Annotated in this window: 52 protein-coding genes; 32 read left to right on the top strand and 20 right to left on the bottom strand. The window is 48.8% G+C overall.

What is annotated here, in order from left to right:
* Nucleotides 1-86 precede the first annotated feature (86 nt).
* The 4 genes from IXB50_RS15560 to IXB50_RS15575 all read left to right on the top strand — a co-directional run bounded on the left by IXB50_RS15560 (nucleotide 87) and on the right by IXB50_RS15575 (nucleotide 6,180).
* The gene (locus IXB50_RS15560) at nucleotides 87-233 is read left to right on the top strand and encodes a hypothetical protein (RefSeq protein WP_215609906.1); all 147 of its coding nucleotides are present in this window, start codon (nucleotides 87-89) and stop codon (nucleotides 231-233) included.
* A 689-nt stretch (nucleotides 234-922) separates the two neighbouring features.
* Nucleotides 923-2,041, top strand: a complete 1,119-nt coding sequence (locus IXB50_RS15565; RefSeq protein WP_215609907.1) for a TIR domain-containing protein — start codon at nucleotides 923-925, stop codon at nucleotides 2,039-2,041.
* A gap of 38 nt (nucleotides 2,042-2,079) precedes the next feature.
* Nucleotides 2,080-5,346, top strand: coding sequence for an NB-ARC domain-containing protein (locus tag IXB50_RS15570; RefSeq protein WP_215609908.1), 3,267 nt, complete (start codon nucleotides 2,080-2,082; stop codon nucleotides 5,344-5,346).
* Between the two features lie 534 nt (nucleotides 5,347-5,880).
* Nucleotides 5,881-6,180 (top strand): hypothetical protein, encoded by a 300-nt coding sequence (locus IXB50_RS15575; protein WP_215609909.1) that lies wholly within the window; start codon nucleotides 5,881-5,883, stop codon nucleotides 6,178-6,180.
* A gap of 44 nt (nucleotides 6,181-6,224) precedes the next feature.
* On the opposite strand, the gene IXB50_RS15580 is transcribed toward IXB50_RS15575, so the two are convergent.
* On the bottom strand, nucleotides 6,225-6,830 hold the full coding sequence (locus tag IXB50_RS15580) for a hypothetical protein (protein WP_215609910.1): 606 nt from the start codon (nucleotides 6,828-6,830) through the stop codon (nucleotides 6,225-6,227).
* A 261-nt stretch (nucleotides 6,831-7,091) separates the two neighbouring features.
* On the opposite strand from IXB50_RS15580, the gene IXB50_RS15585 reads away from it, so the two are divergent.
* The 6 genes from IXB50_RS15585 (at nucleotide 7,092) to IXB50_RS15610 (ending at nucleotide 12,257) form a co-directional block, all read left to right on the top strand.
* Nucleotides 7,092-8,054, top strand: a complete 963-nt coding sequence (locus IXB50_RS15585; RefSeq protein ID WP_215609911.1) for a protochlorophyllide reductase — start codon at nucleotides 7,092-7,094, stop codon at nucleotides 8,052-8,054.
* A gap of 134 nt (nucleotides 8,055-8,188) precedes the next feature.
* Nucleotides 8,189-9,061 (top strand): S-methyl-5'-thioadenosine phosphorylase, encoded by an 873-nt coding sequence (locus IXB50_RS15590; RefSeq protein ID WP_215609912.1) that lies wholly within the window; start codon nucleotides 8,189-8,191, stop codon nucleotides 9,059-9,061.
* Between the two features lie 431 nt (nucleotides 9,062-9,492).
* Nucleotides 9,493-10,263, top strand: coding sequence for a hypothetical protein (locus IXB50_RS15595; protein WP_215609913.1), 771 nt, complete (start codon nucleotides 9,493-9,495; stop codon nucleotides 10,261-10,263).
* Between the two features lie 8 nt (nucleotides 10,264-10,271).
* Nucleotides 10,272-10,856 (top strand): DUF3611 family protein, encoded by a 585-nt coding sequence (locus IXB50_RS15600; RefSeq protein WP_215609914.1) that lies wholly within the window; start codon nucleotides 10,272-10,274, stop codon nucleotides 10,854-10,856.
* Between the two features lie 176 nt (nucleotides 10,857-11,032).
* The gene (locus IXB50_RS15605) at nucleotides 11,033-11,173 is read left to right on the top strand and encodes a hypothetical protein (RefSeq protein ID WP_215609915.1); all 141 of its coding nucleotides are present in this window, start codon (nucleotides 11,033-11,035) and stop codon (nucleotides 11,171-11,173) included.
* A gap of 169 nt (nucleotides 11,174-11,342) precedes the next feature.
* On the top strand, nucleotides 11,343-12,257 hold the full coding sequence (locus tag IXB50_RS15610; protein ID WP_246564566.1) for an EamA family transporter: 915 nt from the start codon (nucleotides 11,343-11,345) through the stop codon (nucleotides 12,255-12,257).
* 76 nt (nucleotides 12,258-12,333) lie between these two features.
* On the opposite strand, the gene IXB50_RS15615 is transcribed toward IXB50_RS15610, so the two are convergent.
* From IXB50_RS15615 to IXB50_RS15645, 7 genes are all read right to left on the bottom strand, one after another.
* Nucleotides 12,334-13,500 (bottom strand): sugar phosphate nucleotidyltransferase, encoded by a 1,167-nt coding sequence (locus IXB50_RS15615; RefSeq protein WP_215609916.1) that lies wholly within the window; start codon nucleotides 13,498-13,500, stop codon nucleotides 12,334-12,336.
* Between the two features lie 557 nt (nucleotides 13,501-14,057).
* Nucleotides 14,058-14,915 carry a segregation/condensation protein A gene (locus tag IXB50_RS15620; RefSeq protein WP_215609917.1) on the bottom strand — a complete coding sequence of 286 codons (858 nt, stop codon included), beginning with the start codon at nucleotides 14,913-14,915 and terminating at the stop codon, nucleotides 14,058-14,060.
* 402 nt (nucleotides 14,916-15,317) lie between these two features.
* On the bottom strand, nucleotides 15,318-15,671 hold the full coding sequence (locus tag IXB50_RS15625) for a lipopolysaccharide assembly protein LapA domain-containing protein (protein ID WP_215609918.1): 354 nt from the start codon (nucleotides 15,669-15,671) through the stop codon (nucleotides 15,318-15,320).
* A gap of 138 nt (nucleotides 15,672-15,809) precedes the next feature.
* The gene (locus IXB50_RS15630; RefSeq protein WP_215609919.1) at nucleotides 15,810-16,481 is read right to left on the bottom strand and encodes a DUF3153 domain-containing protein; all 672 of its coding nucleotides are present in this window, start codon (nucleotides 16,479-16,481) and stop codon (nucleotides 15,810-15,812) included.
* The gene (locus IXB50_RS15635) at nucleotides 16,469-16,978 is read right to left on the bottom strand and encodes a tetratricopeptide repeat protein (protein WP_215609920.1); all 510 of its coding nucleotides are present in this window, start codon (nucleotides 16,976-16,978) and stop codon (nucleotides 16,469-16,471) included. The genes IXB50_RS15630 and IXB50_RS15635 overlap by 13 nt, the downstream gene beginning before the upstream one ends.
* Nucleotides 16,979-16,987: 9 nt before the next feature.
* Nucleotides 16,988-19,051 carry a hypothetical protein gene (locus IXB50_RS15640; protein ID WP_215609921.1) on the bottom strand — a complete coding sequence of 688 codons (2,064 nt, stop codon included), beginning with the start codon at nucleotides 19,049-19,051 and terminating at the stop codon, nucleotides 16,988-16,990.
* 491 nt (nucleotides 19,052-19,542) lie between these two features.
* Nucleotides 19,543-20,223 carry a hypothetical protein gene (locus tag IXB50_RS15645; protein ID WP_215609922.1) on the bottom strand — a complete coding sequence of 227 codons (681 nt, stop codon included), beginning with the start codon at nucleotides 20,221-20,223 and terminating at the stop codon, nucleotides 19,543-19,545.
* A gap of 504 nt (nucleotides 20,224-20,727) precedes the next feature.
* On the opposite strand from IXB50_RS15645, the gene IXB50_RS15650 reads away from it, so the two are divergent.
* The gene (locus IXB50_RS15650; RefSeq protein WP_215609923.1) at nucleotides 20,728-21,234 is read left to right on the top strand and encodes a hypothetical protein; all 507 of its coding nucleotides are present in this window, start codon (nucleotides 20,728-20,730) and stop codon (nucleotides 21,232-21,234) included.
* A gap of 222 nt (nucleotides 21,235-21,456) precedes the next feature.
* Here IXB50_RS15650 and bchB read toward each other — a convergent pair whose 3' ends face one another.
* Nucleotides 21,457-22,983 (bottom strand): ferredoxin:protochlorophyllide reductase (ATP-dependent) subunit B, encoded by a 1,527-nt coding sequence (bchB, locus tag IXB50_RS15655; protein ID WP_215609924.1) that lies wholly within the window; start codon nucleotides 22,981-22,983, stop codon nucleotides 21,457-21,459.
* Between the two features lie 449 nt (nucleotides 22,984-23,432).
* Here bchB and IXB50_RS15660 point away from each other — a divergent pair, with 449 nt between their 5' ends.
* The 4 genes from IXB50_RS15660 (at nucleotide 23,433) to IXB50_RS15675 (ending at nucleotide 28,678) form a co-directional block, all read left to right on the top strand.
* Nucleotides 23,433-24,257, top strand: a complete 825-nt coding sequence (locus IXB50_RS15660; protein WP_215609925.1) for a tetratricopeptide repeat protein — start codon at nucleotides 23,433-23,435, stop codon at nucleotides 24,255-24,257.
* 259 nt (nucleotides 24,258-24,516) lie between these two features.
* Nucleotides 24,517-25,314 (top strand): PhzF family phenazine biosynthesis protein, encoded by a 798-nt coding sequence (locus IXB50_RS15665; RefSeq protein ID WP_215609926.1) that lies wholly within the window; start codon nucleotides 24,517-24,519, stop codon nucleotides 25,312-25,314.
* Between the two features lie 537 nt (nucleotides 25,315-25,851).
* Nucleotides 25,852-28,080, top strand: coding sequence for a molybdopterin-containing oxidoreductase family protein (locus tag IXB50_RS15670; RefSeq protein WP_215609927.1), 2,229 nt, complete (start codon nucleotides 25,852-25,854; stop codon nucleotides 28,078-28,080).
* A gap of 145 nt (nucleotides 28,081-28,225) precedes the next feature.
* A complete protein-coding gene (locus IXB50_RS15675; protein WP_215609928.1) occupies nucleotides 28,226-28,678 on the top strand; it encodes a nitrate reductase associated protein in 453 nt (150 codons plus the stop codon).
* 45 nt (nucleotides 28,679-28,723) lie between these two features.
* On the opposite strand, the gene IXB50_RS22855 is transcribed toward IXB50_RS15675, so the two are convergent.
* From IXB50_RS22855 to IXB50_RS15690, 3 genes are all read right to left on the bottom strand, one after another.
* Nucleotides 28,724-28,909 carry an NUDIX domain-containing protein gene (locus tag IXB50_RS22855; RefSeq protein WP_407658812.1) on the bottom strand — a complete coding sequence of 62 codons (186 nt, stop codon included), beginning with the start codon at nucleotides 28,907-28,909 and terminating at the stop codon, nucleotides 28,724-28,726.
* Nucleotides 28,910-29,012: 103 nt separating this feature from the next.
* A complete protein-coding gene (locus IXB50_RS15685) occupies nucleotides 29,013-30,827 on the bottom strand; it encodes a hydantoinase B/oxoprolinase family protein (RefSeq protein ID WP_246564569.1) in 1,815 nt (604 codons plus the stop codon).
* A 30-nt stretch (nucleotides 30,828-30,857) separates the two neighbouring features.
* Entirely contained in the window at nucleotides 30,858-32,978 is a 2,121-nt protein-coding gene (locus IXB50_RS15690) for a hydantoinase/oxoprolinase family protein (RefSeq protein ID WP_215609931.1), read from the bottom strand.
* Nucleotides 32,979-33,490: 512 nt separating this feature from the next.
* Between IXB50_RS15690 and IXB50_RS15695 the strand changes: the two genes are divergently transcribed.
* A complete protein-coding gene (locus IXB50_RS15695; RefSeq protein ID WP_215609932.1) occupies nucleotides 33,491-34,729 on the top strand; it encodes a Zn-dependent hydrolase in 1,239 nt (412 codons plus the stop codon).
* Nucleotides 34,730-34,747: 18 nt separating this feature from the next.
* On the opposite strand, the gene IXB50_RS15700 is transcribed toward IXB50_RS15695, so the two are convergent.
* Complete coding sequence (locus tag IXB50_RS15700; RefSeq protein ID WP_215609933.1) at nucleotides 34,748-36,199, bottom strand: amidase; 1,452 nt, start codon at nucleotides 36,197-36,199, stop codon at nucleotides 34,748-34,750.
* Nucleotides 36,200-36,472: 273 nt separating this feature from the next.
* Between IXB50_RS15700 and IXB50_RS15705 the strand changes: the two genes are divergently transcribed.
* From IXB50_RS15705 to IXB50_RS15740, 8 genes are all read left to right on the top strand, one after another.
* Nucleotides 36,473-38,035 carry an amidohydrolase family protein gene (locus IXB50_RS15705; RefSeq protein ID WP_215609934.1) on the top strand — a complete coding sequence of 521 codons (1,563 nt, stop codon included), beginning with the start codon at nucleotides 36,473-36,475 and terminating at the stop codon, nucleotides 38,033-38,035.
* Between the two features lie 83 nt (nucleotides 38,036-38,118).
* Entirely contained in the window at nucleotides 38,119-39,168 is a 1,050-nt protein-coding gene (locus IXB50_RS15710; RefSeq protein ID WP_215609935.1) for an ABC transporter substrate-binding protein, read from the top strand.
* A 478-nt stretch (nucleotides 39,169-39,646) separates the two neighbouring features.
* Nucleotides 39,647-40,516 (top strand): ABC transporter permease, encoded by an 870-nt coding sequence (locus tag IXB50_RS15715; protein WP_246564571.1) that lies wholly within the window; start codon nucleotides 39,647-39,649, stop codon nucleotides 40,514-40,516.
* A gap of 39 nt (nucleotides 40,517-40,555) precedes the next feature.
* On the top strand, nucleotides 40,556-41,362 hold the full coding sequence (locus IXB50_RS15720) for an ABC transporter ATP-binding protein (RefSeq protein ID WP_215609937.1): 807 nt from the start codon (nucleotides 40,556-40,558) through the stop codon (nucleotides 41,360-41,362).
* 6 nt (nucleotides 41,363-41,368) lie between these two features.
* Nucleotides 41,369-41,872 carry a TIGR03943 family putative permease subunit gene (locus IXB50_RS15725; RefSeq protein WP_215609938.1) on the top strand — a complete coding sequence of 168 codons (504 nt, stop codon included), beginning with the start codon at nucleotides 41,369-41,371 and terminating at the stop codon, nucleotides 41,870-41,872.
* Complete coding sequence (locus tag IXB50_RS15730; protein ID WP_215609939.1) at nucleotides 41,862-42,293, top strand: polysaccharide deacetylase family protein; 432 nt, start codon at nucleotides 41,862-41,864, stop codon at nucleotides 42,291-42,293. The genes IXB50_RS15725 and IXB50_RS15730 overlap by 11 nt, the downstream gene beginning before the upstream one ends.
* A gap of 25 nt (nucleotides 42,294-42,318) precedes the next feature.
* Nucleotides 42,319-43,224, top strand: a complete 906-nt coding sequence (locus IXB50_RS15735; protein ID WP_215609940.1) for a DUF1186 domain-containing protein — start codon at nucleotides 42,319-42,321, stop codon at nucleotides 43,222-43,224.
* A gap of 595 nt (nucleotides 43,225-43,819) precedes the next feature.
* Nucleotides 43,820-44,593, top strand: a complete 774-nt coding sequence (locus IXB50_RS15740) for a DUF4058 family protein (protein ID WP_215609941.1) — start codon at nucleotides 43,820-43,822, stop codon at nucleotides 44,591-44,593.
* A 48-nt stretch (nucleotides 44,594-44,641) separates the two neighbouring features.
* Here IXB50_RS15740 and IXB50_RS15745 read toward each other — a convergent pair whose 3' ends face one another.
* Nucleotides 44,642-45,517: a helix-turn-helix domain-containing protein gene (locus IXB50_RS15745; protein ID WP_215609942.1), complete on the bottom strand. Its 876-nt coding sequence runs from the start codon at nucleotides 45,515-45,517 to the stop codon at nucleotides 44,642-44,644.
* A 264-nt stretch (nucleotides 45,518-45,781) separates the two neighbouring features.
* Here IXB50_RS15745 and IXB50_RS15750 point away from each other — a divergent pair, with 264 nt between their 5' ends.
* The 8 genes from IXB50_RS15750 to IXB50_RS15785 all read left to right on the top strand — a co-directional run bounded on the left by IXB50_RS15750 (nucleotide 45,782) and on the right by IXB50_RS15785 (nucleotide 52,411).
* Nucleotides 45,782-46,285, top strand: coding sequence for an anthrone oxygenase family protein (locus tag IXB50_RS15750; RefSeq protein ID WP_215609943.1), 504 nt, complete (start codon nucleotides 45,782-45,784; stop codon nucleotides 46,283-46,285).
* Between the two features lie 153 nt (nucleotides 46,286-46,438).
* Nucleotides 46,439-47,308, top strand: a complete 870-nt coding sequence (locus tag IXB50_RS15755; protein WP_215609944.1) for an SDR family oxidoreductase — start codon at nucleotides 46,439-46,441, stop codon at nucleotides 47,306-47,308.
* Nucleotides 47,305-47,715, top strand: coding sequence for a plasmid pRiA4b ORF-3 family protein (locus IXB50_RS15760; protein WP_215609945.1), 411 nt, complete (start codon nucleotides 47,305-47,307; stop codon nucleotides 47,713-47,715). Before IXB50_RS15755 ends, IXB50_RS15760 begins: the two co-directional genes overlap by 4 nt.
* A gap of 709 nt (nucleotides 47,716-48,424) precedes the next feature.
* Nucleotides 48,425-48,628: a hypothetical protein gene (locus IXB50_RS15765; RefSeq protein ID WP_215609946.1), complete on the top strand. Its 204-nt coding sequence runs from the start codon at nucleotides 48,425-48,427 to the stop codon at nucleotides 48,626-48,628.
* Between the two features lie 497 nt (nucleotides 48,629-49,125).
* Nucleotides 49,126-49,707 (top strand): TetR/AcrR family transcriptional regulator, encoded by a 582-nt coding sequence (locus IXB50_RS15770; RefSeq protein ID WP_215609947.1) that lies wholly within the window; start codon nucleotides 49,126-49,128, stop codon nucleotides 49,705-49,707.
* Nucleotides 49,708-49,921: 214 nt separating this feature from the next.
* On the top strand, nucleotides 49,922-51,031 hold the full coding sequence (locus IXB50_RS15775) for an NmrA family NAD(P)-binding protein (protein WP_215609948.1): 1,110 nt from the start codon (nucleotides 49,922-49,924) through the stop codon (nucleotides 51,029-51,031).
* Between the two features lie 57 nt (nucleotides 51,032-51,088).
* On the top strand, nucleotides 51,089-52,174 hold the full coding sequence (locus IXB50_RS15780) for an NmrA family NAD(P)-binding protein (RefSeq protein ID WP_215609949.1): 1,086 nt from the start codon (nucleotides 51,089-51,091) through the stop codon (nucleotides 52,172-52,174).
* 90 nt (nucleotides 52,175-52,264) lie between these two features.
* Entirely contained in the window at nucleotides 52,265-52,411 is a 147-nt protein-coding gene (locus IXB50_RS15785) for a hypothetical protein (RefSeq protein ID WP_215609950.1), read from the top strand.
* 309 nt (nucleotides 52,412-52,720) lie between these two features.
* On the opposite strand, the gene sigJ is transcribed toward IXB50_RS15785, so the two are convergent.
* The 6 genes from sigJ to IXB50_RS15815 all read right to left on the bottom strand — a co-directional run bounded on the left by sigJ (nucleotide 52,721) and on the right by IXB50_RS15815 (nucleotide 57,400).
* Nucleotides 52,721-53,605: an RNA polymerase sigma factor SigJ gene (sigJ, locus tag IXB50_RS15790; RefSeq protein WP_215609951.1), complete on the bottom strand. Its 885-nt coding sequence runs from the start codon at nucleotides 53,603-53,605 to the stop codon at nucleotides 52,721-52,723.
* A gap of 7 nt (nucleotides 53,606-53,612) precedes the next feature.
* Entirely contained in the window at nucleotides 53,613-54,617 is a 1,005-nt protein-coding gene (locus IXB50_RS15795) for an NAD(P)H-dependent oxidoreductase (protein ID WP_215609952.1), read from the bottom strand.
* A gap of 35 nt (nucleotides 54,618-54,652) precedes the next feature.
* Nucleotides 54,653-55,354, bottom strand: coding sequence for a class I SAM-dependent methyltransferase (locus IXB50_RS15800; RefSeq protein WP_215609953.1), 702 nt, complete (start codon nucleotides 55,352-55,354; stop codon nucleotides 54,653-54,655).
* Nucleotides 55,355-55,765: 411 nt separating this feature from the next.
* Nucleotides 55,766-56,293 carry a P-loop NTPase family protein gene (locus tag IXB50_RS15805; protein WP_215609954.1) on the bottom strand — a complete coding sequence of 176 codons (528 nt, stop codon included), beginning with the start codon at nucleotides 56,291-56,293 and terminating at the stop codon, nucleotides 55,766-55,768.
* A gap of 168 nt (nucleotides 56,294-56,461) precedes the next feature.
* Nucleotides 56,462-57,106 (bottom strand): class I SAM-dependent methyltransferase, encoded by a 645-nt coding sequence (locus IXB50_RS15810; RefSeq protein ID WP_215609955.1) that lies wholly within the window; start codon nucleotides 57,104-57,106, stop codon nucleotides 56,462-56,464.
* A gap of 30 nt (nucleotides 57,107-57,136) precedes the next feature.
* Nucleotides 57,137-57,400 carry a hypothetical protein gene (locus IXB50_RS15815; protein WP_215609956.1) on the bottom strand — a complete coding sequence of 88 codons (264 nt, stop codon included), beginning with the start codon at nucleotides 57,398-57,400 and terminating at the stop codon, nucleotides 57,137-57,139.
* Nucleotides 57,401-57,477: the final 77 nt, after the last annotated feature.

Below are 57,477 nucleotides of genomic sequence, written 5' to 3' on the forward strand. Positions count from 1 at the left end.
TCCAGTATGGCTGTAAATCCCTACTTTGAACTATTTGAGACGATACCAAGCTATGGCGAAAAATTAGTGACACTAACAATTATACGGTGGCGGATCCGTATGTGTTGCCGTCGTCGTTGATGTTGGCGGTGATGGGGATTAATCGAGATGGGGACTATGGTCGTCGGCAGTGTCGTATGTGTGATGCGGGGTTGTTGGGGACGCATTTGTTCCCGCAGGTGGAGAGTCATTAGAGAGGCTTGTGCTGCTTTGATAAAACTTTCTTCTCCAGGAGAGGGGCTTCGGGGGGCAATGGCGCTAGGGTTTACTCCCAGCTTTTAGGTGTTGGTCAATAGCGGGGTGGGTTGCTCAGGGCTTTCCCCCCTGAAACCCCCCAATGTGGGGAACTCAACTTCCCCACGCCCCTCGCATAAGAGTTTTATCGGCCAGTGATTCAAGGTGATTGCATTACGATCGGTGGGGTATTACGCTGCTCCGCATTCGCTACACACCGTAAAAGGGTATTTATTCCTTCTGTAGCAGGCATTTTAGATATAAAGTAAAAGTCTTTCTTATAAGTTCTATTTCTTATAAATAAGAGAGTTTTGAAAACAGCCTGGATAACCCTTTTTAGAATTTTGCTTGTCGCGACAAGCAAAATTCTAAACCGCTTCGCCGATCGCCAGATCAGCCCAATTCACTATTATCCGTATCCCTCCGGTACGTGGGTTGTAGGGCGGCGTTCCGCCCCTACCCATGGGAAACCCCAGTATGCCTGACTTTCAGGACCTGGATACTTCCGGAAAGGGAACTCGGAGGGACCCCAAGCAATCCCTATCGCTTCTCAACCAACACTTCAAGAAAAAAAGAATTTCTATGTCTAACCCCTGACCTGCCAGGATAAACAGGCTATAGTAGGGGCGAATTCCTCCATGCTCTGTCAATGCCTAAAATCCTGATTCTTGCGGCGAATCCTAATGATACTACACGTTTACGTATAGGCGAAGAAGTCCGGGATATTAGCAATGGCCTAGAGCGGGCTAGCCGTCGTGATGAGTTCGAGATTGAGCAGCGGTGGGCGGTGCGGCCTCGGGATCTGCAGCGGGCGATGTTGGATGAAATGCCGCAGATTGTGCATTTTTCGGGCCATGGTGCAGGGGATGCGGGGCTGTATTTTGAGGATGTGTCGGGCAATGCTCAGCTGGTAACGGGGTCGGCGTTGGCTGGGTTGTTTAAGTTGTTTGGGCAGAAGGGACAGATTGACTGTGTGCTGCTGAATGGGTGTTATTCCCAGGCGCAGGCGGAGGCGATTGTGGAGCATGTGCCCTATGTGATTGGTATGAGTGACTCCATGGGGGACCGGGCGGCGATTGAGTTTGCGGTGGGGTTTTATGATGCGCTAGGGGCTGGGGAGTCGGTGGAGTTTGCCTTTGAGTTGGGTAAGTCTGCTGTTGCACTGAGTGGTTCAGGGGATGAGGATGTGCCGATTCTGTTGAAAGGAGATTCTGTAGGGTCGTTGCATGCAACGACCCTACAGACGTCGGATTCATCTGCCACCGTATTGACTACTGCGTCTGATCAATCAAAGCCTGCGGCGAAAGCATCTGTGAAAAAAGATACTCTGGAGGTGTTTTTCTCCTATGCCCATGAGGATGAGGATTTGCGGGATAGATTAGCTACTCACCTGAAGTTATTAGAACGACAGAAGGTGATTTCGGCCTGGTATGACCGAGATATTACGGGTGGTGAAGAGTGGGAAACAGAGATTTTAGAACAGCTTGAGAAGGCTGATATTATTTTGTTGTTGATCAGTGCGGATTTTCTGGCATCTGATTTTTGTTGGGGTGTGGAACTAGAGCAGGCGATGAAGCGCCATGGGGAAAAGTCGGCCTGTGTGATTCCAATTATCTTACGGTCTGTGGATTGGAAAGATACACCCTTCTCGAAATTGCAGGCGTTGCCGAAGAATGCGGAGCCGGTGACTAACTGGACGAATCAGGATCAGGCGTTTACGGACATTGCCAAAGGTATTCGCCGGGTGGCTGAACGCCTAAAAAAGTAGAGACACCAGATGAACTTACGGGTACTGAAAAGGTGCCCATGGGGGAGTTGTTTAATGTGCCGACATTGCCCAATAACTTTTTGCCTAGGCCAGAGGATTTAGCCACTCTGAAGGACGCTGTATTGGGACAGTCGGAGCAGGCTATTGCGGTAACGGGTAAAACTGTTGGTGGAGGACGAAATGTTAGTCTTCAAGGTATGGGAGGCATTGGTAAGTCGGTGTTGGCGACGGCATTGGTGAGAGATGAGGACGTGCGGCAAGTCTACCCAGATGGATTGTTTTGGGTGTCGTTGGGGCAAACGCCTAATCTGGTGGCGTTGCAGATCAACCTGGCTACTGATTTAGGGGACGTTAAGCCGAGTTTTACGGATGCCAATGACGGTAAGGCTGCACTGGGCCGATTGCTCAAAGACAAGCGATGTTTAGTGGTGCTGGATGATATTTGGGATTTGGCCCATTATAATGCGGCGTTCGATGCGTTGGGGGAGCAGTGTCAGCTGTTAATTACCACTCGGGATAACAGTATTGCTAATCGGTTGAGTGCGTTTAAATATTCTTTAGCAGAGTTGGAGAAAACTAAGGCACTGGAGTTGTTGCAGCAGTGGACTAATGTGGATGAGCTGCCGGATGTGGCAACAGATGTGGCGCAGGAATGTGGCTATTTGCCGTTGGCATTGGCGATGGTGGGCGCTTATTTGCGAGATAGGCCCAAGCGATGGGAGCGGGTGCTGGAAAAACTTCAAACGGCAGATTTAGAGAAGCATAAGATCAATAAACAGCTTTTGCCAGGGTATCAGTATGAGCTGTTTCGGGCGATTCAGGTGAGTGTGGACGCGCTGGATGAGGTGGGGAATCTGGGTGCAGAGGAGGTGCAGGAGAGATATTTAGACTTTGCGGTGTTTTCCGAGGATATGGCGATTCCGGAAACGGTGCTAGAGACATTTTGGCAGCCTTTAGGCTTGGATGAGGATGATACGGAAGAGTTGTTGGATGAGCTGGTGGATAAATCGTTGTTGCGGCGGGATGAGCAGGGGCGACTGACGCTGCATGATTTGCAATGTGACTATATCAGTAAGCGAACTGAGGAAGATCTATTTTTAAGACATCAGAGGTGGTTGGATGCTTACAAAGAAAAGTGTGGGCAAGGATGGGCTAGCTGTCCTCAAGATGGCTACTTTTTTGGACAACTGACACGGCACTTGAAAGAAGCTGGACAGCTGGATGAACTACGCCAGTTGTTATTTGACTATGATTGGCTGCGAACACAGCTAAAGGCTAACGGTATCAATCGCCTGCTAGCGGACTATGATTGGCTAACAGATGACAAGGCTCTCAATTGGTTACAGAACACATTGCGATTGTCGGCTCATGTGTTGGTATCACGACCAGATCAACTTACAGAGAGGTTGTGGGGACACCTAAGAGATAATAAACAATCTGAATTTCAGGCTCTGCTAGACCATGCATCCGAACAACAACGAACTGCTTGGTTACAGCCTCAACATGTAAATCTCCCTACTCCAAATGGTCCGCTGCGACGAACTTTTGAAGGCCATAGTTCTACGGTCAATTCTGTGGTGATGAGCGTGGATGGTACGCGAGCGTTATCGGGATCTTCCGACGGAACGATAAAGCTATGGAATCTATCCATGGGCGAGGTGATACGCACCCTCAAGGTTTGCAGATCGAGGGTTAGTTCTGTGGCATTGAGTGCGGATGGTACGCGAGCACTCCTGGGGGCTGGCAGGACAGTAAAACTATGGAATCTGACCACAGGCGAGGTGATCCTTACTCTCGAAGGCCATAGCTCTAAGATCAATTCTGTGGCATTGAATGCGGATGGCACGCGAGCACTGTCAGGGGCTGATGACAGAATAGTAAAATTTTGGGATCTGACCACAGGTGAGGTGATCCTTACTCTTGAAGGCTATGGATCTAAGATCATGTCTGTAGCGCTTAGTGCAGATGGCACACGGGCGCTGTGGGGCTCTTCTGATAAGTCAGTGCAACTATGGGATCTGACCACAGGCGAGGTGATCCGTATACTCAAAGGTCGTAATAGATTTAGAGTCATGTCTGTAGCACTAAGTGCGGATGGCACGCGGGCATTGTCGGGATCTGTCGACAGAATAATAAATCTTTGGGATCTGACCACTGGGGAGGTAATCCATACATTCAAAGGCCATGGATCTCGGCTTATGTCTGTAGCACTAAGTGCGGATGGCACGCGGGCATTGTCGGGGTCTGCCGACAGGACAGTAAAGCTGTGGGACTTAGCTACGGGTAAGGCAATCCTTACCCTTGAAGGGCATAGTGGCAGTGTAAATTCCGTGGCGTTAAGTGTGGATGGCTCGCATGCGTTGTCAGGGGCTTCCGATGGGACAGTGAAACTGTGGAGGCTTTTGACAAAGGGTGAGGCGAGTCTTACTCTTAAAAGCCATCGTGGTCATGTTCGTTCTGTGACACTGCGCGCGGATAACGCGCAGGTACTATCAGGAGCTGACGATGCGACGGTAAAACTATGGGATCTAGCCACGGGTAAGGTGATTCATACTTTTGAAGGCCATAGCGACTGGAGCTTGCCTGTGGCACTAAGCTCGAATGGTATATGGGCACTGTTGGAAGCTGACGACGCGACAGTAAAACTGTGGGATCTGACTACGAGACAGCCAATTCGTACTCTCGAAAGCCATAACAGTTGGGTTAATTCTGTTGCACTAAGTACAGATGGTAAATGGGCACTGTTGGGAGCTAATGATGCAATAGTAAAACTTTGGGATCTCGCCACAGACAGGATAGTTCGAGTCTTTGAAGGCCATAGCAGTAGTATTAACTCTGTGATGATGAGCACGGATACTACACGAGTGCTGTCGGGTTCTAGCGATGCGACAATGAAACTTTGGGATATTGCCACAGGAGATGCGTTGCGCACGTTTGAGGGCCATAGCAGCGGGGTCAATTCTGTGGTGATGAGCGCAGATGGGAAATGGGCGCTGTCGGGCTCTGCCGACAGGATGTTGAAACTGTGGGATCTGAGCACTGGGGAGGTGATTTGCACCCTGGCAGGTCATAGCAACGGGGTCAATTCCGTAGTGATGAGTGCAGATGGGAGGCGGGCGCTATCGGGATCTGACGACAAAACGTTGAAACTATGGGATCTGAGAGTGGGAAACTGTTTAGCCACCTTCTGTGGAGATCATCCATTTTATGCCTGTGATCTGTCCGCTGGCAGTCGCACCATTGTTGCAGGCGATGCTGCAGGCACTGTGCATTTCTTCTCTGTCATTGAGCCTGAAATTGAGTAATTTTAGTTATATCCATGGGCTCACCTCCAATCCATCAGGCCACTCAGCGAAATACCAATGGCCTGATAATAAGAAAGACTTTCAGTAATTCTGAAAAAATGTCAGTGTACCTTTATACATGTAGCCTAAAACCCTTGCAATCCGAAGAGTCAGGGCTTTGTAACAAACTTGATAAATAATCCGGGTCAACCTGTAGCTGTACGAAGAGTAGAACGGACAGAAGGTCTCACGGGAGACTGCATCAACGAGCATTTATCACCCCAGCGTAGTTAGTCCCCAACTACGTAGATTTGATCAACCCAGGCATCATTCCTAGGGCTTTTCCCGCTGCCTAACCCTGGCACCATGGGCGATCCCCAGGACAACCACTATCCCATAGATAGATCACTTTGCCTACCGCATCTATCAATAATATTATTCTTCCCTAGAAGTTTTAGTTCTTCTGTGGGAAAGTTAAGTTTGCCCTTATAGCAGTCTCTAAAATACTTTCTGCCATTTGTGTTGTCTCACCCTGCTTTCACCTAGCGAACTGTTATGAAACAGCAACGATTTTGGCACACTAAACGCCGCTGCCATCTATATCTGACCATTTCCGATGCTCCCGGCATGTTTATGTTTATGGGTAAACCCTGGAGCCCCAAGGCTCTCCAGGCCCTGGGCTTTATTCAAGAACCTAATCAGCCGGAGCAACCCGAACAGCAACAGCCCCTAGTCTTTGGTGATCCCTCCCGATTTCAGGGATCATTTTGCAAAACCCAAGGCAAAGGTTCCTCACCATCCTGGGGCGGCAAAGGCGGCTCTGGCGGCAAAATATCGCGATCGCCTAAAAGCTAGACGTTGACTAAGGCCCCCTTTGATCCAGCTTAGGGGGCTGATGGTCATAGTCCTACACCCACTGACATCATCAAGATGCCAAGGATGGATGCTACATCCTGAATGTAATGCTCAGCCGCATCAATCCATACAGTCTGAGCGTTTAGCTTCAAAAAACGCCAGGTGGTCCCGGTGGTAACAGCACCATAAATGTCCTCAACAACGGTATTAGCCTGCTGATTAAACAACTGAGCCGCCACCATCGCCGCAATACATTGCCCCAACCCACCAATCAAGTTTTCATTCTTCGCCTCAATCACCGTCATCACAGGCGATTGAATATAAAGTTGTTCCTTAGAACGGCTTAGGATAAAGTCACAGAATCCGTTTAGACCACGGTTTTTATCAACGTTGAACTCTTTACCTGAGAAAAGGGCCACCTGGTGATTGGATAAGCGTCGAATATCACCCAGGACGGGCGCAATAATAAACTCAGAGCGTGCTTTATCGCTGTTGATGTCAATGGCCAATGGCAAATACTCTGCCAGGGTCATCGCCAATAAATCAGAGGGCGTAATGGGCTTAATCTCAGCAAATAAGTCCCGTTGCTCAGTTAAGGTCAACCCAAAATCAGCCTGCACTTTAGCTAGGGTAAAGTCGCTGTAGGTCATGCCTTTGTCAGAAGAAACCTGCTTTTAAATGGTGCGTTACTAAATAATTCTACGCTTTTCACTAAAACAGCCGAGCGGTTGCTCTTACACCTCCCTTTACGCATCCCCAGCCCAATTTCTGGATGTACAGACGTTCCATGGAACGTCTCTCCAGCATTGCTTAAGGTTTATTTCAGTTAATCGTTACTGCCCAAGCTTATGAGATCCTAGTAGCCTCATGAATCAATAGCACTTTAGACGCGCTTTTAGACATCAATACCCATGGTCCAATCTCAGCAATCAACAGCGATAGTTACCGGGGCCTCCTCCGGTGTTGGCCTCTATGCAGCAAAGGCATTGGCCGGTAGGGGCTGGCACGTGGTGATGGCCTGTCGCAATCTGCCTAAAACTGAAAAGGTCGCTAAGGAAGTGGGCATGCCCAATGGCACCTACACCATCATGAAGCTCGACCTGGCTAGCTTGGCTAGTGTCCGTAGCTTTGTCAATGAATTTCGTGCCACTGGTAGAACGCTAGATTCGCTGGTGTGTAATGCAGCGGTTTATTTGCCTTTGCTCAAAGAGCCCATGCGTAGTGAAGACGGCTACGAGCTGAGCATGGCTACTAACCACCTGGGGCACTTCTTGCTGTGTCGCCTGATGCTGGATGATCTGAAAAAGTCATCCCATCCTCGTTTGGTGATCCTGGGTACCGTGACGGCTAATCCCAAGGAGCTAGGGGGTAAGATTCCATTTCCTGCGCCGCCAGACCTGGGCAACCTCGAAGGTTTCGAGCAAGGTTTCAAGGCACCTGTAACCATGGCCAATGGCAAGAAGTTCAAGCCGGGCAAGGCTTATAAGGACAGCAAGCTGTGCAATGTGCTAACTATGCGGGAGCTACACCGTCGCTATAGCGAGTCTACTAATATTGTCTTTAGCTCGCTGTATCCGGGTTGCGTCGCTGAAACTGAGCTGTTCCGTAATCATTACTCAGCCTTTCGGACCATTTTCCCCTGGTTCCAAAAGAACATTACTAAGGGCTATGTGACTGAAGCGGTGGCTGGCGATCGCGTGGCGGCGGTAGCGGCTGATCCTGGCTATGAGCAGTCTGGCTACTACTGGAGCTGGGGTAATCGTCAGCAGGAAGGTCGTAAATCCTTTGTGCAGGAAATGTCCAATGAGGCTCTGGATGATGTGAAAGCGCGTCGTCTTTGGGAACTGAGTGACCAGCTAGTTGGCCTGGCATAAAGGAAACTCAGCGGTGACTCATCTATAAACAGATCCCTAAAAATCTGTCTTTATGGAGTGACCTCTTGTACTATTGCGTGCGGGTTGGGCTATAGCTGTCCAACCCGCACACAGTTTTAAAGCAGGAAATCTCCATGGTGCAAGCAGATATTGGCATTATCGGCGGCAGTGGTCTCTATAAAATGGATGCTCTCACCGATGTGGAAGAGGTGACTGTTGATACTCCTTTTGGTCAACCGTCTGATGCGTTGATTTGCGGCAAGTTGGACGGTACACCTGTGGCGTTTTTGGCGCGCCATGGTCGGGGTCATCGGCTGATGCCGACGGAGCTACCCTTCCGGGCCAATGTCTATGCGATGAAAAGCTTGGGGGTGAAGTACCTGATATCTGCATCGGCAGTGGGCTCCCTCAAGGAAGAGGTGAAGCCAGTGGATATGGTGATTCCGGATCAGTTTATTGATCGGACTAAGGACCGGGTGGCTACCTTTTTTGGAGAGGGCATTGTTGCTCACATTGCCTTTGGTGATCCGATCTGTAAAAATCTGGCGGCTACCCTGGGGGATGCTGTAGACAGTCTTGACTTAGCAGGGGTGACGCTCCACCGGGGGGGGACCTATGTGTGTATGGAGGGGCCAGCGTTTTCGACTAAGGCAGAATCTCATCTATATCGCAGCTGGGGCGCTACGGTGATCGGTATGACCAATCTGACGGAGGCAAAGCTGGCGCGGGAGGCTGAAATCGCCTATGCCACGTTAGCGATGGCGACTGACTATGACTGCTGGCATCCAGACCATGACAATGTGACGGTTGAAATGGTGATCGGAAATCTACAAAAGAATGCGGTGAATGCTCAGCTGGTAATTCGAGATGTAGTACGTCGGCTGACAGCAAACCCGCCTGACTCGGAGGCGCATTCTGCTTTGAAATATGCGGTGATTACTCCCTTGGATACGGCCCCAGAAGCCACTAAGGACAAATTAAAACTGTTGCTAGATAAGTATATGTAGTAGGGGTGCTTGTTTCGAGACCAGCATCAACGTGAGCTCAGCCGAATATAGCCAGAACTCAGGCCCCTTCCTGACGTTTGACGCCTGTATTCTTACCCAGTTTGGATTTCCCGGTTTAAGATGAACACTCTTTTAGATGCATGTTTGCTGGTCGTAAACCGTAGATAGGTAGCCCATTCTTGGCTGCTCTGAGCTGTTTATGTAGTTTTTATGAAATTAGTGAACTGTAGTTGAATTTCCGGATAGAACATAGCTAAAAGATACAAGTTACTGATTTGATGATCCTGATGCCTGAGGGTGCTAGTAGACTCTACGTTTGCTTGCCTAATCTGTTCTGTTGGCTGTGGATCAGCGCATTGCAGTGATAAACTTCTCGGTTATTTCTAACATCTACCAACTCAACATGACGCTTGTTCACTGGACTTCAACCTATGACGGATTTGTTAAGGGCACCCAATGCATTGGGAAAAGATGATGTATCTCAGTTACACGTAGTCTCTTCTCTAGGTCGTTTAGATTCTTCTGATTTGCGTACATCGTGGCAACGTAGGGCAAAGGAGAATGGGCCACTTGCCATTGGGGGTAGTGCTTGCTTGTTGCAAAACGGTAGCTTTGAAGCGGGGTTGGCAAATTGGGTGACGCTGGAAGGTACGGAGCAAATATCGATGACAGATAGCTACATTGGGATGGCTTCTCTGGTGCTGTCAACTGTGGATAGTGGTACCAGTCAGACTGTCAGGGTTGCCCCTGGGCAGATTTATCAGCTTATGGGCTATGGTCGCTCTACGTCTCAGGAATACAGCTCATTTGGGATGACGTTTTTTGATGCTAAGGGGAGCTTCTTGGCACGCAGTGATGTGGGCCGAATTGATTCGTCCGAGTGGCATGACTATTGTGCTGTTGCGATCGCACCCACCCATGCTGCCTATGCCCAAATCTGGACTTACCAAAGCGTTGACCATAGCCTGACCTATATCGATGGCCTATCCCTCCGACACATAACGCCCCAAGACCTGCCCATTCGACCCTTTAACCGGTTTACCTTGGTGCATAAACCCTTGGATCCGGCAGACGGTACATTTGCCTTTGGCCCTGCTAATGTTGCTAATGACGAACAGTGTCCGACTAGAGGTCTAGGGGAAGGTTCGGTGGAAGGTTTACCGATGGGTTCAAGAATGCCTAATATATTGGGACGTTTCTAAAACGCATTATGACCGGTGAACTTGGTTACTCCCTGCCCCCAGCCGTCCGTCGAATTGCCAATAACTTTCGCCTGGTAGGCTGGCTCAGCTTCTGGGTACAAATTGTTAGCGGTGTGATTGCCACATTGTTGTTTGTGACCTCGCTGCTGGGATTGCAGTCAGTGACCAACCGGGGCGGTGCCGAAAATGCCGCTGCTGGAGGTGGTTTCCTGTTGGCCGCATTGGGGCTGGCCGCTGTCTATGTCGGTGCATTTTGGGCGTTTCAGTATACCCGCTTTTCCCGTCGGCTCAAATCCAGTAATCCAGACCTGCGCCCCAAACCGAAGAACGCCGCCAAGATGGTCACCACCGGTTTAGGCATTAGCGTTTTAGGGATGTTCTTTGGCTTGCTCGGGGCTGGAGGAGTGGTGGGTGCGTTGATGCTCAAAGTCATTGCACAACCCCAAGCCAACGTGGCCGTTACCAATCCTACTCTGGCCGTTGAGCCGCTAGATGTGTTTTTGGTCCAGGCAACCATCAATACCTTGATTTCTCACTTTGCCGGTGTTGTGGGCTCGCTATGGTTGTCTCGAACAATCAATAAGCAATCGTAGGGTGGGCGGCCATGGCTATTCTGGAAAAGATATAAAAAGTATTGTAGTACTCCCTAAGGGCGCTACTTTGAGCGTGGCTCCCAACTAGCCAATATCAAGGTTGGCACGTCTCATCCGGCCTTTCTAGATGGCTTGGTTAGATTAGAGGTAGCCCCATTGTTCCTGGGAGGTAAACCATGGAAAAAGGCACTTGCGATCGCATTTGGTTGCTGTACCTGCAAGGGCGACTATCCCCAGCTCAGCTACTGGCATTGTGTAAGCTGTCTGCGGATGATCGAGATGATGATAGCCGCCATCAGCAATCATCGGCAGCTTAAGACTAAAAGGCCGACTTAGGTCTAATACGAAATCCTGACTGATAGCGTCCGGTATCGTAGGGCATCCACGAGGGAGTGCCCCTACAAGATTGTCTATTTTTAATCGGGCTTAATGAATTCGGATTCGGTATAAGGCAGCCTTAGAATAGGGATTCGTTGTTGGGCCGGGATGGAACCGGCTCCTGCGAATCCCTATTTTGATCGGTTGGACCCCCACATATTTATGAAACCATTGGCAGACCGGATCCCAGCACCAACGCTGGTAGTTTTGGCGGGGGTGACGGTGCAGTTGGGTTCTGCCCTGGCCAAGTCTGTTTTTGAGTTGGCAGGCCCGTTAGGCACAGTATTTTTGCGAGTAGCGCTGTCAGCGGTGTTGTTGTTGGTGTTGTGGCGACCGAGTGGGCAAAATGTGCGCACCCATTGGCCCCTGGTGCTGGCCTACGGTGGAGTGCTGGCGCTGATGAATACCTGCTTTTACCTGGCCATTGATCGGATTCCGTTGGGAATTGCTGTGGCGCTTGAGTTTATTGGCCCCTTGGGGTTGTCGGTGATCAAGTCGCGCCGCTGGTTGGATGTGGTGTGGGTGACGCTGGCTGCGTTGGGCGTGCTCCTGTTAGCGCCGCTCCAGGGGAGTGGTTTGGACCCCATCGGGTTAGGCTTCGCGGGGATGGCTGCCCTGAGCTGGGCCGGGTATATTCTGCTAGCGGCGGCAACGGGGAAGGTGATACCTGGCCTGGAAGGGCTGGCCTGGGGCATGGTGTTTGGCACCTTGCTGCTACTGCCCATTGGCATTGGAGCGGCAGGGACTGCATTGTTGGATATACGGCTGCTTGCGATCGCGACTGCTGTAGCTGCCCTATCCTCATCTACCTATGCCTTAGAACTGGTTGCCCTCCGCCGACTACCGGTCAATGTCTTTGGTGTATTGCTCAGTGTCGAGCCAATGCTGGCAGCGGCTTCAGGATTTGTGGTGTTAGGTGAAATGTTGACGGTGCGCTCGATGATGGCCGTTATCCTAATTTCGATTGCGGCGGCTGGGGCTGCCCGGTATGGAATGACCGTTGAGGAAGTGATGGAGCCATAAGCAAGGCCCATGGGATATCCCATGGGCCTTGCTTATGGAAAGGTGGACATTGCCTACCCTACATAAAACGAAACGTTCATACGACCGCTTCGTTTAGCAATTCAGTAATGGCGCGATGCTCAATGGGAGGCTCAGACAAGACCTCTTGACGGGTGTCTGTGATCAACCAATCTAGAGCAGCCTCTTGCATATCAATAGAGGCACCGGTCTTATCGACGCAGTAGCGACCAAATACCAACTTGTCGATCAGGCGCACACCAGGACCGATGCGTGAGTATTCAAAGATCACACTCTTGTCAACCAGGGCTCCGCTACAGATGCAGCAGTTGGGGCCAATCATACTAGGACCAACGATGGTGGCACCGTCTTCGATTTGAGCCATGCCACCAATGTACACAGGACCTTCGATATCAATCTTGTCCCAGTTAGCCTGCACATTTAGGCCCGTAAATACCCCAGGCTTAACTTCCTGTCCAGGAATGCTAACGCCCTTCACCTGACCTGTGAGGACATCCTGGATAGCCTGCCAATAGTCAGGCACCTTACCGATATCTACCCACTCAAACTCCATGGTGATGCCGTAGAAAGCTTCGTTTGCTTCTACCAGTTTGGGGAATAGATCGCCACCGATGTCAAACTCTTGACCGGAGGGGATGTACTTAAAGATCTCAGGCTCAAAGATATAAATACCGGTGTTAATGTCGGTACTTAGGGCTTCTTCAACCGTTGGCTTTTCTTGGAAGGACTTGATACGGCCAGTCTCGTCAGTTACGACCACACCATAGCTGGGTACCTGCTTGAGGGGGACTGACTTCATCACGATGGTGGCGATGGAGCCTTTTTCCTTGTGCTGTCGGACCGCTTCGGTTAGGTCGAGGTCGATCAGGGCATCACCACAAAGAACGACGAACGTGTCGTCAAAAAACGGTGAGAAGTCTTGAATTTTGCGCATACCACCTGCAGAACCGAGGGCATCACCCACCAGTTCACCATTGGTAATACGCCCTTCAAAGGAATAGGCCAGTTCTACACCAAAGCGCTGACCGTCTCTAAAATAACCTTCAATTTCGTTAGCAAGGTGGCTGACATTCGCTACAACTTGATTGAAGCCGTGCTGTTTTAGCAGTTCTAATAGAAACTCCATCACTGGCTTTTGCAGGATGGGGATCATCGGCTTTGGAATGGTATATGTAATTGGACGTACACGAGTGCCTTTCCCTGCGGCCAAGATCATGGCTTTCATAAATGCTCTCTCTATTCCTTAATTAACAGCTAAGAGGTAAAAATAAACGGTCGTTACCGAAACCATTAGTAACGGCGTTACCGAAACTACCAGTAATGGCATTACCGAAACCATCAGTAACGCCGTTACCGAAACTATTAGTAACGGCATCAAGCGCATGGTTCTGGATCTAATCAGTTGACAAGAGCTATCTCATAACAAACTTTAGAAAAGCCCTAAAGTTTGTTATTGCCGAAAATGCTGGCATTGACCAAGAGTGAGAAGCTCGGCAACGTCAAGATAGTAGCAAGGGTGTTTACAGTATACCCACGCATATTCAGGGTCTTCATTGCTGCCTCACAGACACCAGGACAAATATTGATTTTTGTATATTTGTATCGACGCCTGACACTAAGGGATTGTCCTTTTATCCGTACATTCGCTGTTGGTTGAACCAAATCCAAGCCATTGGCGTACTTACTAACTTCTAATCATTCAATCCCTTGAAATAGAGTGCGTTGTGGCTTCGCCTGACAGCACCCTACAGGAGCAATTATTTTGGGTAACCTACTTAGCTTCTAATCAGGTAAAGCGTAGGTCGGTACATCAGCCAGTGTTGCTTCGTTGAGCTGTCTGACCTTGAGATCACGGTAAAAGCGTTCCTGGGCTAGTTCTACTTTAGATTGTGACGACAAAAATAACAGTCCCCAGAACACACCAACTTTTTCATGGCGATAGTCTTCTTCGGTCAGTTCTTTGGTGATGGGACCGCCCAGGACATCAGGACGGAAGTGCGCCCAATGCTCTAATAGCCGCTCAAAGTCCATCCAGTCGATGGCACTTTCCAATTCTTCCCAGTAGCGATCTAAGAATGTGGAGAGGGCCTCGGCAATTTCCGATAGGTTTTCCTGATGGGCCAGCTGGGCAATGGTACTGATGGCTTTGCGTTTTGAGTGGGGCTTGGCTCCCCGATTGCGGTTACGGGGGGTAGGATTTGCCATGGCCGCCGCCATCATTTCTAGCTGGGTGATCAGCTCTTGCAGCGTAACCTGTCGCTTTTCGGGTGGGTTGGCTACCGCCCGTCGATGGATATAATGCTCCAAATTGCGAGGCAGCCGCTTGGCATACCCTTGGGGTTCAAACGATTCCTCTGGGTCCTCAAACTCGACCACCTCTTCTTCGATTTCGGTGCGGATCAAGGTGTCGGCTTTGAGCAACACTAGCATCGATGCGTAGAGAAACGCCTGACCGGATTCGGACAGATTTTTTTCGTAGGGAGAGCGCCCGTTGGTTGCGACAGCGGGGGCTTGCTCCTTGAGACTTATGAGAAACCGATCCACCACATCAATCACATTGACATCCCACGGATCAATTTCGCCGCGTTCGGAAAGGTCAATGAGAAATGCGATCGCACGTTGAGCTAAAGAATTAGCCATATACACAGACTGCTAAACACTAGCAAACGCGCCGTTACTAATTTTAGATAATTAGCAACGCCAACGCTATATGTAGCGTGAACAAATGCACTATAGCTTAGAAGAATTGAATTTTCAAAAAAAACTGTCAAATTCAGTTACAAAGACCCATAGAACGGTTTAAAAACTTTAAAAATCGCTTGGTAGGTAGAGGCTGCAAGGCACTAGGGAGCAACGGGTTAATTTTTGTTTAGAAAAATAAAAAAGGAAGGAAAAAGGTGAGGATTTCCCGCTCCCTTTTCCTTCCCCTTGGCTTTGAATGGCCTGTGACTACCGAATGTTCAAATTAGAGCCGAGTCATTAAGCCAGTGGGCAACGGTTTCCAGTCGAAAATCCCACTGCTCATGTTTACTGCTGACCCATCTAAGCAGCAGCCTCTTCCGTCTCCGTAACCTTTGCTGTCCCAGGCAACATCGGTTGTAGATCCTCTAGCTCCACTCGATAGCGCTCGACATCTTCCTCTAGTTGCTGAATCCGCATTTCCCGCTGTTGGACTTGAGGATTAATATTGAAATATCCCTGTACCTGTACCCATACGCTAAATACCCAAGCCAGGACAGCACCCACACCTAGCGAAATCATCAGCTCGATACACAACGGTGCGTCGATATCCACACCACGCACAATATGAATAGTGGCAGGGGCTGTATTCTCAATGGCAAACAGTACGAGGGCCAAGCAAATGACAAAGATGACGACAAAGTTAACCTGCCGCATAGTAGTCACCTCAAATCGTAGTAATTAAGATCAGGTACAGGCTACTACAGGACAGTTGTGATCGGACGAAGGTTTTTCATTTATTAAAAGAGTGAACTTGGGCAAGACCATCGGTAATGGGGACCAGACGTTTGCCCCTTACGATCGCCTTAATCCATGACGAACCCCATATCCCCCTGCACAAAGCAGCGTAATCACCCCTGCTCCGATCCCGATCGAACTTGGCACCCAAAACGTTGTATCAATCGTATTCACCTGTCCAGGTTTAAGGGGCCACCGATTGGGTTCTCCCATCGAACCAATCTGAAAACTTAAATCCAACGTTCGCCAGCGGTCTAGAGCCCCTCCATCACCGACGGCAGTGTCAGCCTTCAGCGCACTAAGGTCAATGTCAGCATGGAGCTGATTAAGCAGCGCTACCCCCCAGTTTTTCTGGGTAAGCTCCAAATGAGCCAGCAGCGGCGGTGCTCCAGGCACCTGTGTCATCAGACCATCTTCGGAAAAGAGCTGATTAAACTTTTTAACCAGATCAGCGCCATTATTAAAATCAATCCTTACCTGGAGCGTCCCATCATCCAACGTATTCACTTTACCTGAGAAGGTTTTAGCCTCTTCGATAAAGACTTGGAGCCACTGTTGGCGGACTTCGCTGTTGAGGGCCACAAATCGTTCATCCAGATGCAACGTTTGTACCAGGACACCATGGGTCTGGCTATCAAACTGGATGCCCAGCTGATAATCGACACAGCCACTTAGGCATAGGGCCAGGGCCATGACGATGAGTAATCGCAGTGCCCTTAACCTAACCACCAAAGTCCTCCCACCAAGAGAGCAGAACCAATCAGGGCTACCCAGGCAAAGCCGTTATCCCAGGTATTGACTTCGCTTAGGGGTAACGGCGGCGGTGGTGGCTTGGGGGGACGAGGTTTGGTGAGGATTTTTTGCCATGGCTTTTCGTTGCTATCCTCTAGCGTTGCCAGGTCAGGAATCTTAGTCAGCCATTCCTCTTTAGCTTCCAGTTTGGGAGCCTGAATAATGTAGAGCAGCTGTTTGCTTTGCTTCCTGACATCCAGGTTCGGATGCCGGGCCAGCTTGCCACAGAGTTCAATCGCTTCCTGACGGCGATCGGTGGCCGTTAATGCGTTAACAAGCCAGAGCTTTAACTCACCATCTAGAGAGATGCCCGGCTGATGGGCAATGCCTTGTTCAAACGCGGCTACGGCATCTGCATATCGGCCTCGCTCAAAGGCCTGTTGCCCCAGTTGATAGGCAGCTTGGGCCCGTTTTTGATTGGCTACGTCTGGCATGTATGAAATTTAGAAATCTATCCCATCTAATTTTACCGGTGGGTCATTTTTAGGCAACCCGGCATCCGTTGCTGTTTGTTCCGATTCAGATTTAGGACTGAAGTTGGCTGGGCTTGTATCTGCACCAAGATTGTCCATCATCAAGTCGTTGGTAGCTGCCCCAATCACGTCATCGCTCTCAAGAATGAGTGAAGTATTTTCATCCTCTACTAAAGCAGTTTGACTTGATGAGTCGCTATTACCTTCAAACGCGGGATCTAAAGTGATATTGGCAGGATCACCCGTTAATTCATCTGTCGTGCCATTGTCGATATGGATAATAATGTCATCGAAATCAGAATCATTGACACTACTCTCTAAGGGCTGATCTTCGAACCCCCAAATCAACCCATCTCCCGTCAAATCCTTAACCTGTGTACTAGGAATTAAGGGACGTGAGCGGCTATTCCATTCAGGTATTGATATGGCCTCTTCAAAGGTTGTGTCAGGAATTAAAACAAATGTAACTGGTGTACCTGGATCAAAAACAAATTGTTTAGATTGGCCAAAGTCATAATCACCTGATTCGATGAAGGTGTCCAATGCCAATGTGTCTGAGAATCGGGCCTCTTCTAACGCATCTGACACTGCAATGTAGCCCAATGATGAGTTACTTGCCGCTCTCCTAGCTAATTCACGAGCAAATTCAGAAGAATCTACATCATAGGATGCCAATCCCTCTAAGCTGACAATCCCCAATTCCCCTTCATAGGCACCTCCATCCAATAGGAATTCCAAGGAAATAATGCCTGTTTCTTTGACAGTGGTTATCGCTATTGAGGATAAGTCTTGAGAAGGCGACGGGGCCGTATCCGCATTATCAATGGGTGATATTGGGGATTCCTCAATGTCAGTAACCGTTTCGTTATCTACATTATCAATGGATGATATTGGGGATTCCTCAATGTCAGTAACCGTTTCGTTCTCGCTACTAGTTTGTGATGAGGCTTCATTGTTCTCATTACTGGAGTGTGTGTTATCTACTGCCAGAATTTGGCTCTGGGAGTCATCTGGTATTGATTCTTGGGACGATGTATTCGATGTAGGAGCAGTAGAGTCCTGGATCTCAGACTCTACAGATGTTTGATTTTTAGTATCTGAACCTTCCACTGATTGTAAGGATTCATCAGAGTCAGCAGGCTCTATGAGATCTGTACTTTCAAGTAGCTCAGTTTCAGCTGATGCATTTTCTTCTGATTCACTCGTAATGTTGATAGTTTCTGCGTTGCTGCTAATCCCTTGTGGATTTTGTTCGTCAAGATTGGCCTCATCTAAATCAGTTGCTTGCGATTGAGACAAGTCTGATATCTGACTCACGGAAGCAACGGTGGTCTCAAGATTACGTAGTCCATTTTCCGGTTCAGACAGACTACTCAAGCCTGTTGCTGTACTTGGACTACCCAGTTCGATACCTTGTCCTGCTTGTTCGACACTGCTTTGATCGTTATTGGTATTTTGTCCTAGCGTATTTGATTTGGGAGTATATGAGCTTAGTATTATTGGATTGTCCCTATCTCTTAAGGAAACCGAATTTCTTGCATCTAGCCAAGGGGGACTAGCAGAATCAAAATTCTCTGAATTTAGATTGGGCTGATTTAGAGTATCAGGATTATCGGCTGGAGATTTATTGCTTGAGAAATTTAGTGATTCATTAGAGGCATTACCCTCAGCCATGAGGCTCACAAGGGCGGCAGGAAGCACTATAAAAAACCAATCTAGATTGCCAATGGGGAATGAAATATCTTCTTTTTTTAAAAGCTTTTTTAAATAAGCGAGATCTAAAAGCCAGTTTGGGACAATAAAGGGGCGACTTGGTGAAGGTTCTAAGGGTTTTACCAAGGTGACGCCGTATGAGCTGGCATGTTGTTCAATTTTGCGACTAATGAGCTGGCTTCCAGGATACTCGGGTAAGAGCATGGGGATATTTTCCTGAGCGGCCAATCTTACTTCGTATTCAATCCGTTTATCAAGATTATTGGGGCTGGGAGCATGCTCGCTGTAGAAATACCTGTCATTCAGTAGATTGATATCCATTTGGCTCATTTTTCGAGTCAAGTCATGGATATCTGCAGCTAAAAGCCCGTCGACACGCAAGTTTGAGAAAAGGGCCTCAGATATAAGCCATTGAGTATCTGGGCTTCTTTCTCGAAGCTCCTTTCCAGACACTTGGGTACATGTCCAGCGCTGGTCTTGAAAGTGATAGGTGGAAACTAAGACTTTTGACTTCCGTAATCTCTTGCTCAGTTGATCGATAACAGCAGAATATTTCTCGACTGCAAGCAGTTTAAGAGAAAACGCAAGATCTACAGCGAATGGCTTCATGATGTAGGGGCTACCTAAAGAAAGGCAAATGCGATTCAGGCTTTGCTGTGTGGCATATGGGCAGTGATAAATATCAGGCCCAATCTGTATACATCAAATATTCCCGTTATGGGAGTCAAACATAAAAGCAGAGAGAGTTAGAAAATCTATAAATCTACATATATTCCAACTTTCTGGCTTGTGATGGTCTTTTGCCTAAAATTTTAGGCTTTAGCCTCATGAATCATGGTGAGAATGACTCTTAAGACCTTTATTGCGTTTTGAGCTTTGTCTTCTTTGAGGAATTTAGTAATCTTCATGAGGCCTTGCAAGAATTGATTGAGGGCATCTGTAAATCGTTTAGAAAACTGGGGATCATTGTTGTCAGAAGTATTCAAGGCTGTCATTAGAAAGAATGTTAGGAATTCGATCCCAACCTGTTCATCAGTCGATGTGCGAGTGATGTCTTCTAATATGTGCATAATGCCTTTGCTTTGTGACAGCTCTTCAGGAGTCACAAGTATCTGGGCAGTATCTGATTTCAGAAATGGCTGGATTGCATCTAGGCCAACTAGGAAATGATTTAATCCACGGTTGAATTTAAGCACCCCACTGGGTGGCCAATTATCAATATCTAAAAGGTTCAACTCATCCAGGCGATCTACAAGCTCCCCTGCCCTGTGGGTATCCTCAATCAGTAAACGAATTGCTTTGGACTGTACTTTGGATGTTTCGAGTTGAGGCTGCCCTAAAACTTCGTTGGCCGCCTTAATTAACTGCTCGTTCATCCAAGCATTTAGGCTTTTGCTATTCGATTTTGCAACAGCATCTAACATCCGTTGATGGCTTTCGCTATCTGTTCGGAATGGGATATTGTGCTTAGGTTTTCGATTGGATTTACCCACAGTAGGTTTATCCTTATCCTGCTTACGAGGTACAAGTTGCGCTTTGCTATGTGCCCCCGCTCTAAGATTCCGGTTATATCCGCTACCTCCTACATTTGATGTGATACCGCTCACCCTAGCCTCTTTGCACTGTTGCTCTTAAATACATACTACCCGTGATATCAGTTTTAGAGATCACAAAAATGGTGAGTATTTATTCCTAATTTGCCAGAATGACCCCAGGGTGAAGGCATTCCCTAGGTAGCAAGGGTACTTTAGGGCTGCATGCCTACGTTTATTCCAGATATCTAAATAGGGTCAGGAATGACGTTACATTTTGTATTTTTCAGCAGCATCTTTTTGAAAACATTGATAACTCAACCTCCTAGAAGCGATCTCAAGAATGATATCTAAAAGTGATATCATTTTTGAGATCATTGTGTAATCTAGAAATATGAGCTTTCAAAATATGAATTCTGCCTATGAATTCATGCGGATCGGAGATTAATTGACTGGGAGGTCACCATGAATACTTTGGGAAGATCTGGGTTGATGCTGCTGTCTTTGCCATTGGCTCTTGCCGTGATTGCCCCTGAAAAATGGGTGCCAGATAATTGGATAAGAGGGGCCGCAGGGGCCGGTATTTTTGCTTGTTTTGCTTTGGTTAGGCAGCAAGACGGTTCTTTGGGGGATTCATTCGATGAATCTTTGGCCTCTCTAGATGCCAGGCCGTACACGAACTTTACGGTTTATTTGCGGGATAAGGACTCGGAAGAAGTGCCTTTCGCGCAAGTAGCGACAGCGACTGTGGAAGAGCGGATTGAAGCTGGTAAAACTGGCTGGGTAAAGCGTTATGGTGTGCTGTCACGGGCAACGCTTCATCAGGCTTCTGTTTGTGGGGTATTAGAGCCTGGCGAACAAGTGCAAATTATGGCACGTAAAGGAAATACATTGATGGTTTTACCTGTTTCAGGCCTTGATATTGCCTCAATGAATAAGACTGCTGCTTGCCCTTCTAATCCGAAATCCTGACTGATAGTGCTCGATATCGAAGGGTATCCACGGGCATCCACAAGGGAGTGTCCCTACAGGATTGCCTCTCATATGTTGACATCTTTTTGTGATATCAGTTTTGATGCTATCTCTATGAAGGATGCTTAAAAGCCTGCCTAGGATTGTTAGGCAGGCTCTAATGGCACTATTCAGATTTTGAGGCTTCTAGGGCTTTTCTTTGCCGATGAAGGATGGACTTTCTTATGCCCCTACAGCTTCTTTTGCTGCGTAGATTACCTCAGCGGTAATTTCCGTATGCCCTTGCTCACGGGCAAACTTCTCGGTGTTGCGCTTGACCTTGCCACGCACAAACCCAGGGACGCGCTTGAGTTCGGTTAAGCCATCGGGAGTCCAGTTGAGGTCTGCATCGGCAGAAAGTGTCTGGGTGATGGCTTCTTTGGTGTCGTGGCCGCCGAAGATCTCCAGAAGGTGGTCTTCCATGCCCAGGGTGAAAGAGTTGTAGATCAGGTCTACGAGTTGATTGGCTCCTTCGTAACCAAGGAAGGGGCGATAGCCGACCGGGAAGTTTTGCACGTGGATGGGGGCGGCGATCACTCCACAGGGGATATTGAGTCGCTTGCCCACGTGGCGTTCCATTTGGGTGCCGAAGATGGCGGCAGGTTCTAGCTGGGCGATTTTATCTGCGATCGCACCATTATCCTCACTAATCAGCACCTCATCGCAGTAGCCCTCCACCTCCTGGCGGAACCAGGCCTCGTCATACTTGCAGTAAGTCCCCGCCAGCACCACCTTCAGACCCATTTCCCGTGAAAGCACCTTGGTCAGAGCCGCCGCATGGGTATTGTCACCAAACACAACACAGCGCTTTCCAGTCAGGTTTTGGCAATCAATGGAGCGAGAGAACCAGGCCGCTTGGGAGGCAAACCGAGTTTGGTCATCAATAAATTGATCGTAGTTGGCATCCACACCACGGTCGTTCAACAATTTTTGGATAGCACGGATACAGCGGGCCGTATCCACCACACCCATGGGCGTGATATCCACATAGGGCATTTCAAACTCCCGCTGTAGATATTCAGCCGTAAGTGAGCCAATCTCCCGGTAGGGGATCAAGTTAAACCAGGCCTTGGGCAAATTTTTGAGTTCATGGACCGACGCTCCTTCGGGGATCACGGCATTGACCTCAATCCCCAAGTCCGCCATCAGCCGCTTGAGCTCGGTGATGTCGTGGTTGTTGTGGAAACCTAGGGTAGTAATCCCAATGATATTGACCGAGGGCTTCTCTGTTCTCCCTTTGGGCAAGTTTCCTTGCTTAGCCGCTTTCTTAAGATAAAATTCAACAATCTGTTGTAACGTCCGGTCAGCGGCCTGTAGCTCATTGGCACGATAGTGATTCACATCCGCCAGCATGACGTCGCCTTGGGCATCGAGCTGGGCACGCTCAACAAAGTTAGCCAGATCCTCTTGCAGAATACTGGACGTGCAAGTCGGCGTCAGAACGATCAGATCAGGATTTTCCTCCTTATCCTTGCGCGTAATATTATCGACAACCTTTTCTTGGGAACCACGGGCTAATACATGGCGGTCCACAACGCTCGTAGTTACTGGGGTAAAGTCGCGCTCACGGGAAAGCATGGAGCGCATGACATTAAAGTAGTCATCCCCTAAGGGGGCGTGCATGATGGCATGGACATTCTTAAATGAGCTGGCAATGCGCAAGGTGCCAATGTGGGCAGGACCTGCATACATCCAATAGGCCAGTTTCATAAAAAGCGCTCCAAGAAAAAAGATCTAAGGTAGGTTAGGGCAACGGACCGAGCTTCAGGTGTTCAAGCTTTGATTACCCAACCCTCAGAATATGAGAGTCCCTAGGATGGCATCGTCATTGCTCAACGATTCGCAACGCTTTGTAAGAATGAGTCACGTTTAGCGAAGTGGGTGGTCCTGCTGTAGGGGCATTGCATGCAATGCCCCTACAGCAGGACCCGAACCAGTTACCTAAAGATGCATAATGATTTTCACATTTATGCAAGCATTGCGACCTTGAACTCAGGGAGCATGGGTTTATGGCCTCAAAATAAGGCTCTTTAACCTAAAGTTCATAGTTCAAAACTCATAACTTTAAGTTGATATCACCCTGATTGTTCTGGAACTACCCCAATCTCTCGTGGAGTATCTCTTAACGAAATTAATCAGTGTTCCCTTAGGAGGCCACCATGCGGTCTATAGTCAGTAGTCTAGGTTTAATGGGTGTATTGCTAGGATTGGCCATGCCCGTGTCGGCCGAGGTGCTGCTACAGGCTGGCGCGACAGAAACCAAGCTAGTCACCGCTGAGTCTCATCGACCTTTGCGCCATCGGTTGACAGCTGAGGCAGGTCAGACAATTGCAATTCAGCTAAAGTTGGCTAACAACAATCCTGACATTGTGAGTCGTGTGGCCGTGTATGCAGAAGGCAAGTACACGCCTCTGGAGGTCGATAGTCAGGTAAGCTATCGAACCGTTGACCCTACACAGAAATCTCAGATTAGTCATCTCATTGTGCTAACGTTACCTGGCGATCGGGGTAGCGGTCGAGTGGCCTATGAGATTGAGCCGCTGTTTGACTATGATGGGTCGCCTCAGTTTGGTATGGAAGCGTCTGTAGAGACAACTGATGGATTGATGCCATCAACGGTGCGCTATCGGATGATGGTGGAGACAGCAACGGTGTCTCAAAAGTTGTTACTGGAAGCTCAAGAACGGCAGGCTCGAGCGGATTATGAAGGTGCTATTGCCACTTATACCCGCGCCATTAACCTCAATCCTGACATTGCTGACTTCTATGCCCAGCGGGGGAGTGCCTATTTGGCTCTGAGTGAAGCGACCGATGTGTCCTCTACCGTGCAGCAAGCGTCTGCCGTGCAGCAAGCGTCTGCCGTGCAGCAAGCGGTTGTCACCGACTGGGAAACAGCGGTGCAGCTCTATGAACAGGTGGGTTATGGTACAGCGGCTAATTCACTGCGTTTTCAGCTTAATCAGCTGGTTGAACAGGGCGAATAGAACATTCACAATCCAATACGCTTGTAGGGGAACCCCCTTGTTGGGTGCCCTATGAATAAAGAAATACAGCAAGGAATTAACCAAGCGCCATCCCATGCGGCACAATACGGTTAGTTCCTGTTGTGGTTTTGTTGTCATGCACATTCGACACTCTGTGACAGCATGGGGTTATTCAACAGTTGCAAAACATTACGCCCCTTAGATCACTTCCCCAAACATGCCAAAATCCTGACAGAGTAACCTCCTCCTCAAAGAACTTATGAAGCAATCTGTCATTCAAGTAGATGCCTTTACAGATAAACCCTTTGCAGGCAATCCTGCAGCGGTATGCGTCAGCCAATCACCGCTGGACGAGGCCTTGATGCAGCAGATTGCAACGGAGATGAACCTCTCAGAGACCGCATTTCTCTATCCGCTAAAGGAAGAAGGCAACTACAGCCTGCGCTGGTTCACTCCTGCCGATGAAATTGACCTCTGTGGCCATGCTACCTTGGCCAGTGCCCATGTTCTCTGGACCGAAGGTCACCTCGAAGCAGGCATTACTGCTCGATTTCAAACAAAAAGTGGTGAGCTACTCGTCGCTCAGCATGGAGAGCTACTGCGCATGAACTTTCCTGCCCAGCCGGTACATGATGCACCGATTTCTCCGGCCATGGTAGCGGCGATGAACCATGCGGATATTGTTCATGGTTCGCGCAATGATACTAACTACTTGGTGGAGTTGCGATCGCACCAAGCTGTCGTTAACCTCACTCCCGACCTCAAGAAAATCGCCAAACTTCCCTACCAAGGTGTCATTGTTACCAGTGCGGGAGACACCCCCTACGACTTTGTCTCCCGCTACTTTGTCCCAGCCATGGGCATCCCTGAAGATCCCGTTACCGGTTCTTCCCATTGTTCGTTAGGCCCCTACTGGCAAGCCAAACTAGGCAAAGACAAAATGTTGGCCTACCAAGCTTCAGGCCGTGGTGGAGAGCTGCATGTGGAATGTACTCCTGAGAGAATTTACATTAGTGGTCAGGCCATTACAGTGATGCGAGGGGAATTGTTGTTGTAAAAGATGTTGGCAATAAGAAATAGAACATCCACTAAAGACTCCAAAAAGAGTCGATACAACTATTAATAGTAATGTTAGCAACAGGGAAATTATCGCCTAGAGGCCATGAGTACATAGCCAGATAATTTTACCCATGTCTTTATTTTCAGTTTTGGGGAATTCAGATGGGCTGTGATCTCACATCATTGGCGTAAACGAGTTGGCCGAGATTAAACCCAGTTTGTTATAGGAGTTCCATATTCCTATGGAATTCCCACATTCAATGGTAACAGTAGCCAAACGAACAGAACCCCCTGAGGGAATGATCTTTAGTAGTATCAATCTAAGTAAAGCCAGAGAATGAAATAGGCATCCACGAATTAGTCGTCGCGGACAGCTTTGTGTGTGTGTGTGAAAAAGAAAGAAGCCTTGGTTCCACTTTGTCATTGAGACGAAGCGAGTTGCGTTGTTCTTGAACGCCTCAGCCAGGATGCTTGGCAGCTGTTCAAATGATTTATTTCTACAGATTTTAAGCAAAACTAGCTGGAGAAATTAAGTATGGTTGGTACAGTTCACAAGACTTTAGAAGTTGTTCATGGTGCTTGTCCTCACGATTGCCCTGACACCTGTTCAATGTTAGTGACGGTGGAAGATGGACGAGCCACTAAAGTAGAAGGAAATCCTGAGCATCCCTTCACCCAGGGCACACTCTGCGGCAAAGTCAGCGACTATCTCGATCGCGTCTACAGTGAAGATCGCCTATTGTATCCCATGCGTCGGGTAGGCCCCAAGGGGAGTGGCCAGTTTGAGCGCATCAGCTGGGATGAAGCACTGACAACGATTACAGAAAAATTCAAGGCAACCATTGCTGAATATGGCGCGGAAGCGATTATGCCTTGCAGCTACCTGGGCCATGAAGGATTACTCAACGGACTGACCGTTGGTGATGCCTTTTTTAATCGCTTGGGGGCAACGGTTACCGAGCGTACTATGTGCATTTCTTGCACCAGCACGGCCTACTTGATGACCTACGGACCTACCCACGGTACTGACCCCGATACCTTCCGCCATTCTAAGTATATTGTTCTTTGGGGATGCAATGCCCTTAGCACCAATGTACATCTCTGGCCATTTATTCAAGCAGCTCGGAAAAATGGGGCCAAGCTTGTTTCCATTGATCCAGTGAGAACGCGTACCGCTAAGCAATCTGATTGGCATATTCCAATACGACCTGGAACCGATGGGGCATTGGCCTTAGGCATGATGCATGTGATCATCAATGAAGGATTAACCGATGATGATTATATTGAAAACTATACCGTTGGCTTTGAGGAACTCAAGGCTCGAGTTCAGGACTATCCTCCCGAAAAAGTTGCTGAGATTACAGGTATTGCCACTGAAGACATTATTACCCTGGCACGAGAATTTGCTGCGACCCAACCTGCTGTTATTCGTATTGGTGTGGCCTTAGAAAAGAACGCTGGCGGTGGCCAGGGCATACGGGCCATTAGTTGTTTACCTGCCCTGGTGGGTGCCTGGCGTCATCTTGGTGGGGGTATGTTACAAGCGCCCATGTGGCCATTTCCCATTCGTTGGGATGTGGTGCATCGTCCCCACTTTATTAAGCCGGGTACAAGAGTCTTAAATCAGTGGCAACTGGGTCGGATTTTGACCAATGAGGTGCCCTTGGATCCCCCTGTGAAGATGTTGTTTGTGTATAACTGTAACCCGGTTACCCAGGCAGCTGAGCAGGAGAAAATTCTGACTGGACTGGCCCGTGACGATTTATTTACAGTAGTGAGTGAACAGTTCTTAACCGATACGGCTGATTATGCCGATATTGTCCTGCCCGCTACTACCCAGGTGGAGAATCTGGATTTGATGTTCTCCTGGGGCCATACCTATGTCACCCTCAATAATGCTGCGATCGCACCCCTGGGCGAAGCTGTCTCCAACACCGAATTATTCCGCAGACTAGCGGCCAAGATGGGCTTTGAGGAAGACTGCTTCAAACTCAGCGATGAAGAATTAACCATGGAAGTGTTGGATTGGTCAGCCCCAGTGATGGACGGCATTGACATGGATGTGTTGAAAGCCCAAGGGTACGCCAAACTCAAGATCGAAGATGTCCCCCACGCGGAGGGTAATTTTCCCACCCCTTCTGGCAAGTGCGAATTTGTCTCTGGCATGGGTGTGGACAGTAACTTTGTCTTACCCGCATTCCGTCAGGGGTACGAGACCTATGAACCAGGTGAGCCAGTCGATCCATTACCCACCTTTACCCCCCAGCGAGAATCCGCCCGCAGTAATCCAAAACTGGCTGAGCGCTATCCCCTTAGTTTAATGTCCGCCAAGCCTCACCAGTTTGTTAACTCCTGTTTTGCCAATTTGCCCAAGCATGCCAAATTGCAGGGCGGTCCCCGGCTGATTATCCACCCTGAAGATGCCAAGGCGCGAGACATTACCGATGGTCAGCTGGTAAAAGTATTTAACGATCGCGGCATATTCCAGGCCCCGGCCATGATTAACGATATGACGCGTCAAGGGGTGGTAGTGGCTCCCCTGGGATACTGGCGTAAGCTCAACCCGGCAGGCGGCACAGTAAATGCTGCCACATCTGCCACATTTACCGACATGGGCCATACGGCTGCGGTGGGTGACTCTCTTGTAGAAGTTGCTGTTGCTGTCGAAAACCAGTCTCCCCTAAGAACACAACTCCTATCAATGATTTCTAGCCTATTCGCCCGAGTAAAGAAAGCAGAGACACCCACAAAAGTTGGCGTTTAGGAATTGGTAAATAGGTGTCTTAAATTATAAGAGATTCAAAATACAGGAGTCAGGAGCTAGAAGTCTTTTTCCATTCTGACTCCTGACTTCTGAATACTCACTCTCACATATCTGAGTTTCTATTTCGTTGACTTACTGATAACCAATGACTCAATTTTTTCGATTTGAAGCTGATTTTGTTGACTCGCTGCGCTGTATTCCCATGCAGGTACGCTACAAACTCGATACCTGTGGGATCAAGCTGAAGCTGCATCAGTGGAGCAAGTTTTCTGAACGCGATCGCAGACTCCTGGCCGAGATTCCTTGCCAAACCGCAGAAGATATTCAAATTTATCGAGAACATCTCCAACAGCTGGTCAAAACAAGAGTAGGAGAAGTGGCCAAGGATCTTCCCATTGAAGCAAATCCAGATTGGGAAAAGATTACTACAATTCCTGCCTCAGTGGCTGAAAAGGCAGATGAAACGGGTGTTAACTTAAATTTAGAACATTGGCAAACGTTAACAGACATCCAACGCTTTGCTCTGATCAAACTCAGTCGTTCTAACCATGAGAACCGCAATTTTCTACCAGCCCTCAAGGAGTTTCAAGTGGTCTAAATAGTTCTCGTGCTCGCTTACCATCGGTAGGGGCTGAAAATGTGCTCAAGAATTAGTTGCTTGGCTAAGATCGACTGATAATTCCTCCAACACTTCCCTCTTCAGGGTCTCAATATCGTTTTCCCCTGATTCTCGCTGACCACCAGGAATGTAAAACAGTTCTTTCCCATAGGAGCGAACGCATAGAAGCTTGTGATCATGGCACTCATATGAAATCCTGGTTGACAGCATCCGATATCGAAGGGCATCCACAAGGGAGTGCCCCTACAGAATTATCCATTTTGGTATCACTATTGCCAGGGTAATAATCTGTGGATGCAGAAATTATGTCGCGCTATTGCCGTAGGGATGCTGTTGCTGCTTGATCTACGTCTAAGGTGACCGGATCGATTACTACACTATAGTCTTGCCGTGCAGATTCTACGGTGAGAAACTCATCTAAGACATCTTCTACAACTAAGGCTGGAGAACGCTTCAGGGGATTACCATAGCCACCACCGCAAGGGCTAATGGTGCGTAGGGTGTCGCCAGGCTTAGTTTTTCGACAGGGAAATTTAGACGGTAAAATTTGCACCTCGTCCTCATCTGGATTGAGAATTTGTACGCCACCAGGGGTACCATCTTCTCCACCAAAGATGCCCCAGGGCGCATACTTATTGCCTTCTCCTTCTAAGGACATTTGTCCTGGTGCGAGAAACTGAATATCTCGAATGGAACCCAGACCACCCCGCCATTTACCCGCACCGCTGGCATCTTCAATCAGTTCATAGCGAGTTACCCTCAGGGGTAAATGGGCTTCAATATCTTCAATGGGATTGTTGCGGGTGTTGGCATAGAGCGTATCCACCCCATCCATGCCATCTTTACCATAGCGTCCCCCATAGCTACCTTCGGTGATATCCATATAAACCCAATAGTCTTCATCCACAGCACCGCTGTAGGAAACAACTTTGATATTACCGATACCACCGCTGACATTTTGGGGCGCTACCTGGGCCAGGGCCTTCATCAAAGTATCAGCAACAATATTGCCTGGACAACAGCGGGCAATCACTGGGGCGGGATAAATGGGATTTGCCAGACACCCTTTGGGTGCAACAATGTGGATAGGACGCGCCAGGCCAGAATTCTGGGGCACATATTCCATCAACGCTGTGTCTAGCAAGACAGAACGCAGGGTGACAAAAATAGCAATATCCACGGTGCCGACAAAGGGCATATTGATGGGACGATCGTCTACCTGGGGGGCTGTGCCAGTGAGGTCGATGGTCATGTCGCTACCGACGATGGTGACGGTGACAGCAATCTTTAAGTCTTTTTTGCTGGGATCTGGATCATCCAAGAATCCATCGATAAAACCTTCCGCAGAGTAAGTACCATCCGGCAGCTTTTCAACAGCCTGACGAATCATCCGTTCGGAATAGTTCATCAAGACTTCACTAGCTGCCAATACCGTATCTAGACCATACTGGTCCACCAATTCCAGAAACCGTTGTTCCCCCACACGACAGGCCGCCACCTGGGCTTCAATATCTCCCACTACTACCTGGGCACTGCGAATGTTTTGTCGCAGCATGCGCCACACCTGACGATTTTTGACCCCCTTTTCATAGATCTTCACCGCCTTGAACTGGAGTCCTTCAGCAAAGGCATCCACGGCATCGACAATACCGCAGCTACCGGGAGATGAGGAGCCAATATCCAGGTGGTGGGCTGTGGTAAAGGAATAACCAATTAGCTCTTCTCCCCGAAAGATGGGAATACCAATACCAATGTCTGGCCCGTGGGAAGCACCGTAGTAAGCGTGATTATGCAGAATCACATCACCGGGGTAAAACTCTTCCCCATCTTCTTCCATGGCTTTGAGTACGCCTCGCATGTAGCCAGGGATAGGCCCAAGCTGTAGAGGCGTGCTATAGGCACATTCGGCCAGTTGCTGACAGTCGGCATCGAGAATGGCGGCACCAAAGTCCTCTGACTCACGGATGATACTGGAGTAGGACATACGGGCAAGTTTGTGGCCCATTTCCAAGGCAATGCCGTTGAGGGCTCCGGCGAGGACCTGGGCAGTGACGGGGTCGATTTTTGGGAGTTGGCGGGGTTTGGTGGGGGAGATTGTCATGGTAATAAGGTGGTACAGACGTTCCATGGAACGTCTGTACATTGGGGAGAGGGATTATTAGGCGGGGCTTTGGGCAGTGGCCATTTCTAGGGCTTTGTCTATGGGGGAGTCATCGGTTACGCGAATGACCAGGTTGCCGTTGGGTTCTACGGTGGTGCGGCTGTGGGGAGGTAACAGAATCGTGGAGTCTTTTTGGAAGATGACGGCAGGGCCTTCGATGTGGGCTCCGATGGGGAGTCGGTCTCGGTCGAAAAATTGGGTGGAGTATTTTTCGAGCTGGCCGTTGACTCGGAAGTAGGTGACGGCGGTTTTGAGCCAGGCGTCTTGCAGGTCTCCTTTGGCAGGGGCGGGGAAGTCGGAGAGTTTGGGCATGGGGCCAGTGCCGGTGACCCTGAGGGTGACTAACTCTACCGGGTTTTCTGGAAAGGCATGGCCATATTCGGCGGTGTGGAGATCGTGAAACTGTTGCCAGACAGATTGCAGAACAGTTTCATCTAGAATGCCGCCGGGCACTTGGGCTCGCAACTCGTAACCCTGACCCACATAGCGACAGTCGGCAAACCGTTGTAGAGTCATATCTGTTTCGCTAAAGCCATCGGCCCGGAGTTGTGCTTTCACCTGCTCTTCCAGGGATTGTAAGTCGGCATTGAGCTTGGACAAATTGGGTTCGGTGCTGAGGGTAAATTCGTTTTGAATCAGATCATGCTTAAGGTCGGTAGTGAGCAGGCCCATGGCGGAGGTAATGCCGGGATAGCGGGGGACAATCACTTCGGGGATACCGAGGGATAGGGCCACTTCAGCAGCGTGGAGGGGACCCGCACCCCCTTGAGCTACTAGGGCAAACTTGCGAGGGTCTTGCCCTTTTTGAATGGTGCGGGAGCGGATGGCATTGGCCATATTGTTGTTAACAATGGTGAGAATCCCTGCTGCTGTTTCGTGAAGGTCTAATCCCATACGATCTGCTAACGCTTGCACTGCAGCAAAGGCTTGCTCTGGGTAGATGGTCATTTCACCACCGAGAAAATATTCTGGGTCCAGTCGATTGAGAACAACGTTGGCATCGGTCACTGTTACCTCAGTGCCACCCTTGTCGTAGCAGACGGGACCGGGTTCAGCTCCGGCACTGCGAGGACCGACGCGAAATGCTCCACCTGTATCAACATAGGCAATGCTGCCGCCACCGGCACCAATGGTATGCACATCGATCATGGGCACCATGACGGGGTATCCGGCAATCCAGGTATCTCTTGCTGTGGCTTCAGCAAAGCCCCGTTCGGTAACAATACCAATGTCGGTACTGGTGCCACCCATGTCAAAGGTAATTAAGCGATCGCGATTAGACTGAGTGCCCGCAGCTGCACCGCCCAGAACACCAGCGGCTAACCCTGATAACAACAACGTAACGGGTTGCTCTCCGGCTACATCAGCTGTGGCTACTCCACCGTTGGAGCGCATGATGTGCAGTTCGCCCCGTACGGATTGTTTTTTCAGGCTCTGACTGAGGTTGTTGATGTAGCGTTTCACTTTAGGACCAACAAAGGCGTTAATACAGGCGGTGGTGAATCGTTCAAATTCTCGAAACTGGGGAAAGATACTGGCGCTGGTAGTGATAAAGGCTTCGGGGTAGAGCTCTTGGGCCAGGTTGGCTACCCGTTCTTCGTGGCGGGCATCAAAGTAGGAGTTGAGAAAACAAATGGCGATGGATTCGACTCCGGCTTCTTTGAGTTCGAGAATGGCGGTTTTGGCTTCGGCTTCGTTTAAGGGGGTGAGAGTTTCGCCTTTGGGGTCGAGGCGTTCTGAAACCACTTTGCGATCGCGCCTTTTTACCAACGGTCTCGCCTGCCAGGGAATATCCTGCATGATGGAATAGTGCTGGGGGCGTTGATGACGACCAATATGGACAATATCCCGATACCCCTTAGTGGTCACCATGCCCGTACGAGCCCCATCATGGGTGAGTAGCGTATTGGTAGCAATAGTCGTACCGTGGAGCACATGCTCAATGTCACCGTAGTCAGCCTGGGCCATCTGACATAGAGTTTCAATCCCCTCAATCATGGCAATGGAGGGATCATCCACCGTTGTCGGCACCTTATGGATCCAGGTCTGTTGTTGCGCCACATCCGCCAAGATTAAGTCAGTAAACGTGCCGCCAATGTCTACGCCGATCAGTTTCATGCTGGGTCCCCAAGATAGAAGCCGCCGTTGGAATCTTAAGCATTTACCCCTAGACAAAGTGTTCAGCACGGACCATTTAATTTTTTCCTAATCATGGGGTGGATACATATCAACAAACTGTAATACTCTAAGACATGCTCTACTTGGAGGTGAGCTGTGCCCACTCTCCCGTATTCAACGTTTGGAATTACGATGAAAAAGATGTTCCAACAAGGTTGTGCCAAACAACAATGCGATAACCTGATTAATCGTCCCCGCCGTAACCCCTAACTTATGTGCCATTTGGGATACCCGAGTATGGTGGGTTGTAGGGCGGCATTCCGGCCCTGCCCATGGGGAAACCCCAGTTTGCCTAGATGGGATAACGTGGATATTTCCGGAAAGGGAACTCGGAGGGACCCCAAGCAGCATCTTTAAACACCCCATCAATATCCTACACTACGTTTCCCCAACAACCTCTCTAATACTCCGAATATAGTTACTCTAGCTATAGCCAAAATCACGAACTTATTATGGTTACTGTCACCCTACAAACCAATCACGCTCGCCTCCAACAACGCCTCAACGATCTCTCCACCATCGGCGTACTCCCCTATGGTGGAGTACGCCGCATGGCCTATAGCCCAGAAGACTTAGCCGCTCGCCAGCAGATGATTACCGCCATGGAACAGGTAGACATGGCCATCACCATAGATGCCGCTGGCAACATCATCGGACGCTACAGCGGTACCCAAGATCTACCCGCTCTAGCCACTGGCTCCCACATTGACACAGTCCCTGCCGGGGGGCGCTATGACGGAGCCCTGGGAGTCCTTGCTGGCATCGAAGTTGTTGCCACTCTGCACGAAGCTGGACAACGCCTTAAGCATCCTATTGAAGTGATTGTATTCACCGATGAGGAAGGGGAGATGATTGGTAGTAAGGCCATGGCAGGTACAGCCCATTACACCGATGCAGAGTTCTATCAAAGACTGGATGGCACTTCAATTCAAACCTGTTTACAACGGATTGGTGGAGATTGGAAGCAGCTGGCCACTGCTCAACGAACATCCCAGGATGTAGCGGTTTATCTGGAATTACACGTAGAACAAGGCGGTGTACTGGAAGCAAGAGAATGCCAGATTGGTGTAGTCCAGGGCATTGTTAGCCTACAGCGCTATCTGGTGACCATTTCGGGGCGTCCTAATCACGCGGGCACCACTCCCATGGATATGCGCCAGGACGCTCTCTATGCGGCTTCTTTATTAGTGGCAGCGGTACATGATGTGGCTGTGGATATTCCTGGTGACCAGGTAGCCACGGTGGGGTATTTGGATGTGACTCCCAATGCTGCCAACATTGTACCGGGGCAGGTAGATCTCACCATTGATATGCGAGATTTATCTCTAGAGACGATTGAGACGATGGTGAATGCTTTGCAACAAAGGGTACAGAAAATTGAAGTGACTACCGGTACTCAGATTCAGTTAGAACGGCAACATGCAGTGGAGCCCACCCTGGCTAGTCCCAGGATTCAAGAGACTATTGCCGCTGTCTGTGACTCCCTAAAGCTGAGCCATTACTCTATGCCCAGCCGCGCCATTCACGATGCTCAGGAAATGGGTCGATTTACCCAAATGGGCATGATTTTTGTGCCCAGCCAGGCAGGAGTGAGCCATGCGGAAGATGAATACACTTCGCCAGAACAATGTGGCCAGGGGGCAGATGTGTTGTTACATACGCTATTGCAGCTTGATCTAAATTTGTTGTAGAGGTTGAGGAGTTGATCGTTACTTAACGTCTGTAGGTATTTGAATATCTCCGAAAGTCTTTTTCAAGATCTGCCAGCATTGTTCAGCAATAGTCAACAATTGCCCATCGCTGTAGAATGCTCCTACGAATTGGCAGCCCAAAGGTAATCCATTTGCTGTGTAGCCCAAAGGCATATTCAACGCGGGTAAACCACAGAGGGTCCACAGGCCACAAAATATGGGTGAGCCTGTATTTTCTAACCCCAAGGGGGCAGGTCCTGTGGTCACCGGAGTGATGACAGCATCGTATTGAGCAAATATAGGGGCCAGTAGTTCACGGTAGCGATCGCGACCCTGACAGGCTTGTTGATAAGCGTTATCAGAAATAGACTGCCCTCGTTTTAACCAGCTTTCTAATAATGGAGAACACTGGTCAGGATACTCAGTTAAAAGGGTGCCGTGATTTTGATAAAGCCCGTAGGCACAAAGTTTTTGAACAATGCTCCAATACCGATCAAATTCGGTAGGCAACGACACCAGGTCAACAGTCACATCCGCCTGTCTCAACACATCAACCGCTTGCAACAATCGAGATTGGGCAACCTCCTCTGCATGCCTCCAGTGGGGCGTTTTGATCAGCCCTAATCGGATTGATCGGCCCTCATTCTCTAGCTTTCCTGACCAAGGTTGTTCAAAGGAAACGATCTGTTCAGAGGACTGACAATCCGGAGCTCGAACATCTGGTTTTACCAAAACAGTCAACAATCGTTGAATATCATCTAAGCTACGGGCAAACACACCCACATGATCTAATACCTGGGAAACTGGCATCATGCCGTAGCGAGAAATTAAGCCAAAACTGGGTTTAAACCCAAATACTCCGCAGTAGGCTGCCGGTCGTAACACTGAGCCCATGGTCTGAGAGCCGATAGCTAATGGCACCATGCCATCGGCCACGGCTGCGGCTGAACCACTGGAACTACCCCCAGGAGTATGAGCCATATTGTGGGGGTTAGTTGTCGATCCTGCAGTGGCTGTGGCCAAAGCTGTAGTCACCGTCTTACCCAGAATGATGGCTCCAGCAGATTTAAGGTTCGAGACAACCGCCGCTTCATACTTCAGATATCGATTTTGATAAATTTCTGTTCCCCAGCAGGTGGGCATCTCCAATGTGGCAAAAATATCTTTTACTGCGACCGGAATACCTAAAAGAGGATAAGACTCAAAGCTTACAGGCTTAGGGGTTTGGGGGCCTGAACAATTGATAGTTCCTTGTTCAGAAATATCCTTAAGCACCTGTTCCCACTTATCCGCCTGTTTTTTGGCATGGTCAATATCAAGATATGTCCATGCACGCACCTGGAATTCTCGTAACTCAATTCGCTGAAGGCAAACCTGCAATAATTCTGCAATGCTTGACTCCCCTGTTGCCAGTTTGTCAGCTACAGCTTGAACACTCAAACTATTTAAGGATGGTAGTGGGAGTATCATTTTTATTTAAAATTTACAAAAAAACACTTAGATTCTCAGAGAAGCGTATTGTTTTATACGGTCTTTAAAAAAGATTTCACTTATCATATTCTCCATAGCTCAGTCTAAGCTTGGCGTGGTTTAGGCTTTAAAGTAAGGTGTTTCGGGCACTAGCGCAACATTCCCTGAAGCCCTTTCTGGAGCAGTATTAGCTTAGTTTTTTATAGTTAGCTGTAGCAGTTGGGGCCTCACTAGACTTCTCTTACGAAGTTTGTTGTCTCAGCGAATTATGCCATGCCGTCCACTCTCATCCGAGGCAAATATGTTATTTGCAAAGCTATCAGTCGCACGGAGGCTGAGATTATTGAAAATGGTGCCGTTTTTGTAGAAGATGGCAAAATTGTAGAGATCGGTTCTTACCAAGAATTGTCGGCTAAATATCAGTCGGATCATGCGTTGGGATCAGCTCACCATGTGGTGATGCCGGGCTTTGTTAACAGCCACCATCATGTGGGGTTAACCCCCTTTCAGTTGGGCTCGTTAGATTATCCCCTGGAGCTGTGGTTTGCCAGTCGCCTATCCGCCAGACAAGTCGATTTTTATCTGGATACTCTATACTCCGCTTTTGAAATGGTGGAGTCAGGGATTACTACGGTGCAACATATCCATGGTTGGTTGCCAGGACCGGCCACCCTGTGGCCAGAAATCACGAGTAAAGTGCTCCAGGCCTATGAAGATATTGGCATGCGGGCCTCCTACTGTTTTGGTGTGCGTACCCAAAACCATTTTGTTTATGAATCTAACGATGAGTTTGTTGCTAAATTACCGCCCAGCATTGCAGCGGATATGGAGGCTATTCTCAAGCCCCACGAGGTACCTTTGGAGGATTTTCTCTGGTTCTTTGAAACCCTCTGGAAGAAATGGGAAGGCGCTGCCGATGATCGCATTCGTCTACAGCTAGCACCGGCGAATCTTCACTGGTGTAATGATGCTGCGATTACCACCCAAACAGAGTATGCGCACAAGTACGGTGTTGGCATGCACATGCATCTGCTGGAAACGCCGTACCAGATGGAGTATGCCCATCGTCGTACGGGGACCTCAGCGGTGAAGCATCTCCATAAGTTGGGTGTGTTAGGTCCCCATTTAACCCTGGGACATGGTGTGTGGCTCACGGAAGAAGACATCGATCTGATTGCTGAGACGGGCACGATGATATGTCACAACGCCAGCTCTAATCTGCGGCTACAAAGTGGTGTTGCTCCGCTCAACCATTACGCTCAGAAAGGGGTAAGAGTGGGCATGGGGTTGGATGAGGCTGGCATCAATGATGACCGTGACATGCTCCAGGAAATGCGGTTGGTGCTCAAACTACACCGAGTGCCCGGTATGGATTCCCTGGTACCTGCGGCTCCTCAAGTCTTTCAGATGGCGACAGAAAATGGAGCCCATACTACGCGCTTTGCAGATGAGGTGGGTGTGTTAGAGCCTGGCAAAGCGGCTGATCTGGTAGTAATGGATTGGCAGCATCTGGCTTATCCCTATCTCGATGACACTATTCCTGTTTTGGAAGCTGTGATTCATCGCAGTCGTACCCACGGTATTGATGCGGTTATGGTGGCAGGTGAGGTGATTTTAGAAAAGGGCAAGTTTATCCGAGTGGATAAGGATGCGCTGTTGGATGAGTTAGCCGAAATGCTCAAGGCTCCCCTCACACCGGATGAATTGCGCCGTCGTGAGCTGGCCAAAGAAGTCTTTCCCTATGTGAAAAAGGTCTATGACGGTTGGTTTAGACCAGATGCCTATAAGTCGCATTACTGTAGCAGTTGTCAAACCTATCATCCACCGTCGGGGTGATGCCTTATGCTCAAAAACTTTTTCTTATCTCAGCTCGTAAGCCTCGTGACTTGATCAATAAATTGAACTAAGGAGATTTAATTATGTTTTATTCTCGCACTAACCGTCGTCGTTTTCTTGGGATGAGTCTGGGCGCAGCGATGACGCCTTCTCTACTATCTTTCTTAAGCAGCTGCGCACCGGGCAAAAAACCTGCTGCCTCAGGCGGTTGGGATGGTCGTGAGATTAAGTTTGCCCACGGGGCGGGTCTGTGTAATATGCCCTTGTTTTACTCTGCTGAGAAAGAGCTATTTGCCAAGTATGGGTTTAAGGGAACAGCGGCTCTAACACCGATGCCGGCTGATGTGGCGGTGCAATTGGCCACTGGCCAGGTGGAGATGGCGGTGATTCCGTTTACCAATGCGATCGCAGCCTACACCCAGGGTGCCTCCTTCCAAGTTGTTGCAGGTAGTGGCGTCGAAGGTCTGGTTATTGTCGCTAAACCCGAAATTAAATCCTTTGCCGATCTAAAGGGCAAAAAAGTTGCCACCTTCCAGGCCGATACCCTGGATGTCATCGTCTATGACTACCTGAAAAAAGAAGGGATGACCTATGACGACGTGGAAATGGTCTATCTTGGCGACTCCACTGAACTGTTAAACGCTTATCTGGCAGGACAGGTGGATGCCGTCAGTCACATTGAGCCCTATGCCACCAAGGCCAAAACCCAGACCAATGGCAATATCCTCGGTAATGGTGTTGATATTTACGGCAGTGGCTATCCCGACTGTGTGCTCGCGGTTCGTAATGAGATTATCGAAAGCGAGCCCGAGATGGTTAAAGATGTAATTCGGGTCTTCTTTGAAGCTCAGTACGAGATTGAAAGTAACTTTGAAGGGGCAGCCCAAGCGACCATCGATAAGTATTACAAGACCGATATGGAGAGCCTGTTGGCCTCTGCCCAGGCTCAGCCTCCTGGTGTGGATGTGCGGGATAAGCGTAACTTTATGTATGAGCGGGCAGAGAGTATGAAAGAGTTGAACTACATTAATACGGATCTGGATGATAACTTTGTTAATTTCTCGTTGCTAGAAGAGGTGATTGCTGAGAGCCCAGAGTTATGGGAGCGGGTTAAGGTTAAAGTGACTGCTTAAAACTGATTAAGAACAATTTCGTGATTGGGGGATTAACCTTTATCATTACCCCGCCGTAACTCACACCTCACCAGAATGTTTGCTATTAGCGACCACCCTGTCGGGGGGGGGTGGGGGAGTCTAGGCCCCCACGAACAGGAGGGGTTCGGGGAGGAAAGCCCTGAGCAATCCTTATCGCCATTTGCCGATGTTGACAGTAATGTTTCAGGATATCGATTGGATGCAAAACCGGCTGCTTGGGGTCCCTCCGAGTTCCCCAAACCCCCTGGTTAGGGCCGGAACGCCGCCCTAAAACCCACCGTACTAGGGTATTCCTAATAGCATTAAGTTGGGGTTACGGCGAGGTTGATTATAGATGTTCTGGATCGGTTTCTGCGGAGGGGTTTAGGCGTAAAACTCAAGTCATGAGGTTGTTGTCTAGTGTTTCCTTCATTGTTAGTGGTATATGCCCAAACTTGATTCCTCCATCCCTAAAAACATGCAATTAAAATCGTCTGTCACTCCAGCCACACCTCGTACCACTGGAGCACGGGGTCGTTGGTGGCAGGGTGTGGGCACCTCTGTCATGTGGTGGTGTCTATCTTTGGGGCTGTTTATTGGCATTTGGGAACTGGTGACTGCCCTGGGATGGGTAAACACATTAATCTTGCCCCCACCCCATGAGTTTATTGCTGAAATTGGTAATCAGGAACAGTTTCTTGCCCCAAGAATCGGGGTGGAACGTACGGGGGGAAACTTTGTTTTGCTCACTGCCATTGTGGCTACCCTAAAACGAGTGGTGGCAGGGTTGATACTGGGCTTTATTGCCGCCATTGGGGTGGGTGGCCTGGCCTGTTACTTTAAGATTTTTGGTAAACTCACCCTCCCTGTCATTACCCTGTTAGCTCCCATTGCTCCCATTGCCTGGATTCCCTTTGCCATCATGGCCTTTGGCATTGGGGATAGTGCGGCAATTTTTGTGGTGTTTATTGGTATTTTCTTCTTGCTTACCCTGGCAACGGTGAATGCCATTAACAATGTCAACCAGTTGTATATCAATACGGCGAGGGTCTTAGGGGCCAGCCGTCGCCAGGTGATGTTTAAGGTGATCTTACCGGCAGTTATCCCCGACTTGTTTTTTATCTTGCGGATTAACTTTTTTGCGGCCTGGATGGCGGTACTGGCGGCTGAGATGGTGGGGGTAAATACCGGACTGGGGGCCATTGTTATGGTGGGGCGACAGATGTTTAATGCCAAGCTGATGTTTTTGGGCATGGCAGTGATTGGGGTGGTGGGATACCTGCTGGATGTAGGGTTTCGACAGTTGCAGCAGCGAGTGCTGTGGTGGAAAGGGTCAGCGCAAATCTAGTAGGGTGGGCATTGCCCACTGTCCAGGAAGGTTTATTTTATGAGTGAAATTGTTTGCGATCGCATCAGTAAAATCTGGAACCCTGACACCAACGAAGCCAATTTAGCCATTGACGACATCAGTTTCTCCGTGGAACCAGGGGAATTTTTAGTCATTATTGGCCCCAGCGGTTGTGGTAAGAGCACGCTGCTGAGCATGATTGCCGGGTTAGATACCCCCACCTCCGGGGCAATCCGATTTCGAGATGATGTGATTACAGAGCCGTCTCCCCACCGCTCCATGATTTTTCAGCAGGCGTCCCTGTTTCCCTGGTTGTCAGTGATTGAAAACGTCGCCTTTGGCCTCAGTTTGCAAGGACTCGGCAAGCGAGAACGGCAGCAGCGGGCCAAGGAATACCTACAACAAGTGGGCCTGTTAAAATCAGCAAATCGCTATCCCCATCAGCTCTCGGGGGGCATGCAACAGCGCGCCTGCATTGCCCGTGCCCTCTGTCTTGGCACCGATGTGTTATTGATGGATGAACCCTTTGCGGCATTGGATGTCCAAACCAGACACCAGATGCAAAAGTTTTTGCTAGATATCTGGCAGGGTACTGGTAAAACGGTCATTTTTGTCACCCACCACATTGACGAAGCCGTTTATCTCGCCGATCGGGTGTTGATTTTGACCGCCAATCCAGGGCGAACATTGGCCATGGTGCCGGTGGATATGCCCCGTCCCCGTGACATGATGAGCAAAGGATTTGACTATCACCGTAATCTGTTTATTGAGCATCTTCGATCCGAGGTGGTAAAAGCCTTTGAAGAACAGGAACTCGCAGAGATGTTTGATACTCGCATTAAGTAAGTGGCTATGATTAACCGATTTCCTCTATTGCAAAACCTTACTCAGTGGGTCAAAAGATCCCAGTCAGAGACTGGTGAAGCACCAGAAGAAACCAACAAAGCCGCCATCGACATCTGGTCCTATGCTGAGCCAGCTGGAGAAGAACCGGACCCCCTCAAGCGTAATGTATTGCAATGGCGACGTTTGATCACGTCTGTAAGAGAACCCCTTGATATCTTTCCAGGGCAATCCGTTGATATTACTGGCTTTGTTCATCGTCAGTTTCCCGGTGTGCCCAACCAATTTATCCTGGCCCGACGGATTATTCGCTGTTGCCTTGCAGATACGGTGCCCCTGGGATTAGCGATCCATATCGATACCGCTGATGACTTTGAAAATGAGACCTGGCTCAAGGTGAAAGGGGTCTTTGGTACGGTAGACGTGCGTAATCGATCCACACTGGTGGTGATTCCTGACCAGATTCAATCGATTCCTGAACCTAAAAAAGCCTACATTAACGGTGTCTTCTGAACCCTATTCCAGAGATTTTCGTGGCTATGGACCCAATCCCCCCAATCCTCATTGGCCCAATCAGGCCAGGGTAGCGGTGTCATTTGTGCTCAATCTTGAAGAAGGGGCAGAGTTGGCGATTTCTGATGGGGATAGCTGCAATGAAGGTGTTTATGAGATTGTTTTAGAAACCCAGAATGTACCTGATGTAGCCATGGAATCTCACTTTGAGTATGGTTCCAGGGTAGGATTTTGGCGGATCTTAAAGCTGTTTGATGACTTTGGCATCCAGGCCACTATGAATGCCTGTGGTCGTGCCATCCTTACATTTGGATTGCCACCCGAGAGCAAATTGCTAGACATTGGCAACGGTCTAAGCCTCAGACTTGATGACAAAAGGCTTTTTGTCAGTGAATATCGATATTGTAAGATGAGTTCCTAAACAGTTGATTAAGGTGATAGGGACAATGGACATAGCAGCCATCATGGAAGCGTTAAAGGAGAGTCATGATAGCCAGCTCCCTCGCAAAATCCTGAAACAGGCCATTGTCCAACAAGAAGACATTACACCACTGCTAATCGCGGAGTTTATTCCTGCGGCAGAAAAGCTGGCAGAAATTGATGCAAATCCAGACTATATTCGCCACCTTTACGCGCTCTACTTGCTGGCACAGTTTCGGGAACCTCAAGCTTATCAACCTATCATTGACTTTGTTTCTGTCCCCGGTGACATCATCATGGATGTCACCGGGGATATCGTTACTGAAGATTTAGCTAATATTCTGGCATCTGTTTGCGATCGCAATTTAGTTCCCATTAAGCAAACCATCGAAAATACGGATGTGAATGAATATGTGCGCAGTGCCAGCATGAGGGCATTGTTGATCCTGGTGGTAGAAGGAGAAATCTCTAGGGAATCAGTGTTGGACTACTTTGAGGAAATATGGCCAACGTTTCGACAAGAAACAGACGATGATGATGATTTTATTTATCATTCATTGCTCATGTACAGTTTAGACCTGTGCCCCCATGAGTCCCTGATAGAAGTAATCCGCCAGGACTACGAGAGCAAACGGATTTCACCTGATTGGATTACTATTCAGGATTTAGATAAGGCAATTAACTTGGGGCCAGAGGGCTCTATTCAGAGGCTGTCTGGCCGAAGAAACTACTTTATTACTGACATTATCAAGTCAATTGGATGGTGGGGTTGCTTTCACAGTAGTGCGCCAAAGCAAAAACGACCCTTGCCAGTAGGTATGGTGCAATTATCAGGATTTGCTGAACTGAAGAAGACTGATGCTAAACGTAAGAAAAAGCGGCAGGCCCAAAAGCAGTCCCGTAAACAAAATCGGTCGAAGAAAAAACGTTAGGGGCACGGTCTTGTAACTGGCACACTAAACACCCTGAAAAACTGATCTAATTTTGATCTAATTTTGGCGTTAAATACAGCATTTTCACCATAAATAACTGCTCTATTTGCAAAGCAGCTCAATGGCTGAAATAAGTCTGTAATGCCTGAAACGTAAACGGAGAGAGTGGGGTTCGAATCCACGGTACCTTTCGGTATACTCGATTTCAATCGGCTATGTGGAGTGTTGAAAGCATCTCTATCAAAGGGTTTCAAGTAAGCTGAAAAATATTTGAGCCGATATTGAGCCAGTATTTCCTATAATTGCTTCCCTATTATGGGGTACCTCAAATCTTTGATCACTTTTGGCTATTGATCATGTTTGATCACTTGCTTTGATTACTACTCAACAGTATATATCCCAATACTTATAGAGTATTGGGATCACTCTACTCCGTGTAACCCTTATAGGGCTTATTTTGATGGCTACATAGCCATCTCATGGTTGTAAATGGTCAGTATGACCGCATCATGAGGTTATACATTTTTCAGCAGGGCAGTTACCTGGCGTTAGAAATGATTATCCTAGTTCTAACGCTCCTGCGAGACTGACTTCTATGCCATCGCCCTTTCCTGGAATGGATCCTTACCTTGAAAGCTATTTATGGCCTGATGTGCATAGTGCGTTGGCTAATAAAATTCGTCAGCAGTTAACGCCACTGCTGCGGCCTAAATATACTGCTCGTTTGGAGGTCTATCTGGCTGAAGATTCCTTCCCAGACGGGGAAATTGGCATTCTTTATCCGGATGTAGAAGTGCTGGAGGCCCCCAAACGTCCGACTGCTGAAACTGCCCCTGGTAGCACCCTCACCATTACCCCTCCCAAACTTTCTCTGCCAGTGCCTCAGGCCGTGCAGGTGCGACTGACTACGGTTGAAATTCGAGACACAGCAAAAAATCGGTTGGTAGCCAGCATTGACATTCTGTCCCCGATCAACAAGCGAGAACCGGGGTTGACCACCTACCGCCAAAAGCGACAGCGGTTATATCAGGCTGATGTTCATCTGCTCGAATTAGACTTGCTACGGCGAGGGACTCGGCCTTTTGCCCAACCTCGTCTACCAGAAGTGCCTTACTGTATTGCGCTCACCCGTGCCCAGGCAAAACAAATTGAAATCTGGCCGGTAGAGTTGGCTACTACTTTGCCGGTTGTGCCTGTACCTTTGCAGGAGCCTGATCCAGATGTGCCTTTAGATCTGCAAGCTGTGCTTAATGCTATCTACGATGAAGCGGCTTACGATCTATCTCTTGACTATGATCAATCACCACCTCCGCCAGCATTTTCTGATGTAGATACTGATTGGCTTCAAAAACAACTGAAAAACTCTTAAGACTCAAGTTTCTGTAAGCGAACTTAGGGGGCGTTCAAAAATAAATGTCTAGCCTCTGAAGGTTCTGGGACTTACCCCCATCACTTTGCGAAATTGCTTGCTGAGATGACTGTGACTATTGAATCCGCACTCCAGAGCAATATCGATGATGGCTTGATCACTATGTTTCAGCAGGTGTTTCGCGCGTTCTAATCTCTGTTGAATCACGTATTGATGGGGCGAAATTCCCATGGACTGCTTGAACATGCGCCCAAAATGGAACGGACTCATGTTCAGTAATCCGGCCAGATCAGCCAGCTTGATTTCCCCAGCCAAACCGGCATCGATATAGTCCAGTACTTGATTCAGCTGAAGCGTTGGTAACCCACCTTCATACGTTGGCAACTGGGTCGAGGTCGTCCCATAGTTGCGCAGCAGCTGCACCGCCAGTAAATTTGCCAGCGAGTCTAAATACAGCCCGCTGGGTTGACGCTGCTGCACCTCTGCCAATAACAGCGTAGAGATCGATTCAAGCTGCTGCTGACGACTTTGAAAGGTGGGTACCAAGGTGAGGCGATCGCCATTCTTGCCTAGAGTTTCCTCCGCAACCTGCTTCAGAAATGATGCTGGCAGCTGGATCTGTAGGCAATTTTCAGCCCCCTCCCACCGCACAAATAGCGGTGTATTAGCAGGGGTAATCAGCATATCGCCACGGCGATACAACCCAGTATGGGTTTTCCCATCCTGTTTCTGTAGATAAGACTGGGGACGCGACGTTAGATTCACAAATAGCGTGTGGGACGCTTCAGCATGAAAATCTGCTTCCCCTGGAGGAAAGCGAAGCTGTTCAATCTGAATCGTCTCTGTTCCCAGGATTAGATTTGACTCGCTTGAATGCGAATCCTCAGGAAATGAATCGGCTGACTGAGATTGAGCAAGCGCCATAGGTTCAAGGCCGCAGTCAGATTGCTAATGACGAGAGCCTAACGGCACCTCACATGAACAACTCGGACTTTTTCAGGCACATTGAAGTACCCCTAAATCCTAAGCGTTACATTCAGATCTCACAAGTCACCGCAAGAAAGTGACAAGCCCGCAAGAAATGACAAGCACCATGGGGTCAGCCTCCGTAAGCTGAAAATGTCTTCATAAAAGGATTAATCCATATCATCCTCAACTGCTGACATTTCAAATTAAGGAACTTGAACCATGTCAACCGTAGCAACTTTTCAAATTGTTCTGATTTTGGCAACCTTGCTGTGCTCCCTCGTGGCAGGCTTCTTATTTGCCTTTGCCACAGTCGTGATGCCCGGCATAAAAACGTTGAATGACCGCGAATTTATCCGAGCCTTTCAGGTGATTGACGGCGTCATCCAAAATAACCAGCCGCTATTTGTAGCCGTCTGGATGGGTTCCGTGGCGACGGCGTTGACGGCGGCGGGATTGGGTTTCGGACAACTGGATGGCGCTCAGCGTCTGCTAGTGATCTCGGCTCCTATCATTTACATCCTGGGTGTCCAATTGTCCACCTTCACGATTAACGTCCCGCTGAACAATCAACTCCAAGCGCTACATGTCGATGCCATGGATGCAGTGGCTCTGAAGGCAGCCCGCATAGATTTCGAACCCGGTTGGAATCGCTGGAACTTAGTCAGAACATCGTTTGCTAGCTTGGCATCGGTCTTGTTTATGATTCTCCTCTTCAAACTTTGAGGAGCACCTAGGCTGCTAAACCACGTCCAAGTTGAAACGTGTAGTTTCCTCTACGGTAAAACGACCGTTCTGGACGTGGACAAGGTTTATACGCAGCCATCAGTCTACATTTTTAGTTTCAAAATCTTTAGTTTCAAAGAGAGGTCATGACAGATGATTTGTATCACTGGAGCGGGTGGAACTGTCGGTAGCGAAGTTGTCAAACAGCTGGAATTAGCCAAGGTGCCGTTTCGCGTTGCCTACTTCTCAAAAGAGAAGATGGACGCGGCACTGGCGAAAGGGATCGAGGCCGTTATCATCGACTACAACCGCCCTGAAACACTGCGTGCGGCGTTTCAGGGATGTGATAAGTTGTTTCTCCTGGGGCCAAACGCCCTGAACCAAACGCAGCTCGAACTCAACGCCGTCGAAGCGGCGAAAGCGGTTGGCGTGCAGTACATTGTGAAGCAATCCGTTATGGGAGCCGAAGCAGAGGCATTTAGTCTTGCCCTGATTCATCGGCCCGTCGAGCAGGCGATTGAATCGAGCGGCATGGCATGGACGTTTCTCCGCCCGAACAGCTTTATGCAGAATGTCGTAACGTTTATGAGCGAGACGATCAAAACTGAAGGCGTGTTTTACAGCGCCAGCGGCGCAGCCAAGATCGCCCATGTCGATGTGCGTGATATCGCTGCGGTGGCCGTAAAAGCGCTGACCGAGCCTAACCATGTGGGACAGGCCTATACGTTGACCGGCCCCGAGGCAATGACCTACGACGAACTCGCGAACGATCTGTCGAAGGTACTTGGGCGTTCAATCAGTCATATCAGTCTTTCTCCTTCGGACTTGAAGCACGGTATGCTGGCAGAAGGAATGCCGGAAGCGATCGCAGATCGGATGCTCGACCTCGAACGTTACTATCGAGAGGATCAAGCAAGCCGCATCACAAACGACATAAAGCAGGTAACCGGACACGATCCAAGACGATTCGCGCAGTATACGCGCGAATCTGCATCGTGGTTGCAATCGGCACAGGCAGTGTGACAGTTCTGCGTGGCAAGCTGGAATCCATAAAGGAAAGAAAGCTTGCTGCCCTTAGCAAAGTTGTGACCGCTGTTGACTCGCATCTGGGTCAATGGCGGTTTTCTCTGGGGGTATCGGCGCGATTGCAAGTATTGATGGAGCGGACAGTGGCCGATCTGTCTGATTGCGATCGCTTAGTGGCGATGCTGTCATGCTTTTTGCCAATCGATCAAGAGCGGCAGGACATTCTTCGGGTATGGGTAAAGACCTGGCGGCGCATTGCTATTCCAGCCAATCTGGCTCTCGATGAGTTAGCCATAGCCATCCTTGATGCGTATCAGTTTGATTATGACCATCTATATGAGTTTAGCGATCGCGATCGCACAGGTCGATCCTGCATGACTTTCAGATTCTACTCGACGGCCTGAGTCCTAACAGCACACATGTTAGCAGTGCCAATAATTTCCTTCCACGTTAGATAATCTCTCAGATTTGGCGACTCAGTACTGACAGTTAGAAAAATATCAGTGATTCCTACTTGCAGCTATTTAAGTTTTCCCATAGACTCTAATTAATCCAAAATAAATAACTATAGATTTTTATCTATGATTATTCGATACCTTCTCAAGTCATTATCCTCAAAGTACTCTTGGAATCAAATGCATTTTTGTACAGAATCTCAGCTAGGGAAATGGGTTAAGACTAATAGCCTGTAAAGCAAGCTGATATTGAATGTGATGCTACCAGGTAGTTCTTATGCAAACTAAACAAGATTAGGAGCTAACAAGATGCTTAGTGTTTTTCTGGGAGTCATTATTTTGGGTTGGCTTTCAACAGCTATGCTCAGTTCTCAATCTTATTCTGCTAATGATTAGCTTCACACGGCTTACTGCTACCTCACTCCCTTTTTTTAATAGCTAAGGAATGAGGATTCAATTAGGTTCTATCTTCTGATGTACAGGCGTTCCATGGAACACCTCTTCAGACATAATTTTTGGATCTTATAAAATCCTTATCCCTAAGTGAGAACAATATAGTCTATAAAAAATGCTCATATAAAACCGAGAGAAAAACTCTCCTTATCAATCGATTATGTTGTTATATTCAAAACAAGAACAGTATTTAAAGGTTTTTAACATGAACTACATCAAGATAACAGATGCAAATTATCTCCCGATCACTGATCGGAAAGTTTTGGGCGTTCCTGCCACTGGCATGCTTCTACTTTCAGCATATTTATTGACTCGTGCAACCTTGCTGACACCCACATTGCAAGAGGAGCAGGCGTCAGTTATAGTTGTTCCCAATGAAACAACTTTGTTGCAGAAAGTTACCCCTTAGGCACCATGGGGGCGTTACCTCTCAGGTATTTTCAACAACTTACTAGCCTGAGATAGCAACCGATTGGCCCACGTATTTTACCTCGTGAGTAGCGCAGGCCAGGAACTTGGCTACCGACTAACGAGAACGCTGAGATGACTCAAGCAAGTGCGCACTGCCTGACTTTCGAACAGAACTGATAATCGTGGAGCTGGCCCAGACGGGCCAAATTGTCCTGCTATTGATGGACCGAGGCATCGTAAATCGAGCGAATTGTGTCGATACTGGGAGCAATGCTCCAGCGGTCTAATGCGGGGATTTTTGTTTTTAATAACATGATCAAGTTGCCCCTCTGCACTAACAACTCAAAAATACAAACGGATGTGGGGAGCCGTTGCCCCCAGATGTGAGGACTAGATGTAGGGATTTATGGATGAGCCCTGTGGGGGGTTAGATGGGTTGACATCTAATTTCAGACGAGCTAGTCTGTAACTATTCCAGACGAATTAGTTTGAAATATGGCGCGTCCCCGTGAATTTGATCCGCAAGTTGCTCTCCAGTCTGCCATTCAGGTGTTCTGGGAGAAGGGCTATTACGACACTTCTGTCGATGAAGTGGTTAAGCGATCGGGGGTGGCCAAATACGGTATCTACAATACCTTCGGTCCCAAACGAGAGTTGTTCAAAAAAGTTCTCAAGCAGTACGCCACTGATCGCCATCAGGATATTCAAACCCCGATCCGACGATCGGTTGCTTCCTTGCCAGAGATTCACGAATTCTTTGCTCAGGTTCCTCACCAGATTACCCAGTCGGATTATCCCCATGGGTGCTTGGTGTGTAGTACGGGCGTCGAAGTGGGCCAGAGAGATCCGGACATCAATACCTTTGTCAAAGACTTTTTTGCGGATATTGCTAAGGTGCTCAAAGGCTGTCTAAGTCGGGCCGTTAAAAAGGGGGAACTGACATCACAGGAGGACATCGATGATTTAGCTAATTACCTCGTCACTGAATTTCGTTGTGCCCTAATGCTGGCCCGCAGTGGTCACACCGCTCAGGACATCCAACAACATCTGAAACTTGCACTGCGAGTTCTACAGTAAGTTGGGCATCAACAGTAAGTTGGGAAATCTTGGCTAGGACTGAAGGCGGAAGGCAGAAAGCGGAAGGCATTCCGTAGGGTTTTACCCTTCTCGCAGAGTACGCTAACTTCCTGGGGAAATCGTCCTGCTTTGTGTTAGTACCCGTAATTTTTTTGCCTTATTTCAGACTATTTATTCTGGAATCATTGTTTTAATTTTCAATTGAGAGGTTGATATGCAGAAGCCAAGGATTTTAGTTACTGCTGCTACAGGGCGGACAGGGTTTCCTGTGGCGTTGCAACTGTTGAACCGGGGATTTCCTGTGCGTGCTTTTGTGCGTCGACAGAGCGATCTCACCCAGCAACTCAAACAAGCAGGGGCCGAAATAGTTGTCGGTAATCTCTTAGATTTTCGAGATTTACATCACGCCTTACAGGGGGTGCAACGAGCCTACTATTGCCCGCCATTTGCACCCAATCTTTTGCATGGTGCCATGCTCTTTGCTCTAGCAGCCGAGGAAGCCAACCTTGAAGTTGTTGCTTTGATGAGCCAGTGGAATCCCCATGCCACCCACCCGTCCTTTACCAGTCGTGAGCATTGGATTGCCAATCATCTGTACCGTTGGATGCCGTCTGTCGATGTCATTCATATCAACCCTGGCATTTTTGCCTTTGTCTATTTGCTAGGTCTGCCTATGATCACCAACTTTGGTCTGCTGATGGCCCCCTTTGGCCAAGGCCGTAATGCACCGCCTGCCAATGAAGACATTGCTCGCGTTGTTGTCGGAGTATTGAGTGATCCGACTTCCCATATCGGTAAAAGCTATCGTCCTACGGGACCAGAATTACTCTCCACTGAGGATATGGCAGCGATTCTCAGCAAAATTTTACAGCGTCCCGTCCGGTATCAAGATACCTCGATCACCATGTTTTCTCAGGCGGCCAAAGCAATGGGATTTCCTGACTTTGAAATGTCCCAAATGCGTTACTACGCTGATGATATTCGGCACGATGCCTTTGCTATCGGTGGCACCACGAATCATGTGGAGCTGGTAACAGGACAACCGGCAGAATCCTTTGAACACACCGCCCGGCGTTATCTCCAAAACCCTGCCCTGATCCATCCCAAACTCTCCCATGTGGGTAAGCTGGGTGCGATCGCATTACTCATTCGAACTCTTTTTAGTCGAGTCCCAGATTGGCAGAAATGGGAGCGCGAGCATCACCATCCTCTTCTCCAGCAGCCCCAGCTTGCAAGCCATAACCCAGCCTGGGTTGCCAGTGCCCAACAGCAGCAGCTGAATCTTCTCCAGCTCAGCAATTTACAACGTGTCCCTCTAACGTAACTAAGACTTTCTTCTTTAAGAAAATCAACCCTATCCCTCTAGCGTCAGGAAACCATCATGACCCTACCCAAAATTCTAATTACCAACGCCAATGGCAAAACAGGCTTTGCAGCCACATTGCAGTTACTGGCCAAAGGCTACCCTGTCCGTGCCTTTGTTCGCACCCAGCGAGCCAGCACTGTTCAACTTAAACAAGCAGGTGCGGAAATCTTGATTGGCAATATGGCCGACATGGCCACCCTTACCCAAGCCATGCAAGGTATTGAGCGAGCCTACCTGTGCTTACCCGGCATGCCTAATCCCTTATTCTCCGGCGTTAGTTTTGCCGTGGCCGCCCAGGCTGCCCAGCTGGACGTTGTTGTGATGATGGGACAATGGCTCTCTCATCCTCAACATCCCTCCTTTGCCACCCGTGTGATCAACCTGATGGACTCAATTTTGTCCTGGATGCCGGATGTTGGCGTCGTCACCATCAACCCAGGTTGGTTTGCGGACAACTATATGGCGGTCCTGGAACCGATCGCGCAGCTGGGACTGATGCCGATGCCCCTCGGACAAGGACTGAATCCAGCGCCGTCCAATGAAGATATTGCCAGAGTGATTGTGGGTGCCCTGATCAACCCCGCTGCTCACATCGGCAAAACCTATCGGCCAACGGGGCCTAAACTGCTAGCGCCGGAAGCGATCGCGAATACCTTTTCGCGGGTGCTGAATCGCCCGGTTAAATACATCGATATTTCTGAAACGATGTTTCTCAAGGCGCTGAGAGTTCAGGGATTTTCTCCCTTTTTACAAGCACAAATGCGCCACTATGCTGAAGAATATCGTCGAAATGCATTTGGTACCGGTGGTCCCACAAATGCTGTGCTGGAAGTTGGAGGCCAGCCCCCGGAAGAGTTTGAAACCATCGTGCATCGCTATGTGGCCAACAGCTCTGTTGGGCAACGATCCCTGACTCATCAACTGCGAGCAGTTAAGAATTTGGCTCAGATTCTGCTCACACCGGTAACGGATATCGATGGCTATGAACGCAGGCAAGACCTTCCTAGGGCCAGTCAGCCCACCTACGTCCTGGATGACAACGCTTGGGTAACTAACCATCGTCTAGCAGGTGCCTTCGGGTTTACCAATACACCTGCTTAGGAATGAGGTTGAAATAAAATCCCAAATAACGTACGAAAATGGGATAACTTATCCCCTCCTGGGAGGAGCCACGCAGGGCTGTTTCATTGTGTGGACAGAAAATCTGAAGGCATTGAAAACTCATTTGAAAAAGGCATGCTCTACGTGGAGATGGGCCGTGCCAAGCAACAACGCGATAACCTGATTAATCGACCTCGCCGTAACCCCTATTTAATGCAATTGAAGACAACCCAGTAGGCTGGGTCCTAGGGCGGCCTCCCGGCCCTAGCCATGGGGGTTTGGGGAACTCGGAGGGACCCCAAGCAACCGGTTTTGGTTCCCTCCGATCATATCTCGATTGAGTATGAACGAAGTCATATGCCTTACAGATTTTCTATTGCCCTTGACAAACAGCTGCTGCGATCGCACCATCTTTGGCGTAGTACGTTCCCGGCCCATAGAAATGACCATAGCGTAAAACCATACCGGTCATTCCAGTTAGCGACAACACCTGCCGTTCTAAACTCGCGACAGCCTCGACAACAGACTGTAGGGACGGATATCCTCTTACATCTCAGCTGGAAGCTGGCTAAGCTTATCCGGATTGCGAACGGCATACAGTCGATGGATATGCCCAGCATGAACATCAATGGTGAGTGCTGTTGCCAGTTGGCCATTTTCATAGATGAGGAGACCGGACGAGCCATTAAATCGCAACCACAATGTTTGAATTGCGATCGCGTTTCGCTGATAGCGACCAAACACAGAGACAAAAAACTTGGCTACTTTTTCAGCCCCGCAAAGCATACTCGGCAGTGCTTCCACCTGACCGCCACCATCGGAATATAGCTCCACTTGGTTGGCAAGTAACGTGATCAGTCGCTCTAGATCACCCCGTCTAGCGGCACTAATAAAGGCTTCTAGCAGTGTTTGGTGCTCTTCTGGGGTGGTGTGGAAACGGGGGCGATGCTCACGAATACGTTTGCGCGCACGGGTGGCCAACTGACGACAGTTAGCGTTGCTTTTTCCTAGGGTGTTGGCAATCTCATCAAAACTCAGATTAAACACGTCGTGCAACAGAAAGGCCGCTCGCTCCGAAGGAGACAATCGTTCCAACGCCAGCAATAGGGCAACCGAAACCGTGTCATCCAATTCCAACTGTACCCTCGGATCTTGGTTAAGCTGATCGGGAAAGGGTTCTGGCAACCATTCACCGACATACAGTTCTCTGCGTACGCGGGCAGATTTAAGTTGATTCAGGGCAATCCGACTACATACAGTAATTAGCCATGCCCGTGGAGAATGTACGGTACTGACATCAATCTCACACCATTTTAGGTACGTTTCTTGAACAATATCCAAGGCACCGGACAGTTCACCTAGCATGCGATAGGTAATGCCCTCAAGGGTGGGGCGATTTTGCTCAAAAATCAGGGTTCTTTCGTCTGACATTTTACGTTCACTCGTTCGGATTGGACATGAGCATTGCAAAGCGCCAGCCCTGCGGCGTTAGACGAAAAACATGGGTATATTTCTGACCAGTAGAGAACACACCACCCGTGTCATGACGGTTCTTCATTGTGACTTCTTGACGGCCAACTTCGACCGCTAAATTACCGCTCCGCTCGATGTACAAAGGAAATTTTTGGAAACTAGCAAACTTGGCACTACTAAAGAGTGCTTGCTCTGCCTCCAGTAAAGCATTACGTCCAGTAATCACATCCTGTGACGGAATCAATAGTTGGATATTATCTGCACACAATTCAGCATAGGCTTGGGCATCACCATTAACGATCGCGTCCGCCTGACCAGCCCGCAGGAAGTTGATTTGCTGTTTATCATACTCACTAAACTCACCCTGCCAAACAGGAGAGACCGTTCGGTTGATTAACCAGTCTATTTGTTGTTTGGCGCAGGACAAGGCTTTTTCTTTTGTTTTCTGGTCCAGGGCCATGCCTTCTAAGGCAACGACGTCTATTGAATCAATGCCGATAAACGTCAGTATTTTCCTGAGATAGGTTGTCTGAAAATCATCCGTGGGCGAGGATTGACTACCTCGAGCCGTAATTAACGTAGCCGCCTTGCCGTTCAACAGGCCTCGATAGTTACCCTGTCGCACTTCAAAGGTAAGACCTGCTCGCACAACATGATCGAAATAGGCTTTAAGTGTGGATGGGAGAGTCAGGTTATAAAGGGGACTACCGATGAGCAGATGATCGGCGCTTTTAAGTTCATCGATCAAGGTATCGGACAGCATTTTGTCACTTGATGGCTCATTTGCATGGTGGAATGCTTTGATGGTTTCATTGGCAATATGGGGAATGGGATTACTCGCCAGACAGCGGTGAATGACCTGACTCTCTGGATTATGACTTAGCCACTTAGTTTGAAAATAGTCCGTAAGGACTCGAGTATTAGAGCCCTTTATTCGGGTACTTGCATCAATCCGCAGTAGTGTTTTCATGGATAGCTTTTGGTGTCTACTATCTATAAGACAATTCAGGGTTGGACTATGTGACAGGGTTTAACACCAAGGGTGGCTATGCACATCCGTTTCGACCAACCAGTGCCATAGTCAAACGACTTCACAGCCTCAAGTCCTGCGGCTTGCAGGAAAAAATCCAGCTGGTGGGAGGCGTAGCCTCGATGTTGCCAGCGTAGGGCCATGAGGGCTTGGCCCAGGCCTTTGCGAGTCACTGAGGCAATTAGAGGAGCACCCGGTTTTAGGACTCGCACCATCTCGCGCAACGTGTCTACGGGATTGGCCATGTGCTCCAAAACATGGGCAAATATGACCACATCAAAAGATTCATCGGCAAAGGGTAAGCGCCTGATATCGTCACATCTCAAATCAAGAGTCCTACAACGATTTTCCAGGTTCTGTTGAGCTTGGGTCAACATAGGGTAGGAAATATCGACGCCGGAGACATGGACTGGCTGATTGACGCTGTCTAACAGTGCCAGACTGAAGGCTCCTGTTCCTATCCCACAGTCGAGAATGTGAGATGTCTGGTCAACATGGCTCAAGCAGGTACGCACTGCGTAGTTGTTGAACAGCAGTTGATAATCGTGGAGTTGTCCCAGGCGGACCAAATTGTCTTGCCATTGGTGGGCAGAGGCATCGTAAATTGAACGCAGGGTGTCGATAGTAGGAGCAGTTCTCCAGCGGTCTAATGTGGGGATTGTTGTTTTTAAGAGCATGGTTAAATCAACCCTCTGTTACCAGAGGGCTATACGCTGCGGGTAGATAAAATATCCAGAGATCCGGATTGGTTGTTGGGGCTGGATAGGTATGAACCAAGACCGGTGGTAGTCCTCACTCACCTGAATTAGCACGTCATACCTTGCAGCCTGATCAGTCCATGGGCCATGGCAACAGCGTTTCACCGTTGTCCTTTAGCGCGATCGCTAACGCCTCAACAACTCAAAAATACAAACGGATGTAGGGAACCGTTATCCCCACATGTGGGGATTAGATGTGGGGATGGATGGATGAGGCCTGTGGGGATTGAGCGTTCCTGAAACGAAATTGCACCAACCTGACCTTTCAAAGCAATTATTCGGTCTTTTTTATGGCTTGGTCCCATCATTGTGATCCATAGCAATGACAACTCACTCTTCAAATTCTGTGGCTATGGTTTGCCAGAACTGTTTCATCCCTTGGAGCGATCGCAAATGGTAAACCTGCTTTGTTGCTTTTGCTGCTTCCACATAGGTCCGATACTTGGGGGTGAGCTTTGTGTGACATAGCCAGACCGTGTTGTAAGAAATCAGCGTGCCTTTCACTAGGGGACTATTTTCGGGCCAACCTTCTGGGGGGCCCCATACACCTTTGATAAATCGCTTTGTCACCCACCAGTAATGGCGCAGCACCGGCATATCGAGATAGATCAGGGTATCGGCAACGTCCAGCCGTTGCCATACCGTATCCATCGACCCGAATCCATCAACGATCCATTGATCCTGTTGCAGCAGTTCATCATGGGCAGCTTTGAACTCAGCATGGGGTACCTTCTCGCCGCCGGGTCTATATTGCATCAAATCGAGCGGCACCAGGGGTAATCCAGTTATTGCGGCTAACCGTTTGCTCAGGGTGGATTTACCACCACCAGTATTACCAAATACGGCTACTCTATCCATGGTTATTTCCTCCTTTGTGGTTTAGGCCAGTTCCAAACAAACCCTAAAATTATCAGCATCGTGATCACTTCTACTGATGCAAAAAATACATAGGAATATGCCGTGTCGATTCGATTTATGACTTGAACGAATGCTGATCAAATTGCTGTGCAGTATCACCATTTAATTCTACTCAGCCTTCTTCGCCACGATGAACACGATTTTCGCATTACCGATGGGCGATTTGTAATCATCCGGTTGCCATTGGTAATCAATCGCAAACCCCGCATCCGTCAAACTTTTGTCTAAGTCTTGTATCGTAAAGACCTGGACTGAGGGAAACAGACCCAAGAATTTACCAACGGGTGCAATTAGCTTGAACCAAGCCATCGTATCCCCCAGGCAGACTGTACTGGTGATAAAAAGTCCGCCAGGTTGGAGCATGTTATGGACCTTGGCAATTATCTCTTCCTTATTTTCTAGTAGGTGTACAACATTCAATCCCAACACCGCATCATAGGTTCTGTCGGGGACGCTCACCTCGTCAATGCTGGCTGGCTCAAAGGTGACGTTTTGAATGTTCTGGGCATCGGCTTTTGCTTGGGCAATCTCAATCATATTTGATGAGAAATCAATGGCTCGGATATGGTGCACGTAAGGGGCATGGGCAATGGCCGTCGAGCCGGTGCCGCAGCCGAACTCCAGCACTTTCATATTGGGCTGAAAATACTCTCGCGCGACCTGTAGTTTCTTTTGGTAGGCGGCGTCATCAGCAATGGGTTGCTTTGAATATTTCTCGGCAATGTTGTTCCAAAATTGGCTTGCTTGGACCATGGGGCTTCTCCTGGATAGCGTTGATCATTATTAAGCTTCCTGACTGACCGAGCGTCGTGTTGGCAACGGATTGCGCCACCGCCATGCGGACCAAATCACGGTGGATAGGGCCGCGACTTCCATGATCAGATGAAAGGTATCGTCTAGATCAGTGGTGCCAAAGAACGAAATCAGTACCCCGTAAAGTATCGCAACAATCATGTTGGTCCAGCGATTGGCACCGTAGGGCAATATGCGAGACAGCAGCACCATCGCAATCGGCACTTCAATCATCACGCCACCCAACAGCAACATCCCGAATATCTCACAAAACTCAAAGAATGGGAGTCTCAAAATGAGCGAAAGTTATATAGAACAAAGACTTTAGCCGA

It is taken from the genome of Leptothoe spongobia TAU-MAC 1115 (genome assembly GCF_018739885.1).
GTDB lineage: Bacteria > Cyanobacteriota > Cyanobacteriia > Phormidesmidales > Phormidesmidaceae > Leptothoe > Leptothoe spongobia.

Coding starts and splice junctions, on each gene's coding strand:
- IXB50_RS15565 (WP_215609907.1), top strand. CDS start 923: ATGCCTAAAATCCTGATTCTTGCGGCGAATCCTAATGATACTACACGT.
- IXB50_RS15570 (WP_215609908.1), top strand. CDS start 2,080: ATGGGGGAGTTGTTTAATGTGCCGACATTGCCCAATAACTTTTTGCCT.
- IXB50_RS15575 (WP_215609909.1), top strand. CDS start 5,881: ATGAAACAGCAACGATTTTGGCACACTAAACGCCGCTGCCATCTATAT.
- IXB50_RS15580 (WP_215609910.1), bottom strand. CDS start 6,830: ATGACCTACAGCGACTTTACCCTAGCTAAAGTGCAGGCTGATTTTGGG.
- IXB50_RS15585 (WP_215609911.1), top strand. CDS start 7,092: ATGGTCCAATCTCAGCAATCAACAGCGATAGTTACCGGGGCCTCCTCC.
- IXB50_RS15590 (WP_215609912.1), top strand. CDS start 8,189: ATGGTGCAAGCAGATATTGGCATTATCGGCGGCAGTGGTCTCTATAAA.
- IXB50_RS15595 (WP_215609913.1), top strand. CDS start 9,493: ATGACGGATTTGTTAAGGGCACCCAATGCATTGGGAAAAGATGATGTA.
- IXB50_RS15600 (WP_215609914.1), top strand. CDS start 10,272: ATGACCGGTGAACTTGGTTACTCCCTGCCCCCAGCCGTCCGTCGAATT.
- IXB50_RS15605 (WP_215609915.1), top strand. CDS start 11,033: ATGGAAAAAGGCACTTGCGATCGCATTTGGTTGCTGTACCTGCAAGGG.
- IXB50_RS15610 (WP_246564566.1), top strand. CDS start 11,343: ATGGAACCGGCTCCTGCGAATCCCTATTTTGATCGGTTGGACCCCCAC.
- IXB50_RS15615 (WP_215609916.1), bottom strand. CDS start 13,500: ATGAAAGCCATGATCTTGGCCGCAGGGAAAGGCACTCGTGTACGTCCA.
- IXB50_RS15620 (WP_215609917.1), bottom strand. CDS start 14,915: ATGGCTAATTCTTTAGCTCAACGTGCGATCGCATTTCTCATTGACCTT.
- IXB50_RS15625 (WP_215609918.1), bottom strand. CDS start 15,671: ATGCGGCAGGTTAACTTTGTCGTCATCTTTGTCATTTGCTTGGCCCTC.
- IXB50_RS15635 (WP_215609920.1), bottom strand. CDS start 16,978: ATGCCAGACGTAGCCAATCAAAAACGGGCCCAAGCTGCCTATCAACTG.
- IXB50_RS15640 (WP_215609921.1), bottom strand. CDS start 19,051: ATGGATATCAATCTACTGAATGACAGGTATTTCTACAGCGAGCATGCT.
- IXB50_RS15650 (WP_215609923.1), top strand. CDS start 20,728: ATGAATACTTTGGGAAGATCTGGGTTGATGCTGCTGTCTTTGCCATTG.
- bchB (WP_215609924.1), bottom strand. CDS start 22,983: ATGAAACTGGCCTATTGGATGTATGCAGGTCCTGCCCACATTGGCACC.
- IXB50_RS15660 (WP_215609925.1), top strand. CDS start 23,433: ATGCGGTCTATAGTCAGTAGTCTAGGTTTAATGGGTGTATTGCTAGGA.
- IXB50_RS15665 (WP_215609926.1), top strand. CDS start 24,517: ATGAAGCAATCTGTCATTCAAGTAGATGCCTTTACAGATAAACCCTTT.
- IXB50_RS15670 (WP_215609927.1), top strand. CDS start 25,852: ATGGTTGGTACAGTTCACAAGACTTTAGAAGTTGTTCATGGTGCTTGT.
- IXB50_RS15675 (WP_215609928.1), top strand. CDS start 28,226: ATGACTCAATTTTTTCGATTTGAAGCTGATTTTGTTGACTCGCTGCGC.
- IXB50_RS22855 (WP_407658812.1), bottom strand. CDS start 28,909: ATGCTGTCAACCAGGATTTCATATGAGTGCCATGATCACAAGCTTCTA.
- IXB50_RS15685 (WP_246564569.1), bottom strand. CDS start 30,827: ATGGAACGTCTGTACCACCTTATTACCATGACAATCTCCCCCACCAAA.
- IXB50_RS15690 (WP_215609931.1), bottom strand. CDS start 32,978: ATGAAACTGATCGGCGTAGACATTGGCGGCACGTTTACTGACTTAATC.
- IXB50_RS15695 (WP_215609932.1), top strand. CDS start 33,491: ATGGTTACTGTCACCCTACAAACCAATCACGCTCGCCTCCAACAACGC.
- IXB50_RS15700 (WP_215609933.1), bottom strand. CDS start 36,199: ATGATACTCCCACTACCATCCTTAAATAGTTTGAGTGTTCAAGCTGTA.
- IXB50_RS15705 (WP_215609934.1), top strand. CDS start 36,473: ATGCCGTCCACTCTCATCCGAGGCAAATATGTTATTTGCAAAGCTATC.
- IXB50_RS15710 (WP_215609935.1), top strand. CDS start 38,119: ATGTTTTATTCTCGCACTAACCGTCGTCGTTTTCTTGGGATGAGTCTG.
- IXB50_RS15715 (WP_246564571.1), top strand. CDS start 39,647: ATGCAATTAAAATCGTCTGTCACTCCAGCCACACCTCGTACCACTGGA.
- IXB50_RS15720 (WP_215609937.1), top strand. CDS start 40,556: ATGAGTGAAATTGTTTGCGATCGCATCAGTAAAATCTGGAACCCTGAC.
- IXB50_RS15725 (WP_215609938.1), top strand. CDS start 41,369: ATGATTAACCGATTTCCTCTATTGCAAAACCTTACTCAGTGGGTCAAA.
- IXB50_RS15735 (WP_215609940.1), top strand. CDS start 42,319: ATGGACATAGCAGCCATCATGGAAGCGTTAAAGGAGAGTCATGATAGC.
- IXB50_RS15740 (WP_215609941.1), top strand. CDS start 43,820: ATGCCATCGCCCTTTCCTGGAATGGATCCTTACCTTGAAAGCTATTTA.
- IXB50_RS15745 (WP_215609942.1), bottom strand. CDS start 45,517: ATGGCGCTTGCTCAATCTCAGTCAGCCGATTCATTTCCTGAGGATTCG.
- IXB50_RS15750 (WP_215609943.1), top strand. CDS start 45,782: ATGTCAACCGTAGCAACTTTTCAAATTGTTCTGATTTTGGCAACCTTG.
- IXB50_RS15755 (WP_215609944.1), top strand. CDS start 46,439: ATGATTTGTATCACTGGAGCGGGTGGAACTGTCGGTAGCGAAGTTGTC.
- IXB50_RS15765 (WP_215609946.1), top strand. CDS start 48,425: ATGAACTACATCAAGATAACAGATGCAAATTATCTCCCGATCACTGAT.
- IXB50_RS15770 (WP_215609947.1), top strand. CDS start 49,126: ATGGCGCGTCCCCGTGAATTTGATCCGCAAGTTGCTCTCCAGTCTGCC.
- IXB50_RS15775 (WP_215609948.1), top strand. CDS start 49,922: ATGCAGAAGCCAAGGATTTTAGTTACTGCTGCTACAGGGCGGACAGGG.
- IXB50_RS15780 (WP_215609949.1), top strand. CDS start 51,089: ATGACCCTACCCAAAATTCTAATTACCAACGCCAATGGCAAAACAGGC.
- sigJ (WP_215609951.1), bottom strand. CDS start 53,605: ATGTCAGACGAAAGAACCCTGATTTTTGAGCAAAATCGCCCCACCCTT.
- IXB50_RS15795 (WP_215609952.1), bottom strand. CDS start 54,617: ATGAAAACACTACTGCGGATTGATGCAAGTACCCGAATAAAGGGCTCT.
- IXB50_RS15800 (WP_215609953.1), bottom strand. CDS start 55,354: ATGCTCTTAAAAACAACAATCCCCACATTAGACCGCTGGAGAACTGCT.
- IXB50_RS15805 (WP_215609954.1), bottom strand. CDS start 56,293: ATGGATAGAGTAGCCGTATTTGGTAATACTGGTGGTGGTAAATCCACC.
- IXB50_RS15810 (WP_215609955.1), bottom strand. CDS start 57,106: ATGGTCCAAGCAAGCCAATTTTGGAACAACATTGCCGAGAAATATTCA.
- IXB50_RS15815 (WP_215609956.1), bottom strand. CDS start 57,400: ATGTTGCTGTTGGGTGGCGTGATGATTGAAGTGCCGATTGCGATGGTG.